Source organism: Cellulomonas dongxiuzhuiae (genome assembly GCF_018623035.1).
GTDB classification, from domain to species: domain Bacteria; phylum Actinomycetota; class Actinomycetes; order Actinomycetales; family Cellulomonadaceae; genus Cellulomonas; species Cellulomonas dongxiuzhuiae.
In genome coordinates, this window is the sequence record NZ_CP076023.1 from 2,862,741 (window position 1) to 2,918,896 (window position 56,156).

Consider the following 56,156-nt stretch of genomic DNA (forward strand, 5'->3'; position numbering starts at 1 on the left):
AGGTGCTCGCGGTGCTGCGGGTCGTCCCCGCCGCGGGCGCGACGCCCGGCGCCGCCACGATGCCGCCTGCGGGGTCGACCCTCGTCGACGAGGCGAGCGGCGTCACCCTCGAGCAGGGCCGCGTCGTCGCCCTCGTGTCGGCGGACCCCGACGAGTCGGCCGCGATCGCCACCCGGCTGGGGCGGTTCGACGACGAGGCGGAGGCCGGCACGCCGGTGCTGCTGGGCGGCGTGCCGCTGCGCGACCTACCCCTGGCGGACGTGCGTCGCCGCGTCGTCGTGGCGGAGGCGATGCCCCAGCTGTTCTCCGGCAGCCTCGCGGCCGGGCTGGACGTGCGCGGGCAGGCAGGACGCGACGACCTGCTCGCCGCCATCGGCCTCGCCGACGCCCAGGACGTGCTCGACTCCGTGCCCGACGGCTTGGACGGGGAGCTGCCGGAGAAGGGACGGTCGCTGTCCGGCGGCCAGCGCCAGCGCGTCGCCCTGGCACGCGCTCTGCTCACGGAGGCCGAGATCCTCGTGCTCGTCGAGCCGACGAGCGCCGTCGACGCGCACACCGAGGCACGGATCGCGGCGCGGCTCTCGGACGCCCGCCGCGGCCGGACGACGCTCGTGGTCACCGCGAGCCCGCTCGTCCTCGACCACGTCGACGAGGTGCAGCTGGTCGTGGACGGCGCGCTCGTGGCCCGCGGCACCCACGCGGGTCTGCTCGACGGCGCCGCGGGCCCGGACGTCGCCGCCACGTACCGCCGCGTCGTCGGCCGACGCATGGACGACGACCTGCCCGTCGAGGACACCTTCGACGAGGCGGCGCCCGGCGACGCCCCGTACGGCCTGTCCCCCGTCGACCTGTCCACCGGAGGTGCCGCGTGAAGCTGCCCATCGCCGACGCGGCGACCGTGCGCGCCTACGCCGCCGAGCTGCTCGGCCGGCACCGCCGCCGCCTCGGCTTGCTCGCGGCGCTGCACACGCTCGCGGCCGTCGCGGGCCTGGCCGGTCCGCTGCTGCTCGGTCGGCTCGTCGACGCGGTCACCCGCGGCACCGACGCCCGGTACGTCAACACCCTCGTCGCGGTGGGTGCCGTCGCCGTCCTCACGCAGACCGGGCTGATCCGGTACGCGCAGCGGGCCTCCATGCTGTTCGGCGAGCGGGTCTTCGCCGAGCTGCGCGAGGAGTTCCTCGAGACCGTGACCTCGCTGCCGCTGTCCGTCGTCGAGCGGGCCGGTACCGGGGACCTCGTGGCCCGCACGACCAACGACGTGAACAAGCTCCAGCACGCCGTCCGGTTCGGCGTCCCCCGTGTGATCGTCGCCATCGTGACCATCGCGCTCACCGTGGTCGCGTGCCTGGTCATCGACCCGCTCGTGTCGCTCGGGCTCTTCGTCGGGGTGCCCACGATGGTGCTCATGGTGCGCTGGTACCTGCGGCGCGCGACCCCCGCGTACGTGCGCGAGTCCGCCGCGTACGCCGTGCTCAACGGCACGATCACCGAGACGGTGGAGGGTGCGCGCACGGTCGACGCCCTGGCCCTGTCCGAGGCGCGCGAGCAGCAGGTGCGCGACGACCTGCGCGAGGCGTTCGACGCGGAGCGCGCCACGCTGCGGCTGCGCACCATCCTCTTCCCCGGCGTGGACCTCGCCTTCGTGCTCGCACCCGTCGCCGTCCTCGTCTGGGGCGGCTACCTCGCGTCGACCGGGCACGTGACGCTCGGCGCGGTCACCACGATCGTGCTGTACGCGTACCAGGTGACCGGCCCGGTGTGGGAGCTGATCTTCTGGGTGGACGAGATCCAGGTCGCCGCGACCGCCCTCGCGCGCATCGTCGGCGTCCGGCTGGTCGAGACCGACCGCGAGGCGTCGGACGCGCAGCCGACCGACGAACGGATCTCGACGCGCGCCCTGCGGTACGCGTACCGCGAGGGCCACGACGTGCTCCACGGCATCGACCTCGACCTCGCCCCCGGTGAGCGGCTGGCCGTCGTCGGGCCGTCCGGGGCCGGCAAGTCGACGCTCGGGCGCATGCTCGCCGGCATCCACCCGCCCACGGGCGGGACCGCGACGGTGGGCGGGGTGCCGCTGGTCGACCTGCCGCTCGAGGAGCTGCGCGGCCACGTCGCCCTGGTGACCCAGGAGCACCACGTGTTCGTCGGCACGGTCGCGGACAACCTGCGCCTGGCCAAGGTCGAGGCGGACGACACCGAGATCGAGCGCGCGCTGCGCGCCGTCGACGCCTGGGAGTGGGTGCAGGGACTGCCCGAGGGGCTCGCCACCGAGGTCGGCTCGGGCGGCACCGCGCTGACCCCCGCGCAGGCCCAGCAGCTCGCGCTCGCGCGCCTCGTGCTGCTCGACCCGCACACGCTCGTGCTCGACGAGGCCACGTCGCTGCTGGACCCGCGCGCCGCGCGGCACCTCGAGCGCTCGCTGTCCGCGGTGCTCGAGGGACGCACGGTCGTCGCGATCGCCCACCGCCTGCACACCGCGCACGACGCGGACCGCGTGGCCGTGGTCGACGCGGGGCGCATCAGCGAGATCGGCCCGCACGACGAGCTCGTCGCCGCGGACGGCGAGTACGCGGCCCTGTGGCGGTCCTGGCAGCACGAGACCGCGTAGCGGACGGGCGCCGGTCCGCGGACCGGCGCCCGTCCCGCGTGCCCGTCGGGCCGGGCCGGCGAGGGCTCAGGTCGCGTCGACGCGCGGTTCGGCGTCCTGCGGCACCTGGTCGCCCGGCAGCGGGGGGCGCCCGGCCGCCTCGTCGCGCACCAGGCGCCACCAGAGACCCACGGCGAACAGGCCGAAGATCCACCACTGCGCCGCGTACGCGAGGTTCTGGACGTTGAGCCCGGACCCTGCGCGCGTGGGCGGGTCGAGCCCGTCGAGGCCGTCGGCCGTCGCCGGGTCCTGCGGGTCGCTCGACTGCACGACGAGGTACCCCGTGTAGATCGGCCCGCCCCACGCGGCGAGCAGCTGAGCGGCGCTGATCGCGTCCGTGCGCCCGTCGGCGAGCGCCGACCCGGCCTCCTCCGCCACCTGCAGCCAGCCGACGACCTCCACGTCGCCGGCCGGTGCGGCGGCGACGTCGGCGGTCGGCGACCAGCCGCGCACCACGGGCAGCACGGCCTCGCCGTCGGCGGTGGGGACGCGCAGCGGCGTCAGGACCAGGTACCCGTCGGTGCGCCCGTCGTGCTCGCGGCCCGTCACCAGGAGCGTCGCGTCGTCGTCGTAGGTGCCGGTCACGACCGCCTTGCGGGCGACGAGGTCGCCCGAGAACGTCTCCCCGGGAGCGAGCAGACCGGTCAGCGGCTCGGGGTCCGCGGTCACGATGCGCGCCGCCTCGCGTTCCGCCGACGCGACACCGCGGACCTCGGCACGCTCGAGCTGCCACGCGCCCAGCCGGCCGCAGACGGCCGCGGCGGCGAGCAGCACCACGAGCAGGCCGAGCATGCGGGGGCGCAGCGCGGCGCGCCACAGCGAGGTGGGGGTGTCGGCCACACCTCACGGTACCCGGCGTGACAGGCTCCTCCCGGCCGTCGCGACGTGCCGTTGTTCACCCCCCCGCAGGTCCGGTGCTCCTGCGTCGACGCTGTATGTGCGCTTGTATGGCTGTGGTCAGGAGCACAGGTGAGGTGGGTCGGACGTCCCATCTCTCGCCACGACCTCACGCAAGGCTGGGGTCCGACCCAGCCGGACGGCTTCCCTCGGGAGGGGACCATGACTTCCACCACCGCGGACCAGCCTGCCGGCTCCGGTCCCATCGCCCCCGGGTCGTTCGCGGCGGGCGAGGCTCGGACCGCCTGGCGCAGAGGCGCCGACCAGGTCGACGACGCGACGCTGCAGCGCCTCGAGAAGTGGTGGCGTGCCGCCAACTACCTCTCGGTCGGCCAGATCTACCTGCTCGACAACCCGCTGCTGCGCCGGCCGCTGAGCCGCGACGACGTCAAGCCGCGCCTGCTCGGCCACTGGGGCACGACCCCCGGCCTGAACTTCCTGTACGCGCACCTCAACCGTGCGGTCGCCGAGCGCGAGCAGTCGACCATCTACATCACCGGCCCGGGCCACGGCGGCCCCGGTCTCGTCGCCAGCGCCTACCTCGACGGGACGTACTCCGAGGTGTACTCGGACGTCACGCAGGACGAGGAGGGGCTGCGCCGGCTGTTCCGGCAGTTCTCCTTCCCCGGCGGCATCCCGTCGCACGTCGCCCCGGAGACCCCCGGCTCGATCCACGAGGGCGGTGAGCTCGGGTACGCGCTGAGCCACGCCTACGGCGCCGCGTTCGACAACCCGCACCTGCTGGTGGCGGCCGTCGTGGGCGACGGCGAGGCGGAGACGGGACCGCTGGCGACGAGCTGGCACTCCAACAAGTTCGTCAACCCGCAGCAGGACGGCATCGTCCTGCCGATCCTGCACCTCAACGGCTACAAGATCGCGAACCCCACGATCCTGGCCCGCATCCCCGACGACGAGCTCACCGACCTCATGCGCGGCTACGGGCACACGCCCCACCTGTTCGTCGCGGGCTTCGACGACGAGGACCAGCTCTCGATCCACCGGCGGTTCGCGGTGCTGCTCGACGAGGTGCTCGACGAGATCGCCGACATCAAGGCGCGCGCGGCGACCGGCGACCTGACGCGCCCCATGTACCCGATGATCGTGTTCCGCACCCCCAAGGGCTGGACGGGTCCGGCGGAGATCGACGGCAAGAAGACGACCGGCTCGTGGCGCGCGCACCAGGTGCCGCTCGCCAACGCGCGGGACACCCCCGAGCACCTGGCGGTGCTCGAGGCCTGGCTGCGGTCGTACCGTCCCGACGAGCTCTTCGACGCCACGGGCCGCGTGGACGACGACGTCTCGGCGCTCGCGCCCGAGGGCGACCTGCGGATGAGCGCCAACCCGCACGCCAACGGCGGTCAGCTCCTGCGCGACCTGCGCCTGCCGGACTTCCGCGACTACGCGCAGGACGTTCCCGCGCCCGGTGCCACGTTCGCCGAGGCGCCGCGCGTGCTCGGCGAGTTCCTCACCGAGGTCATCCGCCGCAACCCCGACAACTTCCGGATCTTCGGTCCGGACGAGACCGCGTCGAACCGTCTGCAGGCCGTGTACGACGTGACGGCGAAGCAGTGGAACGCCGAGTTCGAGGGGCCGGAGGTCGACGAGCACCTCGAGCGTGCCGGGCGCGTCATGGAGATGCTCTCGGAGCACCAGTGCCAGGGCTGGCTCGAGGGCTACCTGCTCACGGGGCGCCACGGGCTGTTCACGTCGTACGAGGCGTTCATCCACATCGTCGACTCGATGTTCAACCAGCACGCCAAGTGGCTCAAGGTCACCAACGACATCCCGTGGCGCCGGCCGATCGCGAGCCTCAACTACCTGCTGTCGAGCCACGTGTGGCGCCAGGACCACAACGGCTTCAGCCACCAGGACCCGGGCTTCATCGACCACGTGGTCAACAAGAAGGCCGAGGTCGTGCGGGTCTACCTGCCGCCGGACGCGAACACGCTGCTGAGCACGTACGACCACTGCCTGCGCAGCCGGCAGTACGTCAACGTCGTCGTGTCCGGCAAGCAGCCCGCGCCCAACTTCCTCACGATGGAGCAGGCGGTCGCCCACTGCACGCGCGGCCTGGGCATCTGGGAGTGGGCCGGGTCGGAGGCGCAGGACGAGGAGCCGGACGTGGTCCTCGCGTGCGCGGGCGACGTGCCGACGCTCGAGGTGCTCGCCGCGGCGGACATCCTGCGCCGTGAGCTGCCGCAGCTCAAGGTGCGCGTCGTCAACGTCGTGGACCTCATGCGCCTGCAGGACGCGCGCGAGCACCCGCACGGCCTGTCCGACCGGGAGTTCGACACGATCTTCACGGCCGACCGGCCGATCGTGTTCGCCTACCACGGCTACCCGTGGCTCATCCACCGCCTCACGTACCGCCGCAACGGGCACGCGAACCTGCACGTGCGCGGGTACAAGGAGGAGGGCACGACGACCACGCCCTTCGACATGGTGATGCTCAACGACCTCGACCGGTTCCACCTGGTCATCGACGTCATCGACCACGTGCACTGGCTGCGCGCGTCCCAGGCGGGGCTGCGCCAGCGGATGCTCGACGAGCGCATCCGTGCCCGGCAGTACACGCGCGCGCACGGCGAGGACATCCCCGAGGTGCGTGACTGGGTGTGGCCCGACGTCGGCGAGACCGCCACCGAGGAGGGCGGCCCGCAGCCGTCGCGCGCACCGGTCGCCGCCGACACGGGCGGGGACAACGAGTAGCAGGCTTGCCAGCGGTCGCGTCCGGGCCCACCCGCCCGGACGCGACCGGAGGACCACGTGCCCCCACCGGGGCCAGGAGAGTGAGCAGCACAGTGGCCAGGACGATCTACGTCATGTCGGCCGAGGGTGACACGGGCAAGTCCGTCGTCGCCCTGGGTCTCGTCGACCTGCTGACGCGCACGGTGCAGCGCGTCGGCGTCTTCCGCCCCGTCGCACGGTCGACCGAGGAGCGGGACTACGTCCTCGAGCTGCTGCTCGAGCACGACGGCGTCGACATCGCCTACGAGGACGCCGTCGGGGCGACGTACGACGAGGTGATCGACGACCCCGAGGCCGCGCTGTCGCGGATCGTGTCGCGGTTCCACGACGTGGGGCGCCGCTGCGACGCCGTCGTGGTGGTCGGCACCGACTACACCGACGTCGCCGGGCCCACCGAGCTCGCCTACAACGCGCGGATCGCGGCGAACCTCGGTGCGCCCGTCCTGCTCGTGGTCAACGGTGCGCAGCGCTCGCTCGAGGACGTGCACCACGCCGTCGACGTCGCGACGACGGAGATCGTGGCGAACCACGCCCAGGTCGTCTCGGTCATCGCCAACCGCTGCGACCCCGCCTCGCTCGACCAGGTGCGCGCGGCGCTCGCCGGCGAGGTCCCCGTCTGGGCGGTACCCGACTCCCCCCTGCTGTACGCCCCCACGCTGCGCCAGCTCATGCACGCGGTCGGCGGCACGCTGACCGGCGGCGACGAGGAGCTGCTGGGCCGCGAGGTGCTCGACGTGCTGGTCGGCGCCATGTCGATCGAGCACCTGCTGGACCGGCTGCAGGACGGTGCCGTCGTCATCACCCCGGGCGACCGCGCCGACGTGCTGCTGGGCCTGCTCATGGCGCACCAGGCCGAGGGCTTCCCGTCGCTCGCGGGCCTGATCCTCAACGGCGGGCTCACGCCCGCCCCCTCCATCGAGCGCCTCGTCGCGGGCCTCGGCTCGCGCCTGCCGCTCATCACGACGTCCCTGGGCACGTTCCGCTCCGCGAGCGCCGCGGCCGCGACCCGCGGGCGGCTGACGCACGACGCGCAGCGCAAGGTGGACGTCGCGCTCGCGCTGTTCGAGCAGCACGTCGACGGGTCCGAGCTGCTCGCGATGCTGGCCGTCCCGCGCCCCGGCGTGGTGACCCCGCTCATGTTCGAGTACACGCTGCTCGACCGCGCGCGCTCGCACCGCAAGCACGTGGTCCTCCCGGAGGGCAACGACGACCGCATCCTGCGGGCGGCCTCCACGCTCCTGCAGCGCCAGGTGGCCGACCTGACGATCCTCGGCGACGAGACGGCGATCCGTGCGCGGGCGACCGAGCTCGGGCTCGACCTCGACGGTGCGCAGGTCCTCGACCCCAAGAACGGCGCGACCCTCGAGCGGTTCGCCGAGGTCTACACCGAGCTGCGCCGCCACAAGGGCATGACCGTCGAGCGGGCGCGCGAGATCGTCTCCTCGGTCTCGTACTTCGGCACGCTGATGGTCCAGCTCGGCATGGCCGACGGCATGGTGTCCGGCGCCCTGCACACGACCGCGCACACCATCAAGCCCGCCTTCGAGATCATCAAGACGACGCCCGGCGTGAACAGCGTGTCGAGCTGCTTCCTCATGTGCCTCGAGGACCGGGTGCTCGTCTACGCGGACTGCGCCGTCATCCCCGACCCGACCGCCGAGCAGCTCGCCGACATCGCGATCTCCTCGGCCGCCACCGCCGTGCAGTTCGGCATCGAGCCGCTCATCGCGATGCTCTCCTACTCGACCGGCGAGTCCGGCTCGGGTGCGGACGTCGAGAAGGTCCGCGAGGCCACGCGGCTGGTCCGCGAGCGGCGTCCCGACCTGTCCGTCGAGGGCCCGATCCAGTACGACGCCGCCGTGGACGCGTCGGTCGCGATGACCAAGATGCCGGACTCGGCCGTCGCGGGACGGGCGACCGTCCTGGTGTTCCCCGACCTCAACACCGGCAACAACACGTACAAGGCCGTGCAGCGCTCGGCCGGCGCCGTCGCCATCGGCCCGGTCCTGCAGGGGCTGCGCAAGCCCGTCAACGACCTGTCACGGGGTGCGCTCGTGCAGGACATCGTCAACACCGTCGCGATCACCGCGATCCAGGCGCAGGCGCTCGACCAGGCCTCCGTCGCCGCCGGGGAGCCCGGCACCGTCACGACACCGGAGGCATGAGCACGATGAGCACGTCCACCCCGTCGGACCAGCCGCGCGCGAGCGTGCTGGTCATCAACTCCGGCTCGTCGTCGATCAAGTACCAGCTGGTCACCCCGGACGACGGCCGGGCCGTCGCCTCCGGCCTGGTCGAGCAGATCGGCGAGAGCACAGGCGCCGTCAAGCACGTCGCCCACGGCGTCACGACGCGCCGCGAGCTGCCCGTGCCGGACCACGCGGAGGGTCTGCGGATCGTCCTGGGGCTGTTCGAGGAGATCGGGCCGGACCTGTCGGCCGCCCACGTCGTGGCCGTCGGACACCGCGTCGTCCAGGGCGGGGCCCGGTTCGACGGGCCGGTGCGCGTCGACGCCAAGGTCGAGCGGGACATCGACGAGCTGTCGCCGCTGGCACCCCTGCACAACCCGGCGAACCTCACGGGCATCCGCGTCGCGCAGGCGCTGCTGCCGGACGTGCCGCACGTGGCGGTCTTCGACACCGCGTTCTTCCACCACCTGCCCGCCGCCGCGGCGACGTACGCGATCGACATCGAGGTGGCCACGAAGTACCGCGTGCGCCGCTACGGGGCGCACGGCACGTCGCACCAGTACGTGTCGGACAAGGTCGCGCGGGTCCTGGGGCGTCCCCTCGAGGAGCTCAACCAGATCGTGCTGCACCTCGGCAACGGCGCGTCCGCGTCGGCCGTGCGCGGTGGCGTCGCGGTCGAGACCTCGATGGGCATGACCCCGCTCGAGGGCCTGGTCATGGGCACGCGCTCGGGCGACCTCGACCCGGCCGTCCTGTTCCACCTGCACCGCAACGCGGGCATGAGCGTCGAGGAGCTCGACGACCTGCTCAACCGCCGCTCGGGCATCAAGGGCCTGTCGGGCGTGAACGACTTCCGGGCCCTGCACGAGCTCGTCGAGAAGGGCGACGCCGGCGCGCGGCTCGCGCTCGACGTCTACCTGCACCGCCTGCGCAAGTACGTCGGCGCCTACTACGCGGTGCTCGGCGGCGTCGACGTCATCACCTTCACGGCGGGCGTCGGCGAGAACGACGACGTCGTGCGCGCGGGGGCCCTGTGCGGGCTGGAGGGCATGGGCATCGTGATCGACCACGAGCGCAACGCCGGCCGCAAGAGCGAGCCGACGGTGATCTCCGCGGACGGCTCGCGCGTGACCGTGATGGTCGTGCCGACCAACGAGGAGCTGGCGATCGCGCGGCAGTCGGTGGAGGTCGTCGGCGCCTGACCGCACCACGAGCGACCGGGGTCCGTCCTGCGGGCCCCGGTCGCTCGTGCGTTCAGGGCAGGCGCAGCGCCCGCTCGACGCGCAGCAGGCGCGTGAACACGCGCGGCCACACCTCGGTGCCGAGCTCGTGGATCTGCCGGATGCCGACCGTGCGGCCCACGTGCACGCCGCGCTGGGCCACGACGGACTGCGTCCACGTCGTCTCCCACAGGCCCTCACGACCGTGGCGCCGCCCGTGCCCCGACGCGCCGACCCCGCCGAGCGGCGCGCCGACGCTCCCCCACAGCAGGTGGTGGCTGTCGTTGACGACCACGGCACCGGCACGCACGCGCGTCGCGAGCGCCGCGCCGCGCGCCGCCGAGCGCGTCCACACGGCGGCGACGAGCCCGAGCTCGGAGTCGTTCATGGCGGCGACGGCCTCGTCGTCCGACGCCACCGGGTACACGGCCACGACGGGGCCGAACGTCTCCTCGCGGTACGCGCGAGCGGCCTGGGGCACGTCGGACAGCACCGTCGGCTCGTAGAAGTACGGACCCAGGTCCGGGCGCTGCTCGCCGCCGACGAGGACGGTGGCGCCGTGCCCGACCGCGTCCTCGACGTGCTCGACGACGCGCGCGAGCTGCGCGGTGCCGACGAGCGAGCCCATGTCGGCGCGGTAGTCGAGGCCCGACCCGAGCCGCAGCGCGGCCGTGCGCCGCACGAGGGCAGCCACGAACGCGTCCTGCACGTCCTCGTGGACGTAGAGGCGCTCGATGCTCGCGCACAGCTGACCGGCCGACCCGAAGCACGCGCGCACCGCACCCTCGGCGGCTGCCTCGACGTCGACGTCGGCGGCCACGTACATCGCGTTCTTGCCGCCGAGCTCGAGCGTGACCGGCACGCCCAGCTCGCCCGCGCGCGCCGCGAACACGCGCCCGGAGCGCGTCGAGCCGGTGAACCCGGCCTGGTCGACGTGCTCGAGCAGCGCCATCCCGACGTCGGGACCCCCGACGACGACCTGCACGAGGTCGGCCGGCAGGCCCGCGTCCTCGAGCAGCTCGGCGCACCACAGCAGCGTGAGCGCCGTCTGCGGGTCGGCGCGCAGCAGGACCGCGTTGCCCGCGACGAGGGCGGTCAGGGCGTCCCCCAGCCCGAGCGACAGCGGGTAGTTCCAGGGGGTGACGATCGCGACGACGCCGAGCGGGTGCCGCAGCACGCGCGCCGAGGAGAAGGGGCCCGTCAGGCCCCGCACGCGACGCGACGCGAGCAGCCGGCGGGCGCGCAGGGCGTAGTAGCGCGCCGTGTTGGCGACCTCGCCGAGCTCCTCCCAGGCGTGCGTGCGTGCCTTGCCCGTCTCGACCTGGAGCAGGTCGAGCACGTCCGACTGCCGCTCGAGGAGCAGGTCGTGCACGCGCAGCAGCACCGCGGCGCGCGCGGCCACGGGCCGCGCCGCCCACAGGCGCTGGGCGGCCCTGGCCCGACGGGCTGCGTCGGGCAGGTCGCCGACGTGCGTGAGCGGCACGGCGGCGATCGGCGCCCCGGTGAACGGGGCGACGGACGTGGACGTCGCGTGACCGGGGCCGGCGACCACGCGGGCCAGGAGCGGGCGGAGGTCGTCCGGCTCGAGCACGTACGTGGCGAGCGGGTCGGTCTCCGGGTCCTGCAGGTCGGCATGCTCGTGCGCCATCGCGTCAGCGTACGCCGGGCACCCCGGCTGCACCGGGGACGCGCCGCGGGCCGTCGACCGGCACGACGGACATGTCGCATACGTCACTCCCGCGCGCCGAGGGTCATGCCGTAAGGTAAGCCTCACCTACTGAGCCCGCCTCCCGCGGGCCCGTCGGGGCCGTCCACGCGCCCACGACGACAGCGACCCCCTGCGAAGGACATCATGCGCACTGCGCCCTCCCGCCGCGCCTTGCGACCGCTGGTCGCCGCGACCGCCGTGTCGCTCCTGCTCGCCGCGTGCGCCACCGGCGGCACGGACGAGCCCGCCGGCGACGCCACCTCCGCCGACGCCTCGGGCGCGTTCCCCGTCACGCTGGCCAGCGCGTTCGGGGAGACGACGATCGAGTCGGAGCCGACCGCGGTGGCCACCGTCAACTGGGGCAACCACGACGTGCCGATCGCCCTGGGCGTCGTGCCGGTCGGCTTCGCGAAGGCGACGTACGGCGACAACGACACCGACGGTGTCCACCCCTGGACGTACGAGGCGCTGGAGGAGCTGGACGCGACCGGCGACGCGCTGCCGGAGCTCTTCGACGAGACGGACGGCATCCCGTTCGAGGCCGTCAACAACACGGCGCCCGACGTCGTGCTCGCGGCGTACTCCGGGCTGACCGAGGAGGACTTCACGACCCTCTCGCAGATCGCGCCCACCGTGTCGTGGCCCGAGTTCGCCTGGGGGACGAACTGGAAGGACATGGCGCTCATCAACGGGGAGGCCCTCGGACGCAAGGCCGAGGCGCAGGCGCTCGTCGACGACGTCCTGGCCCAGATCGACGACGCCCTCGCGGAGCGCCCCGACGTCGAGGGCAAGACCGTCGCCTACACCTGGATCGACCCGGCCGACCCGAGCACGATCGGGGTCTACACGCCGCTCGACGCGCGCGTCCAGCTCCTCGAGGACCTCGGCATGCAGACCGCGCCGTCGGTCGTCGAGCTCGCCGGGGACACCGAGGAGTTCTTCGTCAACCTCGCGGCCGAGCAGGCCGACACGCTGTCCGACGTCGACGTGCTCGTCACCTACGGCGACGACACGACGCTCGCGACGCTCCAGGCGGACCCGCTGCTCAACAAGATCCCCGCCGTGGCGCGCGGTTCGGTCGTCGTCGTCCCCGACGGCGACCCGATCTCCTCGGCCACGTCGGGCCCGACCGTCCTGTCGGTGCCGTGGGCGCTCGACGCGTACCTCGACCTGTTCCAGGCCGCGGCCGCGCAGGTCGGATGACCCTCACCGCCGCACCCGGGACGCCGGCCGCCACCCTCGGGGGGCGGCCGGCGTCCCTGCGGCGTCGACGCACGATCGGGCTCGCCGCGTGCGTGCTGGCGGTGCTGCTCGCCGTCGTCGCGTCGCTCGCGTTCGGCGCACGCGTCGTCGGTCCGTCCGACGTCGTCGCGGGCGTGCTGCACCCCGACACGTCCGACATCGCGCAGGCCGCCGTGCGCTCGCGCGTCGCGCGCACCTTCCTCGGCCTGCTCGTCGGCGCCGCGCTCGGCGTCGGCGGCGCGGTCCTGCAGGGCCTGACGCGCAACCCGCTCGCGGACCCCGCGCTGCTGGGCATCAGCTCCGGGGCGTCGCTCGCGGTCGTCCTCGGGATCATGCTGCTCGGGCTGTCCACGCTCACGCAGTACGTGTGGATGGCGTTCGCGGGCGCCGCGCTCGCGTCGGTGCTGGTCTACGCGATCGGGTCGCTGGGCCGGGAGGGCGCCACACCGCTCAAGCTCGCGCTCGCCGGGGCCGCGACGACGGCAGCGCTCGGCTCGGGCGTGTCCATGGTGCTGCTCTCGCGCACCGACGTGCTCGACACGTTCCGCTTCTGGCAGGTCGGGTCACTGGGCCGCGCGTCGTTCGCGGAGATCGGCCAGGTGCTGCCTTTCCTCGCCGTGGGCGCGGTCCTCGCGGTCGGCTGCGCACGCGGCATGGACGCCATCGCGCTCGGCGACGACGTGGCCGTCGGGCTCGGTCAGCGCGTCGGCGCGATCCGTGCCGTCGGCGGGACCGCGGCCGTCCTGCTGTGCGGGACCGCGGTCGCCGTCGCCGGGCCCATCGGCTTCGTCGGGCTCGTGATCCCCCACCTCGCGCGCACCTTCACCGGCCCGAGCCACCGCTGGCTGCTGCCCACCTCGGCCGCGCTCGGCGCGGCGCTGCTGCTCGCCGCCGACGTCATCGGCCGCGTGGTGGCACGCCCGCAGGAGATCGAGGTCGGCATCGTCACCGCGGTGCTCGGCGCGCCCGTGTTCATCGCCATCATCCGGCGCCACAAGGTGGCGGCGCTGTGACCGCCGCGCTCGCACCGGCCCCCGCCGCCGGCGCCGTCGTGGCCCGCGGCCGGCGCGCCCGGACCCGACGACACCGCACCGTGCTGCTCGTGCTCGTCCTGGCGGTCCTCGCCGTGGCCGTGCTCGCGCTGTGCGTCGGCGAACGGTCCTCCTCCCCGGCGGAGGTGCTGCGCGTGCTGCTCGGCGAGCAGGTGCCCGGGGCGTCGTTCAACGTGGGCGTGCTGCGGGCCCCGCGCGTCCTGACGGGGATCCTCGTGGGCGTCGCCTTCGGCATGGGCGGCGTCGTGTTCCAGACGATGCTGCGCAACCCGCTGGCCAGCCCCGACATCATCGGCGTGAGCGCCGGCTCGAGCGCGGCGGCCGTCGTCGCGATCACGATGTTCGGACTGTCGGGCGCGGCCCTGTCCGTGGTGGCCGTCGTCGCCGGGCTGGCCGTCGCAGCGGCGATCTACGGGCTGTCGTGGCGCAGCGGCGTGCAGGGCGCGCGGCTCGTGCTCATCGGCATCGCCGTGGGCGCCATGCTCGACTCCGTCATCGGGTACGCCCTGACCCGCGCGGGCGTCTACGACGCGAACGAGGCGCTGCGCTGGCTCACCGGCTCCCTCAACTCGGCGTTCTGGCCGGGCGTGGGCCCGCTGGCCGCGGCCCTCGCGGTCCTCGTGCCCGTCCTGCTCGTGCTGGCCCGCCGCCTGCCCGCGCTGCAGCTCGGCGACGACGCGGCCGCGGGTCTCGGGGTGTCCCCGGACCGGTCACGGCTCGGGCTGCTGCTCGTGGCCGTCGCGGTCATCGCCGTCGCGACCGCGGCGACCGGGCCCATCGCGTTCGTCGCCTTCCTGTCCGGGCCGATCGCGCACCGGCTGCTGCGCGGCACCGGCGCGCTCCTGGTCCCCGCGGCGCTCGTCGGCGCGCTGCTCGTCCTGTCCGCCGACCTCGTCGGGCAGCACCTGCTCGTGCACCGCTTCCCCGTGGGCGTCGTCACCGGCGTCCTGGGCGCGCCCTACCTGCTCTGGCTGCTGGCCAGGACCAACCGATCCGGAGGCTCCCTGTGACGGACCCCGTCCACACGCTCGCGGTCGAGGGCATCACCGTCGGGTACGACGACCGGGTCGTCGTGCACGACATGACGCTCGAGATCACGCCCGGCGCGGTCACGGCGATCGTCGGTGCCAACGGCTGCGGCAAGTCCACGCTGCTGCGCGCGATGGCACGCCTGCTGCCCGCGCGCACGGGGCGCGTCCTGCTGGACGGCACGCCGATCGACACCATGCGGTCGCGGGACGTCGCGACGGTCCTGGGGCTGCTGCCGCAGGCGCCCGTGTGCCCCGAGGGCATCGCGGTCGCGGACCTGGTGGGCCGGGGCCGGTACCCGCACCAGGGCTGGTTCCGCCGGTGGACGGCGCAGGACGACGCGGTCGTCGAGCAGGCGCTCGTCGCGACCGACATCCTCGACCTCGCGGACCGCCCGGTGGACGAGCTCTCCGGCGGTCAGCGGCAGCGGGTGTGGATCGCCATGGCGCTCGCGCAGCAGACGGACGTCCTGCTGCTCGACGAGCCGACGACGTTCCTCGACGTCGCGCACCAGGTCGACGTGCTGGACCTGCTGGTCGACCTCAACCGGGACCGCGGCACGACGATCGTCATGGTCCTGCACGACCTCAACCTGGCGGCGCGGTACGCCGACCGGCTCGTCGCGCTCACGGACGGCCGCCTCTACGCGCAGGGGGACCCGTCGGACGTCGTGACCGAGCAGATGGTGCTCGACGTGTTCGGCATGGCCGCGCGCGTCGTCCCCGACCCCGTCAGCGGGACGCCGCTGGTGCTGCCCCTGGGCCGGCACCGCACGGGCCGCGGCACGCAGCCGGTCGACCAGGGTGCCACGACACCTCCGGCCGAGCGCCCGGCGGCACAGCCCGTCCCGTGAGGTGATGCCGTCCGGCGACGCGCGGGGATGCGCCGGCACCCCCCGACCTGCCGGACCCGCCGCTGCCGCGCGGCCGGCGCTGAGGCCGGCCGCGCGCGGGCGAGTGCGGCCGTACGTCAGTGCGGCTGGTACGGCGAGACGACGACCTCGATGCGCTGGAACTCCTTCAGGTCGGAGTAGCCCGTGGTGGCCATCGCGCGGCGCAGCGCGCCGATGAGGTTGAGCGTGCCGTCGGCCGTGTGACCCGGGCCGAACAGGATCTGCTCGAGCGTGCCCACGGTGCCCACCTCGACGCGCTCACCGCGCGGGAGCTGCGGGTGGTGCGCCTCGGGACCCCAGTGGAACCCGCGCCCCGGCGCGTCGGTCGCACGCGCGAGCGCGGCACCGAGCATCACCGCGTCGGCACCGCACGCGACGGCCTTGACCAGGTCGCCCGAGCGCCCGACGCCGCCGTCGGCGATGACGTGCACGTACCGGCCGCCGGACTCGTCGAGGTAGTCGCGGCGGGCCGCGGCCACGTCGGCGACGGCCGTCGCCATGGGTGCGTGGATGCCCAGCGACACGCGCGTGGTGTGCGCCGCTCCCCCGCCGAAGCCGACGAGCACACCGGCCGCACCCGTGCGCATGAGGTGCAGCGCCGCGGTGTACGTCGACGCGCCGCCCACGATCACCGGGACGTCGAGCTCGTAGATGAAGCGCTTGAGGTTCAGCGGCTCGGCGCGGCCCGAGACGTGCTCGGCCGACACCGTGGTCCCCCGGATGAGGAACAGGTCGACGCCCGCGTCGACGACGGTGCGCCAGTGCTCCTGCGTGCGCTGGGGGCTCAGGGCACCGGCGACCACGACGCCCGCGTCACGGACCTCCTGCAGCCGCGCCCGGATGAGCTCGGGCCGGATCGGCGCCGCGTAGATCTCCTGCATGCGGGCCGTCGCGCGTGACGCGTCCAGCGCGGCGATCTCCTCGAGCAGACCGGTCGGGTCGTCGTAGCGCGTCCACAGACCCTCGAGGTCGAGCACGCCGACACCACCGGCGCGTCCGAGGGCGACCGCGGAGGCGGGGCTCACGACCGAGTCCATGGGGGCCGCGAGCACGGGCAGGTCGAAGTGGTAGGCGTCGATCTGCCAGCCGACCGACACCTCCTCCGGGTCGCGCGTGCGCCGCGAGGGCACCACCGCGATGTCGTCGAAGGAGTACGCCCGGCGTCCTCGCTTGCCCCTACCGATCTCGATGTCGCTGGTCACCCGACGAGCCTACCGGCGCGCGCCGGGTGGCCCGGCGCGCGGCCGGGTCAGCGCCCGCTGTAGTTGGGGGCCTCGACCGTCATCTGGATGTCGTGCGGGTGCGACTCCTTGAGCCCCGCCGGCGTGATCCGGATGAACTGGCCCCGCTGCTGCAGCTCGGGGATCGTGTGCGCACCGACGTAGAACATCGACTGGTGCAGGCCGCCGACGAGCTGGTGCGCGACGGCCGACAGCGGCCCCCGGTACGGCACCTGGCCCTCGATGCCCTCGGGCACGATCTTCTCGTCCGTCGTCACGTCGGCCTGGAAGTAGCGGTCCTTGGAGTAGGAGACGCGCCCGCGCGAGGCCATCGCGCCGAGCGACCCCATGCCGCGGTAGTGCTTGAACTGCTTGCCGTTGACGAACACCAGGTCGCCGGGCGACTCGTCGCAGCCCGCGAGCAGCGACCCGAGCATGACGGTGTCGGCACCTGCGACGAGCGCCTTGGCGATGTCGCCGGAGTACTGCAGGCCGCCGTCGCCGATCACCGGCACACCGGCCGGGCGGCACACCTGCGACGCGTCGTGGATCGCGGTCACCTGCGGCACGCCGACGCCGGCCACGACCCGCGTCGTGCAGATCGAGCCGGGCCCGACGCCGACCTTCACGGCGTCGACACCCGACTCGACCAGCGCCTGGGCGCCGGCGCGCGTCGCCACGTTGCCGCCGATGACCTGCACGTGGCGCGTGGCCGGGTCCGACTTCAGGCGACGGACCATGTCGAGCATGAGCCGCGCGTGGCCGTTGGCGGTGTCGACGACGAGCACGTCGACACCGGCCTCGACCAGCGCGGTCGCGCGCTCCCACGCGTCACCGAAGAACCCGATCGCGGCGCCGACGACGAGGCGCCCGTCGGCGTCCTTGGTGGAGTGCGGGTACTGCTCGGTCTTGACGAAGTCCTTGACCGTGATGAGGCCCGCGAGCCGGCCGTGCTCGTCGACGAGCGGCAGCTTCTCCACCTTGTGCTTGGCGAGCAGCGCCGCGGCGTCGGCGCGCGCGATGCCGACCGGGGCGGTGACGAGCGGCATCGACGTCATCTCGTCGCGCACGCGCCGCGTGGCGAACTCGCCGGCGGGCACGAAGCGCAGGTCCCGGTTGGTGATGATGCCCAGGAGGCGGCCCTCGTCGTCGACGACGGGCAGGCCGGAGACCCGGTAGGTGCCGCACAGCGCATCGAGCTCCGCGAGCGTCGCGTCGGGGCCGACCGTCACGGGGTCGGAGACCATGCCGGACTCGGAGCGCTTGACCACGTCGACCTGGTGCGCCTGGTCGGCGATCGACAGGTTGCGGTGCAGGATGCCGACGCCGCCCTGCCGCGCCATCGCGACCGCCATGCGCGACTCCGTGACGGTGTCCATGGCCGCGGACACCAGCGGGACGCGCACGGTGATCTCACGCGTCAGACGTGAGGTCGTGTCGACCTCGGAGGGGATGACGTCCGTCTCGCCGGGCAGCAGCAGGACGTCGTCGTAGGTGAGTCCGACCCGGGCGAACGGGTCCGCGGGAGACGTGGAGAAGTCGGGCGCCGTCATCACCTCAGGATACGGGGCGGACGACGGCGCCGGGACGCCCGCTCAGTCGATGATCCCCCGACGCAGGCCGATGGCGACGGCCTGGGCACGGTCGGACGCGCCGAGCTTGCGGAACAGCCGCCGCGCGTGCGTCTTGACCGTGTCCTCCGACAGGAACAGCTCCTGGCCGATCTGGGCGTTCGACCGCCCGTGGCTCATGCCGACGAGCACCTCGATCTCCCGCTTGGTGAGCACGGGGTTCACGTCGCCCTGGCGCGCACCGACGCCCGCGTCGGTGCGCGTCGTGTGGCCCTCCTGCAGGGGCGAGGCGGGGTGCGGGACGGCCGCTCCACCGGGCGGCGCGGACGAGACGGGGCTCGCCTGCACGTGCGCGGCGACGGCCGCGAGCTCGGCGCGCCCGACGTCGGGCGCGAGGAACCCTCGAGCACCGAGCGCGAGGGCACGGTCGAGCGCCTCACCGTCCTCGGGACCGGCGAGCAGCACGACGGCCGCCGAGGGCGCCACGGCGCGCAGCCGTCGGATCGCCTCCGCCGGACCGGCACCCGGCAGGTGCGCGTCGAGCAGCACGACGGTAGGGGCGATGCGGCGGGCGAGCGCCAGCAGCTCGTCGGCCGTCGCAGCGGCACGGACGGGCGCCAGCGAGGGCACACCGATCGAAGTCACGACGAGCCGCTCACGAACGGTCGCCGAGCCGTGGCAAACCACGACTCCAGCCATGGGGTTCCTCCTCGCGCCGATCCCGACACCACATGCGTGCACGGGTCTATGCCTGCATCGGCGTTACCGGTGCGTCACGTTAGCCCTCGGGGTGGACCGTCGAGAATCGAACGCGCCGTTTCCTCACAGTTGCGGGCCGACACGTGAAATGACGTCACGCGAACGGGTCATCGCCTCGCCGTCTGATGACACCCGGTCACAGCGATGCAGACTGCGTGACGGCCGCGAGGGCCTCGTGGAGCAGCCCCGGGAGGGTGCGCGCGCGGTGCACGGAACGGTCGAGCGGCACGCGGTCCTCGGCCGCCGCGGCCACCATGACGAACTGCGGCAGGTCCGTGCGCTCCTGCGCGAGGCGCGCGACGACCGACAGGTCCGGGGCCGCCGACTCCGAGAGCGTCACGACGGCCCGTGCGCGCGTCATGAGCGCCAGCTCGCCCGCGTGCCGCGTCGAGACGGGCCCGGCGACGAGCCGCGCGTCCACACCGCCGTCGACGAGCGCCGCCGCGAGCACGTGCGCCAGGACGGGGCGCGGCTCGCCGGGCACGGGAAGGAGCAGGACCACGGGTGCGCCGGGCGGGGGCGGCGCCGCGGTGCGTGCGCGCAGCGCGCTCAGCACGGCACCCAGCAGGGTCTCGCGGGCGTCGACCCCCGGGCGCTCCACCACGGTCCGGCGCGCGAGAGCCGCGAGAGCCGGCTGCACGCGGTCGGCCCACCACCGCGTGACGTCGACCCCGGTCGAGTCCAGCAGCGCCGCGCAGCGGTCCGCCCGCCCGGTGAGCGCGGCGTCCACGAGGGCCGCGACGCTGCTCGCACCGCCGGCCGGGACGCCCGCGACCGGCGGGTGGTCGGCACCGGACCCCTCGGCCGCGGCTCCTGCCTCGGCCCGGACGGGCAGGCGGCCGGTGAGGTCGTCGCTGCCGGCCGCGGGGACGGCTCCGGCCACGTCGGGCGCCTCCGACGACTGCGCGAGCCGCGCGGCCTCGGCGGGCGCGACCCCGTCGATGGTGAGGCGGCGCATCACGAGGAGCCGCTCGAGGTCCTGGTTCGTGTAGCGGCGGTGGGCACCGGCGAGGTGCTCGGAGGGCCCGAGCCCGTAGCGGCGGTCCCACGTCCGCAGCGTGGCCGGCGCCACTCCCAGCCGGCGCGCGACGGCGGCGACGGTGAGCGCGGGCCCGCTCGGCACCTGCGCGCGGTCCGCGTCGCGAGCCGCGGGCGCGTCCGGGCGACCGGCGGGCGCGGACGCGCCCTGCGGGTCGACCGATCCGGCCGCGGTCTCGTCTGCTGCGGGGACCATGAAGCGATTGTGCCAGCAGTGTGACGCGATCCGACGTCCTCTCCCCGCGCGTCGGCCACCACCGCGGACACGCGTCCTGCACCGACGTCCAGATCGCGCCAGGCACCGTTTCACACGATCGCGTCAGAAAGTGGGTCTTGAACAACTTCTGAAGCGGTTGTAGCGTGGCGTCACGTCGCCACGGGGAACCGCGGAGACCACCGACTTTCGTCCGGCCGGCGCCGCAGGACGACCACGCAGGAGCCAAGGAGGAACACATGGCCGAGATCTCGCGTCTCCCCGGACCGGTGATGGACCTGTGGGAGTGGCAGTTCGAGGGTGCCTGCCGCGACGCGGACCAGGATCTCTTCTTCCACCCGGAGGGCGAGCGCGGCTCGGCCCGGCGCCGCCGTGCGGAGGCAGCGAAGGCCATCTGCGCCACGTGCCCCGTGCTCAAGGAGTGCCGCGAGCAGTCCCTCGCCGTCCGCGAGCCCTACGGCGTGTGGGGCGGGCTGTCCGAGGAGGAGCGTGCCGCGGTCCTCGCCGAGCGCGCCGGACGCCGCGTCACCGCCTGATCCTCCCGAGCACGACGAAGGCCCCCTCCCGAGGGAGGGGGCCTTCGTCGTGCCGGGGACGCGTCCCCGGCCGGGACAGCTGTACGTCAGGCGACGACCGCGAGGATGTCGCGAGCGGAGAGGATGAGGTACTCCTCGCCGCTGTACTTGACCTCGGTGCCGCCGTACTTCGAGTAGATGACCTTGTCACCCACGGCCACGTCCAGCGGCACGCGGTTGCCCTTGTCGTCGATACGACCGGGGCCGACCGCCAGGACCTCGCCCTCCTGGGGCTTCTCCTTGGCGCTGTCCGGGATGACGAGACCCGACGCGGTCGTCGTCTCGGCCTCGAGGGCCTTGACGACGATGCGGTCCTCGAGGGGCTTGATGGAGACCGACACAGCGGACCTCCCCTTCGCATGTGAGTAGTTCAGGAGTCTGCGCCGCACCGTCGCGCCGTCGTCGCGGGAGCCGGGCCACGGGAGCGGTTGGCACCCTCACGGGGAGAGTGCCAGTTCCTCACTCTAGGAAGGCGTTAGCACTCGGTCAACCCGAGTGCCAGAACTGGTGCCGCCGTGCCGCCTGCCGAAGCATGTCGGCGGCGCGTGGTGAGCGGGCGGGCCGTGACGTGGGAAGGTGGTGGCGTGGACGACGCCGGGCTGGTCAAGCTGCTCAGTCCCGACGGCTGGGCGCTCCTGCAGGCGCTGCCGCCGTACGACGAGCGGCTCGCGCTGCCGCTCGCCGAGCGGCTGCAGAAGGACGGGCTCGATCCCGCGCTCGTCGCGGCCGCGCTCACGCAGTCGCGGCTGCGCGCCAAGGCCCGCGCCAAGCTCGGCGAGTTCGCCGACGGCATGCTCTTCACCGTCGCGGGCCTCGAGCAGGCCACGCGCCTCGAGGTCGCCGCGCACCACGCGCGCCGGTACCGCGATGCCGGATGCCGGTACGTGGCCGACCTGACGTGCGGCCTGGGCGCCGACGCCCTGGCGATGGCAGGCATCGGCATCCGGGTGCTGGCGACCGACGTCGACGAGACGACCGCAGCACTGGCGACCGTCAACCTGCGCGCGTTCCCCGAGGTCGAGGTCCGCATGGGCGACGGGCTGGCGCTCGACCTGGCCGCCGAGGGCGTCGACGGCGTCTACGCCGACCCCGCACGCCGCACGGGCACCGGCCGGCGGGTGTTCGACCCGCGGGCCTACTCCCCGCCCCTCGACGAGGTCCTCGCCGTGCGCGGCACGGTCCCCGCGCTCGGGCTCAAGCTGGGTCCCGGCCTCGCGCACCGCGACCTGCCGCACGACGCCGAGGCGCAGTGGGTGTCGTCCGGCGGCGAGGTCGTGGAGCTCGGGCTGTGGTTCGGCCCGCTGGCTCCCGACGGCCCGGGACGCTCCGCGCTCGTCCTGCGCGACGGCAGCGCGCACGTCCTGCGTGCCGACCCCGACGGGGACGACGACGCACCGCCCGTCGGGCCGGTCGGCGGCTACCTGTACGAGCCCGACGGCGCGGTGATCCGCGCCGGCCTGGTCGGCACGGTCGCGCACCGCGTGCACGGCCGGCTCGTGGACCCCACGATCGCCTACGTGACCTCCGACGCCCTCGCCGACCGTGCCGCCTGGCAGCCGCTGGCCACGGCCTACCGCGTGCTCGACGACCTGCCGTTCGGGCTCAAGCGCCTGCGCACCTACCTGCGGGAGCGGGACGTCGGGCGGCTGACGATCAAGAAGCGCGGCACGGCCGTCACCCCCGAGACGCTGCGCCGCCAGCTGGACCTGCGCGGCGGCACCGAGAGCACGGTCGTCCTCACGCGCGTCGCCGGGCAGCAGCGCGTGCTCGTCGTGGAGCCGGTCTGATGGCCGCGCCGGTGACCCTGCCGTTCGCCGTCTCCGAGCGGTCGACGGTCGGCATCGAGTGGGAGGTGGCCCTGGTCGACGCCGACTCGGGCGACCTGCGGCAGGCGGCGCAGGCGATCTTCGCCGCGGTGCAGCCTGCCGACGGCAGCGACCACCCGCACATCACGTCCGAGCTGCTGCTCAACACGGTCGAGGTGTCGTCGGGCAAGTGCCGCACCGTCGGCGAGGCCGGGGCGGACCTGCAGCGCGCCCTCGACGAGGTCGCCGCCGCCGCGCGCCCCCTGCGTATCGAGCTCATGGGCGCCGGGACCCACCCGTTCGCCAACTGGGCGCACCAGCGCGTGACCGACAAGCAGCGGTACGCCACGCTCATCGACCGCACGCAGTGGTGGGGCCGTCAGATGCTCATCTACGGCGTGCACGTCCACGTGGGCGTCGAGGACCGCGACAAGGTCCTGCCGCTGAGCCGCGCGATGCTCACGGTGTTCCCGCACATCCAGTCGCTGTCGGCGTCGTCGCCGTTCTGGGGCGGCAAGGACACCGGCTACGCGTCGAACCGCGCGCTGCTCTTCCAGCAGCTGCCGACGGCCGGCCTGCCGCCGCAGTTCGAGCGGTGGGAGCAGCTGGAGCAGTACGTCGGCGACATGATGCACACCGGCGTGATCGACCAGGTCAACGAGGTCCGGTGGGACATCCGCCCGTCCCCCCGCTTCGGCACGCTCGAGATGCGCATCGCCGACGGCGCCGCGAGCCTGCTCGAGGTCACGGCGATCAGCGCGTTCACCCACTGCCTGGTGGAGCACTTCTCGTCCATGATCGACGCGGGCGAGCCCTTGCCCACCATGCCGCCGTGGTTCGTCCAGGAGAACAAGTGGCGCTCCGCGCGCTACGGCATGGACGCGATCGTCATCACCGACGGCGCGGGTGACGAGGAGCTCGTCACGGACTCGGTGAGCCGGTGGCTGGTCGAGCTCGCGCCGGTGGCGGAGCGTCTGGGCTGCGCGGCCGAGCTGGACCAGGTCCGCACGATCCTGCGGCGGGGTGCGTCGTACCAGCGCCAGCGCGCGGTCGCGCGACGCAACGCGGGCGAGCTGGAGCCGGTGGTCCGTGCGCTGGTGGCCGAGCTCGCCGCGGGCCGCCCTCTCTAGGCGGCACTAACGACGCCGTGGCACGGTCGCCGCGGGACCACCGATCACGTACTACTTGGCAATACCAGGTAGCAGGCGTTACCTTCGTGCCGTGGCCGACTCCCGGGACTCCCAGCTCCTCAAGGGGGTGCTCCCGATGCTCACGCTCGCGGCACTGGCCCGAGAGGAGACCTACGGGTACGAGCTGGTCACGGTGCTCCGGGCGGCGGGCCTCGACGACCTGTCCACCGGGACGCTCTACCCGGTCCTCACGCGCCTCGAGCGGGACGGCCTGCTGATCTCCCGTCTCGTCGCGTCGGCCTCCGGACCTGCACGCAAGTACTACCGGCTCAGCGCACCGGGACTCGCCGTCCTCGACGCCCAGCGCGCGGCGTGGGTCGACCTCGTCGCGACCGCCGACCTCGTGCTCGGCGCAGTCCCGCCCTCGACCGACCCGCCGGACGCAGCCGCGCCCGTGCCCGCCCCCACGGGGAGCCCACGATGACCACGACGGACGACCACCTGCCCACCACCGCGTACCGCCCGCGGTTGCGCGAACGGCTCCGCCTGTCCTGGTGGATGCTGCGGTTCGACGTCGCGATGCAGGACTACCCCGCACGGGAGTCCCGCCGGATCCGGCGCGAGCTGCGGGCCGCGGTCCTGGACGACGCCGCGCGCACGGGTTTCGACGAGGCGCTGCGCGGCCTGGGCCGCCCACGGCGCCTCGCCGCGACCTACTACGCGGACCTCGAGCGCGAGCGCCCCCGGTGGGCCGACGGCGCCGTGCTCGCCGGCCTCATCGGCATCCTGCTGCCGGGGTACATGTGGATCGCCTGGCAGATGGGGGCGCTCAGCGCGATCGACGAGATGGGCGGCGGGACCGTGGACCTCAGCTGGCTGGGCGTCCCGGCGACGTTCACGCACACCGACGACACGATCTCGATGCACACCACCGCGGGCTGGGGCCCCGTCGCACTGTCCGGTGCGCTGTGCCTCGTGGCGTTCGCACTCGGGTCGCGCATCTGGCGACTGTGGGGCGGTGCCGCGTGACCGGGTTCCGCGACCGCGCCCGCGTGCGCCGCTGGATGTGGCGGTTCACGCTCGCCATGCAGGACTACCACCCGTCGCGCGAGGCCCGGCGCATCCGCCGGGACCTGCGGGCCGCGCTCCTCGACGACGCCGCGCGGATCGGTGTCGACGACGCGCTGCGCGAGATCGGCAGCCCGTGGCGCGTCGCCGCCGACCACCTCGACGCCCTGGACGGGGCGGGACCCCGCTGGAACGACGGCGCGGTGGTGGCGGTCCTCCTCGGGTTCGGTCTGCCGCTGTACATGTGGGCCGCCTGGGCGGTGGGAGCGGTCGACGCCGTGGGAGCCATGGGCGGCGGCCGCGCGGAGCTGTCCTGGCTGGGCGTGCCGATGACGGCCGAGAACAGCGACGCGATGTTCGGGATCCAGTTCACGCTGGGCTGGCAGCCCTTCGCGGTCTCGCTCGCCCTGGGCGCGCTCGGCTTCGCGCTCGGCGCGCGCGTCTGGCGGCTGTGGAGGCGGGCGCCGGTCAGCTGACGGACGCCGGCAGCCCATCGGGCCCGTCGGTGGGCGGACGCGTCAGACGAGGACCTGCGTGAGCGGCATCGTGGAGTCCACCGGCAGGTCGAGGGGCGACGGCGGCGCCCCCCGGCGCACGACCGCAGCACCGAGCGCCGCGATCATCGCGCCGTTGTCCGTGCAGTAGCGGATCGGCGGGATCCGCAGCTCGATGCCCGCGTCGGCGCACCGGGCGGCCGCCATGTCGCGCAGCTGGGAGTTGGCGGAGAATCCGCCCCCGACGACGAGCGTCGAGACGCCCTCGCGCCGGCAGGCCGCGATCGTCTTGGCGGTGAGCACGTCGGCCACCGCGGCCGCGAACGAGGCGGCGACGTCCTGCAGCGGGATCGCCTCTCCCGCGTCCTGCCGGGACTCGACCCACCGCGCCACGGCGGTCTTGAGGCCCGAGAACGAGAAGTCGGTGGCGTGCTTCGCCTGGTCCTTGGGCGCGGTCAGGCCGCGCGGGAACCGGATCGCCGTGGGGTCGCCCTCGCGCGCGAGGCGGTCGATGTGCGGCCCCCCGGGGTACGGCAGCCCGAGGAGCCGGCCCACCTTGTCGAAGGCCTCCCCCGCGGCGTCGTCCAGCGTCGAGCCGAGCTCGGTGACGTTGACGGTGTCGTCGATCATCAGCAGCGACGAGTGCCCGCCCGACACCACGAGCGCCATGACGCGCTCGGGGAACGGTCCGTCGACCAGCTCGTCGACCACCGCGTGCCCGATGACGTGGTTGACGCCGTACAGCGGCTTTCCCAGCCCGACGGCGAGCGCCTTGGCCGCGGCGGCACCGATCGTCAGCGGTCCGACCAGGCCGGGGCCCGCGGTCACCGCGATGGCGTCGACCTCGTCCAGGGTGACCCGGGCCGTCGCGAGCGCGCGCTCGATCGTGGGCACCATCGCCTCGAGGTGGGCCCGCGCCGCGATCTCGGGGATGATCCCGCCGAACCGCGCGTGCTCGTCCACCGAGCTGGCGACGGCGTCGACCAGCAGGTCGTACCCGCGGACGATCCCGACGCCGGTCTCGTCGCAGGAGGTCTCGATCCCGAGGACGAGGGGTGCGCTCACGTCCCTCAGGATAGGCGTCCCGCGCGACGTGACGCGCCTCACGGTTGCCCTGGGGCATCGTTGCGGACGCAACGACGTTGCTCATCCATGTGACCACAGCGAGCGTTGACACGGACACGGACATGACCACGAGCGACTACATCCACGGTTCGACGACGCTGCTCCGCGAGGGCGACTCCCCGCTCCCGAACATCGTGTTCGAGGGTGGGCGCACCGTCGGGCGCTTCGTCGACGACGGCGTCCCCGACGACCTCCTGCGGTCGGTGTACGACACCGTGCGCTGGGGCCCCACCGCGATGAACTCCACCCCGCTGCGGCTGCTCGTCGTGCGCAGCCGTGAGGGCCACGAGCGCCTCGCGGCACACATGGCCGAGTTCAACCGCGAGCGCGTCCTGGCCGCCCCCGTCAACCTCGTCGTCGCGGCCGACGTCGACTTCCACCTGCACCTGCCGACGCTCGTGCCGCACGCGCCGACGTCGGGCGACGGGCTCGCGGACGTCCCGGACGTGCGTGAGCGCATGGCCCGCGACAACGCGTGGCTGCAGACCGGCTACCTCATCGTCGGTCTGCGCGCCGCCGGCCTGGGCGTCGGGCCCATGACCGGCCTGGACGCCGACGGCGTCGACGCCGAGTTCTTCGCCGACACGTCGTGGCGGACCCTGTCCGTGCTCAACGTCGGCTGGCCCGACGGGCAGGGCACGGACCGCCCCCGCGCACCGCGGCTCGACTGGGAGGACGTCTCGCGCGCGGCCTGAACGTCAGGCGGTGGCTGCCGGCCGGGACGGGTCGTTCGACCACTGCGACCACGACCCGGGGTACAGCGCCGCGTCGACGCCGACCGACGCGAGCGCCGCGACCTCGTGCGCCGCGGTCACGCCCGAGCCGCAGTAGACGCCCACCGGCCCGCCGCCGGGCGTGACGCCAGCCGCGGCGAACCGGGCGCGCAGCGCGTCGGCGGGCAGGAACCGGCCGGCGTCGTCCAGGTTGGCCGCCGTGGGTGCGCTCACCGCACCGGGCACGTGCCCCGCGCGCGGGTCCACGGGCTCGACGTCGCCCGCGTACCGCTCGGCGGCGCGCGCGTCGAGCAGCACACCGTCCGCCGCGAGCGCCGCGGCGCCGTCGGCGTCGACGGTCGCCAGCGCACCCGGCACGAGCACCACGTCGCCCGGCTCGGGCGTCACGTCACCCGGCTCGACGGCGTAGCCCGCGGCGACCCACGCGGCGAGCCCGCCGTCGAGGAGCCGGACGTCGCGCACGCCCGCCCAGCGCAGCAGCCACCACGCCCGTGCGGCGGACGTGCCACCGGCGTCGTCGTACGCCACGACCGCACCGCCCTCGCGCACGCCCCAGCGCCGCGCGGCCCGCTCGAGGTCGGTGACGTCCGGCAGCGGGTGGCGGCCGGCCGCCGGCGACGGCGGCGCGGCGAGCTCGGTGTCGAGGTCGACGTACACCGCACCCGGCAGGTGCGCCGCGAGGTACCTCTCGTGGCCGTCGGTGCGGCCCAGGGCCCAGCGCACGTCCAGCAGCGCGGGCGGCTCGTCGTCGGCGAGCAGCCGGGCGAGCTCGTCGGCGTCGACCAGCACCCGGCCGCGCGTCTCGTCCTGGGTGCTCACGACGCCTCCTGCTCGGGTCGGACCTCCCGGACCTCGCGGACCTCCCGGGGCAGCAGCAGCTGCATGGTCCAGGCGTCGACGTTCTCCGGCTGGTAGTAGCCGCGGCGGCGCCCCAGCTGCGTGAACCCCAGGGTCTCGTACAGGTGGATCGCCGGCGCGTTGTCCACGCGCACCTCCAGCAGCACCGACTCCGCGCCGAGCGCGCGCGCCCGCTCGAGGAGCGTGACCAGCATCCGGCGCGCGATGCCGCGGCCCTGGTAGCCGGGGTCCGTCGCCACCGTCATGACCTGCGCGTCCCGGCCGTCGAACCAGATGCCCGCGTACCCGACGAGGGACCCGCCCGGCAGCTCGGCACCGACGTAGGTGCGCCCGGGGCCGACCAGCTCCTCGGCGAGCATCTGCCGCGTCCACGCGCTGATGCCGAAGAGGGTCCGCTCCATGCGGTCCAGCGCGGACAGGTCGCCCGCGACCAGGGGCCGCAGGGTGACGTCGAGGGGCGGTGCGCTCACGCCAGCACCCGCTTGACCCCCGCGGGGGGCACGGCGTCGGGGCGGCGCAGGTACAGCGGGTCGGCGGGCAGCGTCGCGCCCGCCGCCAGCCGCCGCTGCGCGATGCGGACCAGCAGCGAGGGGTCCGGGGACAGCAGCGCGGGCGGTCCACCGGCCACGCGCGGGTCGGCCTCGCCGAACACCTGCGGGTACAGGTCGCGGCCCGCTCCCAGCACGACGTCGTCGGGTGTCCGCGGGACGTCCGCGGGCGGGCCCACGTCGGGCCCGTCGGTGGTCACGGCCGCACCGTCGCGGACCTCGTAGCGCGACCAGTAGACCTCGCGGCGGCGCGCGTCCGTGACGACGAGCAGCGGGCTCCCGTCCTCGAGGCCGGCGAACCGGGCAGCTGCCTCGGCGAGCGCGTCGAGGCTCGGCGCGCCGTGCACGGGGATCCCGAGCGACAGGCCGAGCACGCGGGCCGTCACCAGCCCGACGCGCAGACCCGTGAACGGCGCCGGTCCGGTGCCGACGACGACGCTCTCGAGGTCCCCCACCGCGCGCCCGTGCCGCGCGAGGAGCTCCGTGACGAGCGGCGCGAGCAGCTCGGCGTGCCGGCGCGGCTCGTCGTCGGTGAGCGTGTCGGCGCGGTCGGCGTCGAGCACCAGCGACGCGGTGACCGCGCCCGACGTGTCGATCCCCAGGTGCATCAGGCCCTGCCCTCCTCGTGGCTCGCGTGCGACGCCGCGGGCGCGCCGGGCAGGACGACGCCCGCCCACCGCTCCCCCACGCCGTGCACGGTCAGGACGCGCTCCCCCGCTGCGGCGTCCTCGACGTCGTCGCCGACACCGCCGTGCGGGCGCTCGAGCCGCAGCTCGAGCCGGTCGTCCGTCAGCCCCTCGACCCAGCCCGCACCCCACTCGACCACCGTGACGGCCTCGTCGAGCGCCGAGTCCAGGTCGAGCGCCTCGACCTCGTCGAGCGACCCGAGCCGGTACGCGTCGACGTGCACGAGAGCGGGGCCGCGCGTGCCGTCCGGGCGCGGCAGCGGCGGGTGCTCGCGGGCGATGACGAAGGTCGGCGACGCGACCTGCCCCCGCACCCCCAGCCCCTGCCCGAGCCCTTGGGTGAGCGTCGTCTTGCCGGCGCCGAGGTCACCGGTCAGGACGACCAGGTCGCCCGCGCGCAGCAGCGCCGCGAGCTCCCTGCCCCAGGCCCGGGTCGCGTCGGCGTCGGGCAGCCGCACCTGCGCGGTCATGCGACACCTCCCCCGGCGGACGACGGGACGGCGGTGGCGAGGGCCTGCGCGCCCGCCCGGCCCTGCTCGCTGTCGACGTACACGCGCGGCACCCGAGCGCCCAGCCGCGTCACGAGCTCGTAGGAGATGGTCCCTGCCACCTCCGCCCAGTCCTGCGCGGTCGGCCCGCCGTCACGCCCGTCGCCCCACAGCACGACGCGGTCGCCGGCGGCGTCGCTCGCGCCGGGGCCGAGGTCGAGCACCACCTGGTCCATGCACACGCGCCCCGCGATGCCGAGGCGTCGTCCGCCCACCTGCACGGGACCGCCCCAGCGGTCCGCCGTCCCCGAGGCGTGCCGCGGGATGCCGTCGGCGTACCCCAGTGGGACGACGCCCAGCACGGTGTCCCGCGGCACGACGTACTCGTGCCCGTACGACACCCCCGAGCCGGCGGGCACGGGCTTGACGGTCGCGAGCTGCGCCTCGAACGTCATGGCCGGCACCAGGCCGAACCGCTCGGGCCCGCCGAGCTGCGGCACGGGCGTCAGGCCGTAGACGGCGATGCCAGGCCGCACGAGGTCCCAGTGCAGCGCGGGCGCCGTGAGCGTGGCGGCCGAGTTGGCGAGGTGGCGGACCTCGAGGCGCGCACCGGCGGCCTCGACGGCCGCGACCGCGTCGGTGAACACGGCCGCCTGCCGACCGACGACGGCGTGGTCCGGGGCGTCCGCGAAGGCCAGGTGCGACCACACGCCGACGACCCGCACGAGGCCCTCGGCCTCCGCGGCGAGCGCCGCCGCGAGGACGTCGGGCAGCTGTGCGGGGAGCAGGCCGTTGCGACCCAGCCCGGTGTCGATCTTGAGGTGCACGCGCGCGGTCCGGCCGGCCTCGCGTGCCGCCGCGACCACGTCGTCGAGCGCCCAGCGTGACGCGACCGACAGGTCGACGTCCGCCTCCACCGCCTCGCGCAGCGGCGCGCCGGGCGCGTACAGCCACGTGAGGATCCGGGCACCCGTGACGCCCGCACGCCGCAGGTGGAGCGCCTCGGTGACCTGTGCCGTGCCGAGCCACGTGGCGCCGCCCTCGAGCGCCGCGAGCGCGCTGGGCACGAGGCCGTGCCCGTACGCGTCGGCCTTGACGACGGCCATCACCTGCGCGGTGGGGGCCAGGGAGGCGAGGGTGCGGACGTTGCCGCGCAGGGCGCCGAGGTCGACCACCGCGCGCGCCGGGAAGTCGTTCACGCCTGCCAGTCTCTCACCACCGGGCCCCCTGCCCGGTGCGCGCAGGGCCGGTCGCGACGTCCCGGGCGTGGGCTCAGCCCAGCAGCGCCGGCCCGACGACCACGTCGGCGCGTTCGGCCGTCGGCGCCACGAGCAGCGCGTTCGCGGCGTCCGGGCCGGTCGACCACGCGAGCGCCGCGGCGGGCGGCTTGCCGAAACGCTCGTGCCGCGCGACCAGCCGGGCGAGGCGCACGTCGTCGTCGGGCGCGACGAACCAGGACTCGTCGAGCAGGTCAGCGACGGGGCCGAAGCCGTGGTCGTCGAGCAGCAGGTAGTTGCCCTCGGTGACCACGAGCGGGACGTCGTGCGGCACGGCGACCGCGCCCGCGACCGGGTTGCGCAGGTCGCGGCGGTACTCGGGCGCGTACACCACGTGCCCCGGGCACGGGGCACGCAGGCGGCGCAGCAGCGCCACGTACCCGTCGGCGTCGAACGTGTCCGGCGCGCCCTTGCGGTCGGCGCGGCCGATGCGCTCGAGCTCGCTCTGCGCGAGGTGGAACCCGTCCATGGGGACCACGACGCACGCGTCGCCGAAGGCCGCGGCGACCTGCGCGGCGAGCGTGGACTTGCCCGCCCCCGGCGCGCCGACGATGCCGAGCACCCGGCGCCCGCCGTCCACGAGCAGCGCGCGCACGCGGTCCGCGAGCGCGGGGGCGAGCGGCGCCGGCGGCGTGGCCTGCGGCGCCCGCGTGTGCGAGGGCGACGGCTCGTCGGGGTGCGGGCTCACGCGCGCACCAGCGCGCCCACGACCGCCGGCAGCGCCGCCGCGACGTCGCTCGCCGTCACCGGCCCGCCCGGGTTGGCACGGTGGGCCGCCCGGCCGTGCACGAGCGCCGCGGCGGCGGCGAGCGCCGCGGGCAGCGCGGGGTCCGCCACCGCATCGGACGCTCTGCCCGCCAGCAGCGCGCCCAGCACGCCGCCCAGCACGTCCCCGGCCCCGGCCGTCGCGAGCCACGCGGGCCCGTCGGCCTGCGCGTACGTGGCGCCGTGCGGTCCGACGACCACGGTCGTGCTGCCCTTGAGCAGCACGGTGGCGCCCGTCAGCTCGTGCGCGCGGCGGGCGTGCGCGAGCGGGCCCGCCTCCACGTCCGCCCGCTCGACACGCTCCCCCCGCGCCGCGAGCAGCGCCGCCAGCTCACCCGCGTGCGGCGTCAGGATGACGTGCGGCGGCACCCGCTCCGGCAGCAGGTCGAGCGCTCCGGCGTCGACCACGACCGGCTCGTCGTGCCGCGACCCGTGAGCCAGCGCGTCGCGCGCACGGCTGCGCTGCTCAGCGTCGTCCGGTGCCACGCCGGAGCCCACCACCCACGCCTGGACCCGCCCGTCCCCTTCGACGACCTCGGGGTGCGCCGCGAGCACCTGAGCACCGGCCGACCCCCGGTACCGGACCATGCCGACACCCGTGCGCAGCGCTCCCGCCACCGACAGGACCGCCGCACCGGGGTAGTGGCCGGACCCGGTGACGACGCCCAGCACGCCGCGCCCGTACTTGTGCACGTCACGACCGGGGACGGGCCACAGGGCGACCACGTCGTGGTCCTCGAGCCGGGCGACCGCGGGCGCACCCGTGAGCCGGAGCCCGATGTCGACCAGCTCGACACGGCCCGCGGCAGCGGACGCGGGAGGCAGCAGCAGCGCGGGCTTGTGGCCCCCGAAGGTCACCGTGAGGTCGGCGTCGAGGACGGCCCCGGTGCGGGTGCCGTCGTCCACGCCGACGCCGGACGGCAGGTCGACGGCGACGACGAGCGGCCGCGGGTCGGCCGCCGCGACGAGGTCGACGAGCCGGGCACCGGCGCCCCGCACACCGCCGCGCCCGCCGATGCCGAGCAGGCCGTCGAGCACGACGTCGGCGGCCGCGACAGCCGCCGCGACCGGCGCCGCGACGCCGTGCCGCTCGCAGGCGTCGTCGAGCGTCAGCACCCGCCCGTGCGCGGCCCGCAACGCGGCGAGCCCGTCCCCGTGCACGCGCCCCGACGCGAGCACGGCCGTCACCGCGACCCCCCGGCGCGCGAGCAGCGCACCGGCGTGCAGCGTGTCACCGCCGTTGTTGCCGGACCCCACGAGCAGCACCGCCCGCGCACCACCCACACGCCCCCGCCGGTCGCGCAGCGCCCGCGCGACGTGCGCGGCGAGCCCGAACGACGCGCGCGCCATGAGCGGCACCCCGGCGGTCAGCAACGGTTCCTCTGCCGCGCGCACGGCGGCGGCGTCCCAGGAGTGCAGCACGCGCCCATCCTGGCCCGCGCGCCGCCGGGGGGCGAGCGCCGGTAGCGTGGCGCGCATGCGATTCGGACTCTTCATCCCCCAGGGCTGGCGGCAGGACCTCACGGGCATCGAGACCCGCGACCACTGGAAGGTCATGCACGGTCTCGCGCAGTGGGCCGACGACGGCGACGTCTTCGAGTCCATCTGGGTGTACGACCACTTCCACGCCGTGCCCGAGCCCAACGGCGAGGCGACCCACGAGGCGTGGAGCCTCATCAACGCGTTCGCGGCGTCGACGTCGCGCGTGCGCCTGGGCCAGATGTGCACGTGCATGGCGTACCGCAACCCCGCCTACCTGGCGAAGGTCGCGACGACGGCCGACGTCATCTCCGGCGGCCGAGTCGAGATGGGCATCGGCGCCGGCTGGTACGAGCACGAGTGGCGGGCGTACGGCTACGGCTTCCCGCGTGCGGGCGAGCGCATCGCGATGCTCGACGAGGGCGTGCAGATCTTCAAGCAGATGTGGACCAACGGCACCGCCACGCTCGACGGCGTGCACTACCAGGTCGACGGCGCCCAGCTCTCGCCGCTCCCGCTGCAGGTCGACGGCCCGCCGCTGTGGATCGCCGGCGGTGGTGAGAAGAAGACCCTGCGGATCGCGGCCGAGCACGCGCAGTACACCAACTTCGACGGCAGCCCCGAGGGCTTCGCGCACAAGTCCGAGATCCTGCGCGGGCACTGCGAGGCGATCGGACGCAACTTCGACGAGATCACGCGTTCGGCCAACTACAACGTCGTCATCGGCGCGACGCAGGACGAGGTCGACGACCGCATCGCGTGGGTCGAGGAGCACTACGCCAACACCGTGCCGGACAAGGCGCCCGGCATCGCCGAGGAGTTCCGCCGCGGCCCCCTGGTCGGCACGCCGGACCAGATCGTCGAGAAGCTGCGTGAGCTGCAGGCGCTGGGCATGACGTACGCGATCACGTACTTCGCCGAGGCCGCCTACGACCGCTCGGGCATCGAGCTCTTCGCCCGCGAGGTCACCCCCCACCTCCGCTGACCCCTCCCCTCCCCGTGAGAGAGCAATCCAGCACTCCCACCGGGGCGAGAGAGCGATCCGGTCCCCGCAAAGGCGACCGGATCGCTCTCTCACGCCTCACGAGAGGCGACCGGATCGCTCTCTCACGACCCTGATGGGCGTCAGGTGTCGCGTTCGGCGACGACCATGGCGGACGCGATGCCGGCGTCGTGGGAGATCGACAGGTGGAAGCGGTCGACGCCGAGCTCCCGGGCGCGCGCCAGCACCGTGCCGACGATCTCCACGACCGGCTGCGCACCCGCGACACGCCGCACCGTCGCGTCCTGCCAGCTCATGCCGGGCGGGGCGCCCAGCGCCTTGGCGATCGCCTCCTTCGCGGCGAACCGCGCGGCGAGCGACGCGTCCGGCAGGTCGCGCTCGTCGGGGGTGAACAGCCGCACCCGCAGCGCGGGTACCCGTTCCACCGTCGCCATGAAGCGCGCGACGTCGACGACGTCGATGCCGACGCCGACGATCACGCGGCACCGCCCACGGGCCCGCCGGTCACTCGACGGTGACGGACTTCGCGAGGTTGCGCGGCTGGTCGACGTCCAGACCCTTGGCGTTCGCGAGCTCCGAGGCGAAGATCTGCAGGGGCACGACGGTGAGCAGCGGCGCGAGCAGCGTCGAGGTCTGCGGCACCCGGAACACCTCGTCGGCGTACGGCACGACGGCCTCGTCCCCGTCCTCCGCCACCACGAGCGTCCGCGCACCGCGGGCACGGATCTCCTGGATGTTGGAGACGACCTTCGAGTGCAGGGAGTCGCGGCCCCGCGGCGACGGGACGATGACGAACACGGGCTGCCCCGGCTCGATCAGCGCGATCGGTCCGTGCTTGAGCTCGCCGGCGGCGAAGCCCTCGGCGTGGATGTAGGCGAGCTCCTTGAGCTTGAGCGCTCCCTCGAGGGCGACCGGGAAGCCGACGTGCCGGCCCAGGAACAGCACGGCGGGCGAGTCCGCCATCCAGCGCGCGACCTCGCGGACCCGCTCGGCACGGTCGAGGACCTGCTGGATCTTGCCGGGCATCTCGCGCAGGTCGGCGAGCGTCGCGGCGATCTCGTCGGGGAACTTGTTGCCGCGCAGCTGCGCCAGGTAGAGACCCAGCAGGTATGCCGCGGTGATCTGCGACAGGAACGCCTTGGTCGACGCGACCGCGATCTCCGGCCCCGCGTGCGTGTACAGGACGGCGTCGGACTCGCGCGGGATCGTCGAGCCGTGGGTGTTGACGATCGCGAGCGTCGTGGCACCCTGCTCGCTCGCGTGGCGCACCGCCATGAGCGTGTCCATCGTCTCGCCGGACTGCGACACGGCGACGACCAGCGTCCGCTCGTTGACCACCGGGTCGCGGTAGCGGAACTCGTGCGCGAGCTCGACCTCGACGGGGATGCGGCACCAGTGCTCGATGGCGTACTTCGCGACGTGGCCCGCGTAGGCGGCCGTGCCGCACGCGACGACCACGATCTTGTCCACCGCACGCAGGACCGACTCGTCGATGCGCAGCTCGTCGAGCACGAGCCGGCCCGAGACGTCCATCCGGCCCAGGAGCGTGTCCGCGACCGCCTTCGGCTGGTCGTGGATCTCCTTCTCCATGAAGGACCGGAAACCGCCCTTCTCGGCGGCGGTGGTGTCCCAGTCCACCGTGTACGGCTTGGCCTCGACCGGCGTCCCCTCGAGGTCCGTGACCGTCACGGACGTCGGCGTGATCGTCGCGACCTGGTCCTGCCCCAGCTCGAGCGCCCTGCGGGTCGAGCCGATGAACGCCGCGACGTCCGAGCCCAGGAAGTTCTCGCCGTCACCCAGCCCGACGACCAGCGGCGAGTCGTGCCGGGCGCCGACGACGGTGTCGGGCACGTCCGCGTGCACCGCCAGCAGCGTGAACGTGCCGTGCAGCCGCCGCGCGACGGCGGCCATGGCGGCCGTCAGGTCCTTCACCTCGTCGTACTCGCGGGCCAGGAGGTGGGCCACGACCTCGGTGTCCGTCTCGGAGAGGAACTCGACGCCGGAGGCCAGGAGCTCGGCCTTCAGCGGGGCGAAGTTCTCGACGATGCCGTTGTGGATGACCGCGAGACGCCCCGAGACGTGCGGATGGGCGTTGGCGTCCGTCGGACCACCGTGCGTCGCCCAGCGCGTGTGCCCGATGGCCGCGGTCGCTGTCGGCAGCGGGTGCGCGGCGATCTCCTCGACCAGGTTGACGAGCTTGCCGGCCTTCTTGGCCGTCGCGAGCGCTTCACCGGGCACGACCAGCGCCACACCCGCGGAGTCGTACCCGCGGTACTCCAAACGTCGCAACCCCTCGAGCACCACGTCCAGGGGACGCTCGCTCGGAGTCGCGCTGCCGACGTACCCGACGATTCCGCACATGCGGTCGACTCTACCGGGACGCTCGGAGCAGATGGGTGGCGCGCGGCGCCGGTCGGCACCAGCACGCCCCGTCATACGGAACAATCGTCGGGTGCCGTCCCTGGTCCCCGCCACGCCCTACGTCGACCTCGACCGCAGCGCCTGGACCCGCTTGTCGGCCTCGACACCCCTGCCGCTGACCGATGCGGACGTCGACCGGCTGCGCGGCATCGGCGATCCCATCGACCTCGCCGAGGTCGATGCCATCTACCGTCCACTGTCGCGCCTGCTCGACCTGTACATCCAGGCCACGCGCGGCCTGCACCACGCGACGAGCACGTTCCTGCGCGAGGACGTCGGCCGCACGCCGTTCGTCATCGGCGTCGCGGGCTCGGTCGCCGTGGGCAAGTCCACGACGGCGCGGCTGCTGCGCGAGCTGGTGGCACGGTGGCCCGCGACGCCGCACGTCGAGCTGGTGACGACGGACGGCTTCCTGCATCCCAACGCCGAGCTCGAGCGGCGCGGCCTGCTGCAGCGCAAGGGCTTCCCCGAGTCCTACGACCGGCGGGCGCTGCTGCGCTTCGTGTCGAAGGTCAAGGCCGGACGGCCCGAGGTCACGGTCCCGGTGTACGACCACCTCACGTACGACATCGTGCCCGACGCGCACGTGGTGGTGCGGCAGCCGGACGTGCTCATCGTCGAGGGCCTCAACGTGCTGCAGCCGGCACGCCCCACCCTGGCGGGCACGTCCAACCTCGCGCTCAGCGACTTCTTCGACTTCTCGATCTACGTCGACGCCCGCACGTCCGACGTCAAGCAGTGGTACGTGGACCGGTTCCTGTCGCTGCGCGCGACGGCGTTCGCCCGGCCCGAGTCCTACTTCCACCGCTACGCGTCGCTCACCGACGACGAGGCGGTCGCCCGCGCCGAGAGCATCTGGGACAGCATCAACGCGCCGAACCTCGAGGAGAACATCCTGCCGACGCGCAGCCGCGCCACACTGGTGCTCACCAAGGGACCGGACCACGCGGTCCAGCGGGTGCGGCTGCGCAAGATCTGACGAACCGCCGCACCGGCCTCAGGGTGCGGGGACGTCCGCCGTGACGGGCTGCTCGAGCGCGACGGGGTGCTCCGTGCGGTCGACCACGTCGAGCTCCTCGAGCGCCGCGGGCAGGCCGGCGCCGGAGCACGCCGCCTCACGTGGCAGCAGGACGGCAGCGCCCAGCGCGTCGACCAGCCACACCTGGGCGACGATCCCGACGCCGCACGCGGCGGACGTGCCCGTCACGCCCCGGACCAGCGGCTCCAGGTCGCCCTCGAGACGCGTCGACGTGACCGCCCACCACCGACCCGCCGAGTCGCGCAGCGTCCCGCCACGGTCGCACAGCAGCGCGGTGTCGGCGACGAAGCCCTCCGGCGGCAGGCCGCGCGTCGTCGTGGCGGCGGCACCGGTGCGCAGGGACGGGTCCAGCTCGAGGCCGAGCGCGTCGAGCACCTCCGGGTCCAGACAGCTCGCGTCCGTCCGGACCTCGGCCGTCGTCGCGGCGGGCTGCGCCGCCACCGACTGGTCGCAGCCCGCGAGCGCGAGCACGGCGATCCCCGCCGTCGCACCGCGTCGCGCTGCCCGCACCCTCGTCCTCCACCGCCTCGTCCCCGGGCGCACGGGGTCGGACCCCACACGTCGTGGGGCCTCGCGGTGGGCGGGGAGCGTGACGTCGACGTCGCGCTCCCTCGAGCGTAGGCCGCGCCGGACGGCGGAGCCCGCCCGGCCGACCGGTCGATACCGGATCGTTGTCACAGCGGTCACATCGTGAGGTCATCGTGACCTCCGACTGGCGTCAGGCGACCGTTCCGTCGCCCGGCCGGACGCGCGCGTCGGCCGCGACGGCCGGCGAGGCGTCGGGCGTCGGCCGCTCCTGCTCGAGCGCGGCCCCCGCAGCCTGCTCGGGCAGCGGGTCGATGTGCAGGCAACGCCGCAGCACCCGGTCGACGACCAGCCCGATCGCGAACCCTCCGAGGATTCCCACCACCACCCCGACGATCGGCGAGTGCCCCAGGACGGTCCCCGTGCCGATCCCGATGAGGGTCGAGTAGAGGGCCCAGGTCACGGCGGCGATCGCGGTGAGGAGCACGAAGCGGCGGCGGCGGAAGCCGAGCGCGCCGGCCGTCATGTTGACCGCGACCCGCCCCACGGGGATGTAGCGCGCCGCGATGATGAACGCGGCGCCGCGGTCGCGCAGCGCACGCTCGGCCCAGTCCAGGAGCGCCTGCCCGCGCCGGCCGCGGAAGCCGCGCAGGCGTCGGATGGGCAGGGCCCTGCCGATCTGGAAGGCGATCTGGTCACCCGTGAACGCCCCGAGGGCCGCCACCGCGATGACGGGCCACAGCACGGGACTGCCCGTCGAGGTCGAGAGCGACGCGAGACCGATGACCAGCGACTCGCTGGGCACCGGCGGGAAGAACCCGTCGATCGTCGCGAACCCGAGCAGCGCCGCGAAGACCCACGGCGACGCCGCGAGGTCGAGTGCCCACTGCTCGAGCACGTGGCCCCCCTTCGTCGTGCCCACCCCGGCGGTGGCCACGTGCCCACGCTAGGTGCGCACCGCTCCCGGGCACATCGGGTATTCCCCCGAATCAGCCCTGACGGACCCCCATCTCGTCCCCCAGGACGGTGCGGCCCGGACCGGCGTCCCCCCGCGGGTGGACGTACCGCTCGACGAACGCCCGCAGCACCCCCGGCACCGTGCGCACGCCGCTGGTGCGCGCGTCGGCCACCACCTGCGCCGCCTCGGCGGGGTCGAAGTACCCGTCGTAGCGGTACGCCTCGACGCGCGTCGCGAGGCCGTCGACGTCGAGCTCCGGGTGGAACTGCGTGGCGTACACGTTCCTGCCCACCCGGAAGGCCTGGACGGGTGCCGTGCTCGACGTCGCGAGCAGCACCGCGTGAGGCGGCAGCGCGCTGAGCCCCTCCTTGTGCCCCACGAACGCACCGAACCGGGTGGGGCCGACGCCCATGACGGGGTCGGCGCGGCCGGCGGCGGTGAGCTCGACGGTGACCGCGCCGACGGGCTCGGGGTGGGCACGGTCGACGACACCACCCTGGTGCCGCCCCAAGGTGCCGATGCCGTAGCAGGCCCCGAAGAACGGGTGGTCGGCGGGCACGACCGCGTCCAGCAGCCGCGCGAGGTCCGCCTCGACCCTGCGCTGCACGGCGGACTTGGTGTCCTCGGGGTCGCTCACGCAGAAGGGTCCCCCGCCGAGCACGATGCCGGACCACGCGTCGAGGTCGACGTCGCCCAGGGGAGCGGCCTCGAGCCGCACACGACGCAGGGTCGACTCGTCGAGGCCCGTGCACCTGAGCATCGCCGCGTACTCGTCGTCCGCGGGTGCGTCCTCGGGCCGCACCCCCAGGAACAGGAACGGCTTCATCGCCTCTCCTCCCCGGCACTCCCCCGTGCCGTCCGCGGCAGCTCGAAGCCGAGCGCCCGCGCAGCCTCGTGCGGGACCGGCTCCGCTCCCCAGTGTGCGCCCCAGGCGTCCGTCGCGGACAGCGAGCGGGTGATGGCCCGGTCGACGTAGAGCGTGCCGCGCAGGTGGTCGGTCTCGTGCTGCACGATCCGTGCGGGCCAGCCGCGCAGGACCTCGTCGACCCGTGCACCCGTCTCGTCGAGCCCCGTGAGGCGCACCGTCCGCGCCCGGGCCACGACGGCCTGGTACCCGACGACGCTCAGGCAGCCCTCGTAGAAGGCGACCTGGTCGTCGTCGACCGGCTCGTAGGACGGGTCGACCAGCACCCGGTACGCGAGCGGGGCGCGCTCGCGCACGTCGGCGACCTCGCCGTCACCCGCCCCCGGGTCCTCGACGACCGCGAGCGCCAGCGGGATCCCGATCTGCGGTGCGGCCAGCCCGACGCCCGGGGCCGCCCGCATCGTGCGGCGCATGAGCGCGAGCAGCTCGGTGAGCTCGTCGGCACCGAGCCCGCCGTCGTACGGCCGCGCCACGGCACGCAGCACGGGGTGGCCCGCCTGGACGATCGGCGCGACGGCGTCGGGTCCCGCGGCGCGTGCCGCGTCCAGCGTGCGGCGCGCGAGGTCGCGCGCGATGCGGTCGCTCTCGGACATCCGTCCTCCTCCTCAGCCCCGGCAGGCCGCCGGCTCCCCGGCGGGCGACATCACAGCGACAGGCGCTCCCGGACGACACCCGCGAGCTCGTTCGCGACGGCGTCGGCCTCCTGCTGCGTGGCGGCCTCCACCATCACGCGGACGAGCGGCTCGGTGCCCGACGGGCGCAGCAGCACGCGTCCCGTGTCACCGAGCGAGGCCGTCGCGGCGGCGACGGCCTCGACGAGCACGGGGTCGTCCGTGCGCGAACGGTCCACGCCCGGCACGTTGACGAGGATCTGCGGCAGCCTGCGCACGATCCCCGCGAGCTCGGCCAGCGGGCGGCCGGTCTGCACCACACGGGCCGCGAGGTGCAGCGCCGTCAGGAGGCCGTCACCCGTCGTGGCGTGGGCCGCCATGATGATGTGGCCGGACTGCTCGCCGCCCAGGCCGAACCCGCCGGCGCGCATGGCCTCGAGCACGTACCGGTCACCGACGCCCGTCTCGACCGTGGCGATGCCGGCCTCGCGCATCGCGATCCGCAGCCCCAGGTTGCTCATGACCGTGGTGACGAGGGTGTCGTGCCGGAGGTCGCCGCGCTCGTGCATCGCGACGGCGAGCACGCCCATGATCTGGTCGCCGTCGACGAGCTCACCGGTCGCGTCGACCGCCAGGCAGCGGTCGGCGTCGCCGTCGAGCGCGACACCGAGGTCTGCGTGCGCCGCCACGACGGCCGCCTGCAGCTGCTCCGGGTGCGTGGACCCGCACGCCTCGTTGATGTTGCGGCCGTCGGGCGACGCGTTGATGACCACGACGTCGGCGCCCGCCTGGCGCAGCGCGACGGGCCCGACCTCGCTCGCGGCGCCGTTGGCGCAGTCGATGACGATGCGCAGACCCTCGAGCCGCGTGCCGCCGATCGTCGCGACGAGGTGGTCGACGTACTGCTGGCCCGCGAGGTTGAGGTCCATGCGGATCCGACCGACGTCCGCGCCCAGGGGCCGGTCCCAGTCCTCACCCATCCGCGCCTCGATGGCCGCCTCGACGTCGTCGTCGAGCTTCTGGCCGCCGCGCGCGAGGAACTTGATGCCGTTGTCGGGCATGGGGTTGTGCGACGCGGACAGCACCACGCCGATGTCGACGCCGCGCGCCGCCGTCAGGTAGGCGACCGCCGGTGTCGGGAGGATGCCGACGTTGTCGACGTCGACGCCCGCGGACGCCAGACCCGCGGCCACCGCCGCGGAGAGGAACTCGCCCGAGATGCGCGAGTCACGACCGATCAGCGCACGGGGACGGTGCCCGGCGAAGTCGCCCCGTGAGGCGAGCACGTGCGCCGCGGCGACGGACGCGTCGAGCGCGACCTCCGCCGTGACGTCCCGGTTCGCCAGACCGCGCACCCCGTCGGTCCCGAACAGTCGACCCATTACCCGGCTCCTTCGTCCTGCCGGCGGCCCGCCCCCGCGAGGACGCTGCCGGCGTCGTGCCTGATCCGTTCCCGACGCCGCGACCCGCGTGCCGGCCCGTCCTGCCCCGGCATGCCGATGGCCCCGGCGGTCTGTCGACCGCCGAGGCCATCGGGCCGGAGCGCTGGGTCAGCGCTTCGAGTACTGCGGCGCCTTGCGGGCCTTCTTGAGACCCGCCTTCTTGCGCTCCACCACGCGAGCGTCACGCGTGAGGAAGCCGGCCTTCTTGAGCGCCGGACGGTTGTTCTCCGCGTCGATCGCGTTGAGCGCGCGGGCGATGCCCAGGCGCAGCGCGCCGGCCTGGCCGGAGACGCCACCCCCGGTGATGCGCGCGACGACGTCGAAACGACCCTCGACGTCCACGAGCTTCAGCGGGGAGTTGACGAGCTGCTGGTGCACCTTGTTCGGGAAGTACTCCTCGAGGGCGCGGCCGTTGATCTTCCACTGGCCGGTGCCGGGCACCAGACGGACGCGGGCGATGGCCTCCTTGCGGCGGCCGAGCGCCTGGCCCGGTGCCGTGAGGGACTGCCCGCGGCCGGTGGGCGCGACGGTCTCGGAGGTGTAGCTGGTGGGCGTGTCGTCGCCCTCGTACTCGGTCTCGACGGTGGTCTGAGCCACGGGATCCTCGCGTTCTAGTTTCTCTGCCGCAGCAGCCGGGGGCTTACTGCGCCACCTGGGTGAGCTCGAACGGCTTCGGCTGCTGGGCCGCGTGCGGGTGCTCCGCACCGCGGTAGACCTTGAGCTTGCTGATCTGCCCGCGACCGAGGGTCGTGTGGGGCAGCATGCCGCGAACGGCCTTCTCGATCGCACGCTCCGGGTGCTTCTCGAGGAGGTCGACGTAACGGGTCGCCCGCAGACCACCCGGGTAACCGGAGTGGCGGTAGGCGAGCTTGGTCTCCCGCTTGTTGCCGGTCAGCGCGACCTTCTCCGCGTTGATGACGATGACGAAGTCGCCGCCGTCGACGTGAGGAGCGAAGGTCGCCTTGTGCTTGCCGCGCAGCAGGGTGGCCACGTGGCTGGCCAGACGACCGAGCACGACGTCGGTCGCGTCGATGACGTACCAGTTCCGCTCGACGTCGCCGGGCTTCGGGGTGTACGTGCGCACGGGGTTGCCTCTGTCTCGTGATACGTGTCGTGGCCGGGCGCGCAGGGCGACCGGCCGAGGATGGCTGCCGGAGCATCCCGCCCGGCGAGTGGGATCGCACCAGGACGTCCATCGGCACCCGGTGGTGAGAAGCCACCGGTGCGCGACAGGGGACGCACAACGACGCACCAGACTACCCGGACCGGCTCCGCCAGGCAAAACAGGTGGCAGGCGTCACGTGCGTCGGTCCCTACCGTACGCGCTGCACCCGCCCCGCGTCCCACACGGGCTCCGGCGTCTCGAGCACCGAGCCGTCGGACCCGAACACCAGGTAGCGGTCGAACGTGCGCGTGAACCACCGGTCGTGCGTCACCGCGAGCACCGTGCCGTCGAACGCCGCGAGCCCCGCCTCGAGGGCCTCGGCCGAGTGCAGGTCGAGGTTGTCGGTGGGCTCGTCGAGGAGCAGCAGGGTCGCGCCGCCGAGCTCCAGGAGCAGGATCTGCAGCCGCGCCTGCTGACCGCCCGACAGCGTCTCGTACCGCTGCTCAGCCGCCGCGACGAGCTCGTACCGGTCCAGCGCGCGGCTCGCGGCCTCGCGGCCCAGTCCGGCGCGGTGGCCGTCACCCCGGTGCAGGACCTCCAGCAGCGTGCGCCCCACGAGCTCGGGGTGCGCGTGGTTCTGCGCGAACCACCCGGGCCGCACGCGCGACCCCAGCACGACCGACCCCGTGTGGGCGACGGGCGCGACCGGCACGTCACCCGCGGGCGCGTGCTCGGGGTCGGAGCCGCCGGCGGCGAGCAGCCGCAGGAAGTGGGACTTGCCTGAGCCGTTCGCCCCCAGCACCGCGACGCGCTCGCCGTACCAGACCTCGAGGTCGAACGGCCGCATCAGCCCCGTGAGCTCCAGGTCCTGCGCGACGACGGCACGCTTGGCCGTCCGCCCGCCCCGCAGCCGCACGCTCACCTGCTGGTCCCGCGCCAGGACGGCCGGCGGCCCGGCCTCCTCGAACTTGCGCAGCCGCGTCTGCGCGGCCTGGTAGCGCGAGGCCAGGCCGTCGTTGAACGCGGCCTTCGTCTTGAGCGTCACGACGAGCTCGCGCAGCTGCGCGTGCTCCTCCTCCCAGCGCCGCAGCAGCTCCTCGTGACGTGCGCGCCGGTCCGCGCGCGCCTGCGCGTACGTCGCGAAGCCACCACCGTGCACCCAGACGCGCGCCCCGCCCTCGGCCGGCTCGAGCGTGGCGACGTGGGTCGCCACGCGTGCCAGGAGCTCGCGGTCGTGGCTGACGAACAGGACCGTGCGGCCGCTCGCGACGAGCCGGTCCTCGAGCCAGCGCTTGGTCGGCACGTCCAGGGCGTTGTCGGGCTCGTCGAGCAGCAGGACCTCGTCCGGCCCGCGCAGCAGCGCCTCCAGCACGAGCCGCTTCTGCTCGCCGCCGGACAGCGTGCGCACGTACCGGTGCTGCGCACGCTCGAACGGCAGCGAGAGCACCGCGTCCGTCACCCGGTCCCAGCCCACCTCGGCCTCGTACCCGCCGACGTCCGCCCAGTCCGCGAGCGCCTGCGCGTACCGCATCTGCGTCGGCTCGTCGTCCACCTCCATCATGGCCAGCTCGGCGGCTGCGAGCTCCGCCGCGGCCTCGCGGACCGCCGGGGGCGCGAGGCCGGCGAGCAGGTCACGCACGCTGCGCTCGTCGTCGATGCGTCCGACGTCCTGCCGCATGACGCCCAGACCGCCGCTGCGCTGCACCGAGCCCGCGTGCGCCGCCGTGTCGCCCGTGACGATGCGCAGCAGCGTCGACTTGCCGACCCCGTTGGGCCCGACGAGCGCCACGCGCGCACCGTCACCGACCCGGAACGTCACGTCGTGCAGGAGGGGACGCCCGTCGGGGAGCGTGTAGCCGACACCGCCGACGTCGAGATGGCCCATGCGGATCAGTGTGGGCCCCGCGACGTGGGAGCCGGAAGCGCATTGCGAGGCGCGCACCGCGGTCCTGTGGCGGGACCGTGCGAGCAGTGCTTGGGTCGGGGGCATGAGCGAGGACACCCCAGCAACCAGCACCGACCCGGCACTCGGCACCGAGGGTGACAGCAACCAGCTGCCCGGCGAGGACACGATGGTCGAGCGCGGCGTCACCGACCCGCTCGACGAGGGCATCACCCCGCCCGAGCGCCCGCGACCGGCCTCCGCGCACTTCGGCGAGACGGCGTGGGAGGAGTCCCGCGGCGAGACGCTCGAGCAGCGCGTGGCGCAGGAGGAGCCGGAGGTCTGGGAGGTTGATGCGCCGCCCGCCGCGCACCGCGACGAGCTGCGCGCCGGACGGCTGGTCGAGGACGACGACGCGGTCGAGGCCGGCGGGACGGACCAGTTCGCGGTCGACGCGGGCGTCGACGGCGGCGCCGCGTCCGCCGAGGAGGCCGCCGTGCACGTCATCGAGGAGGAGTACGTGGGCGCCTGGGCCACGGACGACGACGACGAGGTCACGTCGCAGGACGTCGGCGGCGAGGAGCCCCGCACCCCCTGAGCCTGCCGTCCAGCGCCGGCACCGCGCGCGTCGGCGTGGTGCCGGCGCCGTCAGCCGCAGCAGCCCGGCGCGAGCGGGGGGCCGCTCAGGTCGGCGGCGCTGCGGCGCGCGCGCGTCTGCTCCGCACGACCCGCCAGCTCGTCGTCCGAGGGGTACGTGACCTCCTCGAGCGTCAGACCGTGCGCCGGGACCACGGTCGCGCCGCCGTGCCGCACCCGCCCGTCGAGGATCTCGCGCGGCCACGTGACAGGGCGCCGCCCCTCCCCCACGGCGAGGCTCGCGCCGACCAGCGCGCGGACCATCGAGTGGCAGAACGCGTCGGCCTGCACGTGGGCCACCACCAGCCCGGCGTCCGGACCCGCGTCGGGCCGCGACCAGCCGAACGCCTCGAGCGTGCGGATCGTCGTCGCGTCCGGCCGCGGCTTGCAGTAGGCCGCGAAGTCGTGGCGCCCGACGAGCGTGCCCGCCGCCGCGTCCATCGCGGCGACGTCGAGCGGCCGGCGGTGCCACAGGACCCACCCCCGCCGCAGCGGGTCGCGCGTGGCGGGGTCGTCGCAGACCCGGTAGGCGTAGCGCCGCCGCAGCGCGGAGAACCGCGCGTCGAACCCGTCGGGCGCACGGTGCACGGCCCGCACCACCAGGTCGTCGGGCAGCACGCCCGCCAGGCGCGTCAGGAGGGCGTCCACGTCGTCCCGGTCCGACCGGCCGCGCACGGCCGTCAGCGCGCCCGCCACGACGTCCACGTGGGCCACCTGGCCCCGCGCGTGCACTCCGGCGTCGGTGCGTCCGGCCACCGTCACGCGCGGCCGCGGATCACCCCGCGGGGCGCTGCGCAGCACCGTCGAGAGACCCGCCTCGAGCTCGCCCTGCACGGTGCGCAGGTCCGGCTGGCGCGCCCAGCCGGCGAACCGCCCGCCGTCGTACGCCAGGTCCAGGCGCAGGCGCACGGTGCGCGTCTCCTCACCGGTCACGGGCCCCACCGTAACGGGCGGGCTACCGTGGCACGGTGCACCGTCCGTCCGAGCCGTACACGCTGGCCGTCGACTGCGGCGGCAGCGGCATCAAGGCGTCCGTGCTCGACGCCGCCGGCACGCTGCACGCTCCGGCGGTGCGCGTCCCCACCCCCTACCCCCTGCCCCCGCAGCGCCTGGCGGACACGATCGCCGACATCGCCGCCCGCCTCCCGGGCGCGCAGCGCGCCACCGTGGGGGTCCCCGGGATGATCCGCCACGGTGTCGTGGTCGCCACGCCGCACTACGTCACGCGGTCGGGGCCGCGCAGCGCCGTCGTGCCGGAGCTGCGCACCGCATGGGCGGGCTGCGACGTGCAGGCGCTGCTGACGGCCCGGCTCGGCATGCCCACGCTCGTCCTGAACGACGCCGAGGTGCACGGTGCCGGCGTGGTGTCCGGCACCGGGCTGGAGCTCGTCCTCACGTTCGGGACCGGCCTGGGCGCCGCGCTCTTCGACGGCGGGCGGCTCGCGCCCCACCTGGAGCTGTCGCACGCCCCGGTCCGGTGGGGCACGACGTACGACGCGTACGTCGGCGAGCACGAGCGGGCGCGCCTCGGGGACGCGCTGTGGTCACGACGGGTCCGCACGGTCGTCGAGGGGCTGCGCCCCGTCTTCCACTGGGACCGGCTCTACCTCGGCGGCGGCAACTCCCGGCGCGTGTCGCCGCCCACGCTCGAGCGGCTCGGCGACGACGTCGTCGTCGTGCCCAACCAAGCCGGGATCGTCGGGGGCGTGCGCGCGTGGGACCTGCGCACGCACGACGCCTGACCTGTCAGCACGGGCTGCGAGCTCGTCGAGCACCTCCAGCAGCACGCGGGTGAAGCGCACGGGCTGCACGAGGCTGACGAGGTGCGAGGCCCCCGGCACGACCACGAGGTGCCCCTCGCGGCACGCCGCCAGGAACCGCCGCTCCTCGCCACGGAAGTGGTCGAACCGGCCGTTGACGATCCAGACCGGCACGTCGAGGCGCGCGAGGTCCGTCAGCGGGTCCGCGCGCCGCATCGCGCGCATGGTGTCACCGACGACGTCCAGCGCGAAGCCGCCGGCACCGGCGTCGGCGGCGCCCTGCGCCGGCAGGAACCGGTCGACGAGCACCTGGTTGACCGCCGCGCCGCGGTCGGGCAGCCGCGCGAAGAACCTGTCGGCAGCCGCCTCCCATCCCCGCAGCACGACGGGATACGGCCGCGAGCTGCACCCCGCCGCCACCAGCCCTGCGACCTGCCCGGGATGACGCGCGGCGTGCGCGATGGCGATGTAGCCGCCGAGTGACAGGCCCACGACCAGCGCGGGCCCTCCGATCTCGTCCACCCCGTCGCTGACCGCCTGCAGCGCACCGTCCCACGTGAACGTCTCGGCGATGCGCTCACCGTGGCCCGGCAGGTCGATCGCCAGCGCCGGGTGCCCGGCCCGCTGCAGGGCCTCGACCTGTGCGCGCCACATCGTGCGGGACGCCCGCAGGCCGTGCACGAGGACGACGGGCGGGGCCGGGGCCATGGCTCGAGGCTATGCGGGCACCGGCGCGCACGCCCGCCGGACGCCGCAGGGCCCGGACACCGTGCGGTGTCCGGGCCCTGTCGTGGTGCGGGTGCGTCAGGCCTTGGCGTCCTCGACGGGAGCGTCCTCGACCGGGGCGTCCTCGACCTTGGCGTCCTCGACCGGAGCGTCCTCGACGGGGGCGTCCTCGACGGGCTTGTCCTCGGACTTCGCCGCCTTCTTGGGCGCTGCCTTCTCGGTGGCGCGCGTGGCCTCCTTGACGACGGCCTGCTTGGGCGACAGCGGCTCCAGGACGAGCTCGATGACGGCCATGGGGGCGTTGTCGCCCTTGCGCGGGCCGATCTTGGTGATGCGCGTGTAGCCGCCCTGGCGGTCGGCCACGGCCGGCGCGATCTCCGTGAACAGGGTGTGCACGACACCCTTGTCCTTGACGACGGTCATCACGCGACGACGTGCGTGCAGGTCGCCGCGCTTGGCGAACGTGATGAGGCGCTCGGCCAGGGGGCGCAGGCGCTTGGCCTTCGTCTCCGTGGTCGTGATCCGCCGGTGCTCGAACAGCGCCGTCGCGAGGTTCGCGAGGATGAGCCGCTCGTGCGCCGGGCTGCCACCGAGCCTGGGACCCTTGGTGGGCGTGGGCATGGTCTCTACTCCTTGGGTTCTGCGATGAGGGCGACGTGCCGTGGCCGGCGCGTCAGCGCGCGGTCACTCCGGCCACCTACGTCAGTACTGCTCGTCCTCGACGAAGTCCGTCTCGTCGTCCCCGTAGTAGCCGCCGGCGGCCGTGGGGTCGAAGTCCAGCGGGCTGTCCTTGAGCGTCAGGCCGAGCTCGGCCAGCTTCTCCTTGACCTCGGTGATCGACTTCGCACCGAAGTTGCGGATGTCGAGCAGGTCCGCCTCGGACCGCGCCACGAGCTCGCCCACGGAGTGGATGCCCTCGCGCTTGAGGCAGTTGTAGGACCGGATCGTGAGCTGCAGGTCCTCGATCGGCAGCGCCAGGTCCGCGGCCAGGGCCGCGTCGGTCGGCGACGGGCCGATCTCGATGCCCTCCGCCTCGACGTTGAGCTCACGGGCGAGCCCGAACAGCTCGACCAGCGTGCGGCCGGCCGACGCCAGGGCGTCGCGCGGGCTGATCGCCGGCTTCGTCTCGACGTCGACGATGAGCTTGTCGAAGTCGGTGCGCTGCTCGACACGGGTCGCCTCGACCTTGTACGTCACCTTGAGCACCGGCGAGTAGATCGAGTCGATCGGGATACGACCGATCTCGGCATCGAACGACTTGTTCTGGTTCGCCGACACGTAGCCACGACCGCGCTCGACGGTCAGCTCGATCTCGAGCTTGCCCTTCTCGTTCAGCGTGGCCAGGTGCAGCTCGGGGTTGTGCACCTCGACGCCGGCGGGCGGCACGATGTCCGCGCCGGAGACCTCACCCGATCCCTGCTTGCGCAGGTACATCACGACGGGCTCGTCGTTCTCGGAGGAGACGACGAGGTTCTTGATGTTGAGGATGATCTCGGTGACGTCCTCCTTGACACCCGGGATCGTCGAGAACTCGTGCAGCACGCCGTCGATCCGGATCGACGTCACCGCAGCGCCAGGGATGGACGACAGGAGCGTCCGGCGCATGGAGTTGCCGAGGGTGTAGCCGAAGCCGGGCTCGAGGGGCTCGATGGAGAACCGCGAACGGTGCTCCGAGATGACCTCTTCGGTCAGGGTGGGACGCTGTGCGATCAGCACGGTGTGTTTCCTCTCCGCGAGCGTCCGCCATATGACGCTTTCGCAGGTACTGCGTGCCTGGACGTGCCTCGGTCTGCACGTCTGGGCGTCAGTGCTGTGGTGGACCGACGCGCACACGGCCGGCTGCCCCTGCGGGGCTGCCTGACGTGCTGCGCGGCGGGCACGCGACGGCCGGGACGGGTACCACGGGGTACCGTCCCGGCCGGACGCGGGTCAGACGCGGCGACGCTTCGGCGGACGGCAGCCGTTGTGGGCCTGCGGCGTCACGTCCTGGATCGAGCCGACCTCCAGGCCGGTGGCCTGCAGCGAACGGATCGCGGTCTCACGGCCCGAGCCGGGGCCCTTGACGAAGACGTCGACCTTGCGCATGCCGTGCTCCTGCGCCTTGCGAGCGGCCGCCTCGGCAGCGAGCTGCGCGGCGAACGGCGTGGACTTGCGCGAGCCCTTGAAGCCCACCTGGCCCGACGACGCCCAGGCGATCACAGCGCCCGACGGGTCGGTGATGGACACGATGGTGTTGTTGAACGTGCTCTTGATGTGCGCCTGGCCGTGGGAGACGTTCTTCTTCTCCTTGCGGCGCGGCTTGCGCACGGCGGTACGGGACTTGGGAGGCATCTTTTCTTCTCTCGGGGTCTGCGGGTCGGTGGGCCGACGGGCGGGCGGTCAGCGGCAGGCGCGACCAGCCCGCGGCGTCACTTGCGCCCGGCCTTCTTCTTGCCGGCGACGGTGCGCTTGGGGCCCTTGCGGGTACGCGCGTTGGTCTTGGTGCGCTGACCGCGCACCGGGAGGCCGCGGCGGTGACGCAGACCCTCGTAGCTGCCGATCTCGACCTTGCGGCGGATGTCGGCGGCGATCTCGCGACGGAGGTCACCCTCGAGCTTGAAGCTGCCCTCGAGGAAGTCGCGCAGTGCGACCAGCTCCGTGTCGCCCAGGTCCTTGACCCGGACGTCGGGGCTGATGCCCGTGGCGGCCAGGGCCTGCTGCGCACGCGTGCGCCCGACCCCGAAGATGTACGTGAGGGCGACCTCGACCCGCTTGTCGCGGGGCAGGTCGACACCGATGAGACGTGCCATGTGCCTGGTGGCTCCTGTACTGCACTCGGAGGTCTGCCGCACCGTCCTCCCGCAGTCCCTGCGGGCCCCAGCCTCCGAGCTGGGGGTTCACCGTGACCTGGGCCTCAGCCGTGGTCACGGGCGGCGGTGCGCTTGCTGCCCCCGGGAAGGGGGCGGTGGCGGTGCTGGCTGCTCAGCCCTGGCGCTGCTTGTGGCGCAGGTTCTCGCAGATCACCTGGACGCGACCGTGCCGGCGGATCACCTTGCACTTGTCGCAGATCTTCTTGACGCTCGGCTTGACCTTCATCGCGTTCGTTCCTCCGCCGCCGCGCCCGGGCCACGTGGGTCCGACCGACGGCGTCTCGATGGTGGTGGTTACTTGTAGCGGTAGACGATGCGCCCGCGGGACAGGTCGTACGGGCTGAGCTCGACCACCACACGGTCCTCGGGGAGGATCCGGATGTAGTGCTGGCGCATCTTGCCTGAGATGTGCGCGAGCACCTTGTGGCCGTTGGCCAGCTCCACGCGGAACATCGCGTTGGGCAGCGCTTCGACCACGCTGCCCTCGATCTCGATGACGCCGTCCTTCTTGGCCATGTCCTCCGCTAACTGTCGTGCTCGACTTGTCCTGCCGGTGGTCGTACCACCCCTGAACCCGTCCGCAGGACATGCCGGACCCGCACGAGATCGTGCGGCCTGATCATGGGGTGACTGGTCGCCGAACTAACGGCGCACACAACCAACGAGCAATCATACGGCATCCTGACACCGCTCGGTACCGGCAGTCGGCTGCCCCGGCCGCCGACTCAGAGCGTGGCGACGTCGACGCCGAGCGCGCGCAGCCGAGCGGCACCGCCGTCCCGCGCGGTGAGCACGACGATGCCGTCCTCGAGCAGCGCGACGGTGTGCTCCCAGTGCGCCGCCCGGGAGCCGTCGTCGGTGACGACGGTCCAGTCGTCGGTCAGGGTGTGGTTCGCCTGGTCACCACGGACCAGCATCGGCTCGACCGCCACGCACAGCCCCGGCCGGAGCTTGAGCCCGCGGTCGCGGGTCCGGAAGTTCGGGACGTCGGGCGGCTGGTGCATGGCCGTGCCGATCCCGTGGCCGACGTAGTCCTCGACGATGCCGAACGGGTCTGCCGCACCGCGCGCGGCGGCGGCCTCGACGACCTCCTCGACGGCCTCCCCCACCGCGCCCAGCCGCTCCCCCGTGGCGAGCGCCGCGATACCGGCCCACATGGCGTCCTCGGTCGCGTTCGCGAGCTCGACGTCCGCGGGATCGGCGGGGTCGAGGACGACGGTGAAGGCGGAGTCGCCGTGCCAGCCGTCGACGATCGCGCCGCAGTCCACGGAGACGACGTCACCGGGCTGGAGCACGCGCGAGCCCGGGATCCCGTGGACGATCTCGTCGTTGACGGAGACGCACAGCGACGCGGGGTACCCGTGGTAGCCGAGGAAGGACGGCGTGGCACCGGCGGACGTGATGACGTCCTCGGCCACGGCGTCGAGCCGGGCCGTCGTCACACCCGGCGCCAGGGCGGTACGGACGGCGTCGAGCGCGTCCGCCACGACCAGGCCGGCACGCCGCATGACGGCGACCTGCTCCGGGGTCTTGTACTCGACGCGCTCGCGTCCGAACACGGCCGCTCCCCCTAGGAGGCGGACGTGCTCAGCACGGCGAGGAGCCGAGCCGTCACGTCGTCGACCTCGCCCAGCCCGTCGACCTGCACGAGCACGCCGCGGGCGGCGTAGACCTGCGAGATGGGCGCCGTCTGCTCGGCGTACACGCCGAGCCGGTGCCGGACGACGTCCTCGGTGTCGTCCGCGCGCCCCTCGATCTGTGCACGCTTCGTCAGCCGGTCGACGACGACCTGCGGGTCGACGGTGAGCTCGACCGCGAGGTCGAGCTCGTGCCCCGCGGCAGCCAGGATCTCGTCGAGCGCCGCGACCTGGGCGACGTTGCGGGGGTACCCGTCGAGCAGGAACCCCTCGACCGCGTCGGCCTGGGCGAGCCGGTCACGGACGAGCTCGTTGGTGAGCTCGTCCGGGACCAGCGCACCGGATGCCGTGATGTCCTGCACGCGTCGCCCGAGCTCCGTGCCGTTCTTGATGTTGGAGCGGAAGATGTCGCCCGTCGAGATGGCCGGGATGCCCAGCTTCTCGGCCAGGCGGGCGGCCTGCGTTCCCTTGCCCGCACCGGGAGGGCCGAGCAGGACCAGACGTGAACTCAACGCAAGAACCCTTCGTAGTGCCGCTGCTGCAGCTGCGACTCGATCTGCTTGACGGTCTCGAGGCCGACGCCCACCACGATGAGGATCGACGCCCCGCCGAACGGGATGTTGGCACCGACGCCGAGCACGATGAAGGCGATCATCGGGATCAGCGCGACGAGGGCGAGGTAGAGCGAGCCCGGCGTCGTGATGCGCGTGATCACGTAGTCGAGGTACTCGGCCGTCGGCCGGCCGGCCCGGATGCCCGGGATGAAGCCGCCGTACTTCTTCATGTTGTCCGCGACCTCGTCCGGGTTGAACGTGATCGCCGTGTAGAAGAAGCAGAAGAAGATGATGAGGACGATGTAGATCGCCATGTGCAGCGGCGCGGCCGGGTCGGCCACGTTCACGCTGATCCACTGCACCCAGCCCGCGGTCGCGTCACCGAACTGCGCGATCAGCGTCGGCACCGCGAGCAGCGAGGACGCGAAGATCACGGGGATGACGCCGGCCATGTTGATCTTGATCGGGATGTAGGTGCTCGACCCGCCGTACATGCGGCGCCCGACCATGCGCTTCGCGTACTGCACCGGGATGCGGCGCTGCGACTGCTCGACGAACACGACCAGCCCGATGACCAGCACCACGATGGCGAGGACCGCGACGAACTTGCCGACACCGTTGTTTCCGCCGGCGATCGACCACAGGGCGCCGGGGAACGACGCGGCGATCGACGTGAAGATGAGCAGCGACATGCCGTTGCCGACACCGCGCTCGGTGATGAGCTCGCCGAACCACATGATCAGGCCGGTACCCGCGGTCATGGTGATGACCATGATCAGCAGCGTCAGCGGCGTGTCGTTCGGGATGACCTCGAGCGTGCAGCCCTGGAACAGGTTGCCGCTGCGCGCGAAGGTGATGATCGTCGTCGACTGCAGGATCGCCAGGCCGATGGTCAGGTACCGCGTGTACTGCGTGAGCTTCGCGGTGCCGGACTGCCCCTCCTTGTGGAGCTCCTCGAACTTGGGGATCACCACGCGCAGGAGCTGCACGATGATGCTCGCCGTGATGTACGGCATGATCCCGAGCGAGAAGACGGACAGCTGCAGGAGCGCGCCGCCACTGAACAGGTTGACGAGGCCCAGGAGGTCGTTGTCGGCGGTCTGCTCGATACAGGCCTGGACGTTGGGATAGCTCACCCCGGGGGTCGGCAGGAACGACCCGACGCGGAAGAGCACCATCATCCCGATGGTGAAGAGCAGCTTGCGCCGCAGGTCGGGCGTCCTGAACGCCCGAGCGAATGCACTGAGCACCTGTCGTCCTCCTGCTGTGTGGGCCGTCCTCCGACCCCGTCGCCGTCGATGAGCGGGACGGACCGCCGGTAGAGACTACCCCGCGGACGGCGTCGTGCCGGACCCGCCCGGGTTCTGGACGTCGCGACGTCGTCGAGCGGCGCCGAGGAGGGTCGATCCGACGCCGATGGCCACGACCGCGAGCAGGGCCGCGCGGAGCGCGTCGAGGCCGGTGAGGGCGAGGGCGGCGGTGCCGGCGTCCGAACCCGCCTCGCTCGCGGGGCCCGTGGCCGAGGAGCCGGCGGAAGGAGGGGTACCCTCCGACGCCGGCGGCGTTCGCCCGTCGAGCCGCAGGAGGACCTCGTAGGTCGCCTCGCGCGGCGCGACGTTCGCGCGGTTGCCGGAGGTCGCGGTCAGAGGCAACGCGGTCACCACGGTGACCTGCGTGCTCGCCCCGCGCGCCAGGGGGACGTCGACGACCTGGGTCGCGCCCGCAGCTGCGAGCTGCCGGAAGGACGAGCGCCCCTCGCTCGACGCGGTGCTCCACGCGAGCGTCAGGTCCGCGTAGAAGTCGCCCTGCGGTACGCCGGTGGAGTGGTAGATGTCGAGCGCGTCGGGATCAAGCAGCGTCACGTCCTGCACCCAGCCGCGCAGGGTCGCGTCCGTCGGGCCGTGGTTGGTCACGGTGATGGTGCGGCCCTGCATGTCGCCCGGCACGACGACGGGCGTGCCGGAGAACGACGAGGAGTCCGTCGTGTACGACGACCCGTCCCAGGCCAGGTTGACGGTCGGGCCGTCCCACGTGGTCACGAGCGCCTCGCCGTAGCCCGCGGCGGCGGCCGGCGAGGCGAGGAGTGTCGCGACGACGCCGGCGACGAGGACCCCGAAGGCCCGGGCCGGGCGCCTCACTGACCCGGCCTGAAGGTCGTGAACGCGAGTCTGAGGCGGTGCGTCGGCTCGTTCGCGGGCACGAAGGTCTTGCGGACCTGCGCGCTCCAGCTGCTCTGCGCGCCCACACGCTCGGACGTGGTGCCGCCGGACGTCGTGACGCCGGCGTCGACGGACGCGGTGTTGCCGTACGACCCCTTCAGCTGCTCGAACGTGGCGATGAGGCACCAGTACTCGCTGGTGAGCGCCTTCGTGGTGCTGTAGGTGGAGGGGACCGGCGTCGACGTGCTCGCGTCCGGCCCGGACGCGGTCGCGGTGCAGGCAGCCGCGCTGGTCACCTTGACCAGCCGCACGGTCGAGTCACCGAAGACGCCACCACTGATCTGGCGGGTCACGGTGTACCGCAGGCCGCGGTGGCCCTGCGCGAGCGCGTCGACCTGGAAGAGGAGCGCGACCGAACCTGTCGTGTAGAGCGTCGCGGCCGCGGCGGACCCGAACGTGAAGTCGA

The 56,156-nt window shown here is 73.8% G+C and carries 57 protein-coding genes and 1 pseudogene (2 of these 58 cut by a window edge); 20 read left to right on the forward strand and 38 right to left on the reverse strand.

Annotated elements, in window-relative coordinates; translation table 11 throughout:
* Window positions 1–872, forward strand: the 3' end of a protein-coding gene (locus KKR89_RS12765; protein WP_251140887.1) for an ABC transporter ATP-binding protein. Its footprint begins 961 nt before the window's first position; the window shows 872 of its 1,833 coding nt (coding positions 962–1,833); the start codon falls outside the window, past its left edge; its stop codon occupies window positions 870–872.
* Window positions 869–2,608, forward strand: coding sequence for an ABC transporter ATP-binding protein (locus KKR89_RS12770; RefSeq protein ID WP_208195682.1), 1,740 nt, complete (start codon window positions 869–871; stop codon window positions 2,606–2,608). Before KKR89_RS12765 ends, KKR89_RS12770 begins: the two co-directional genes overlap by 4 nt.
* Before the next feature lie 66 nt (window positions 2,609–2,674).
* On the opposite strand, the gene KKR89_RS12775 is transcribed toward KKR89_RS12770, so the two are convergent.
* On the reverse strand, window positions 2,675–3,487 hold the full coding sequence (locus KKR89_RS12775) for an SURF1 family protein (RefSeq protein WP_208195683.1): 813 nt from the start codon (window positions 3,485–3,487) through the stop codon (window positions 2,675–2,677).
* A gap of 219 nt (window positions 3,488–3,706) precedes the next feature.
* On the opposite strand from KKR89_RS12775, the gene KKR89_RS12780 reads away from it, so the two are divergent.
* From KKR89_RS12780 to KKR89_RS12790, 3 genes are all read left to right on the forward strand, one after another.
* Window positions 3,707–6,253 (forward strand): phosphoketolase family protein, encoded by a 2,547-nt coding sequence (locus KKR89_RS12780; RefSeq protein ID WP_243882247.1) that lies wholly within the window; start codon window positions 3,707–3,709, stop codon window positions 6,251–6,253.
* A gap of 92 nt (window positions 6,254–6,345) precedes the next feature.
* Window positions 6,346–8,457, forward strand: coding sequence for a phosphate acetyltransferase (gene pta, locus KKR89_RS12785; RefSeq protein WP_208196352.1), 2,112 nt, complete (start codon window positions 6,346–6,348; stop codon window positions 8,455–8,457).
* 5 nt (window positions 8,458–8,462) lie between these two features.
* A complete protein-coding gene (locus KKR89_RS12790; protein WP_208196353.1) occupies window positions 8,463–9,683 on the forward strand; it encodes an acetate/propionate family kinase in 1,221 nt (406 codons plus the stop codon).
* Window positions 9,684–9,735: 52 nt separating this feature from the next.
* Here the strand turns inward: KKR89_RS12790 and KKR89_RS12795 are convergent, their stop codons facing one another.
* Window positions 9,736–11,349, reverse strand: coding sequence for a succinic semialdehyde dehydrogenase (locus tag KKR89_RS12795; protein ID WP_208195786.1), 1,614 nt, complete (start codon window positions 11,347–11,349; stop codon window positions 9,736–9,738).
* 204 nt (window positions 11,350–11,553) lie between these two features.
* Here KKR89_RS12795 and KKR89_RS12800 point away from each other — a divergent pair, with 204 nt between their 5' ends.
* Genes KKR89_RS12800 through KKR89_RS12815 form a run of 4 tightly spaced genes read left to right on the forward strand, consistent with a single transcriptional unit; the run spans window position 11,554 to window position 15,585 of the window.
* Entirely contained in the window at window positions 11,554–12,612 is a 1,059-nt protein-coding gene (locus tag KKR89_RS12800) for an ABC transporter substrate-binding protein (protein WP_208195787.1), read from the forward strand.
* Window positions 12,609–13,664 (forward strand): FecCD family ABC transporter permease, encoded by a 1,056-nt coding sequence (locus tag KKR89_RS12805; protein ID WP_208195788.1) that lies wholly within the window; start codon window positions 12,609–12,611, stop codon window positions 13,662–13,664. Before KKR89_RS12800 ends, KKR89_RS12805 begins: the two co-directional genes overlap by 4 nt.
* Complete coding sequence (locus tag KKR89_RS12810) at window positions 13,661–14,713, forward strand: FecCD family ABC transporter permease (protein ID WP_208195789.1); 1,053 nt, start codon at window positions 13,661–13,663, stop codon at window positions 14,711–14,713. Before KKR89_RS12805 ends, KKR89_RS12810 begins: the two co-directional genes overlap by 4 nt.
* Window positions 14,710–15,585: an ABC transporter ATP-binding protein gene (locus tag KKR89_RS12815; RefSeq protein WP_372438566.1), complete on the forward strand. Its 876-nt coding sequence runs from the start codon at window positions 14,710–14,712 to the stop codon at window positions 15,583–15,585. The genes KKR89_RS12810 and KKR89_RS12815 overlap by 4 nt, the downstream gene beginning before the upstream one ends.
* 116 nt (window positions 15,586–15,701) lie before the next feature.
* Here KKR89_RS12815 and KKR89_RS12820 read toward each other — a convergent pair whose 3' ends face one another.
* From KKR89_RS12820 to KKR89_RS12835, 4 genes are all read right to left on the reverse strand, one after another.
* The gene (locus KKR89_RS12820) at window positions 15,702–16,826 is read right to left on the reverse strand and encodes a GuaB3 family IMP dehydrogenase-related protein (protein WP_191782467.1); all 1,125 of its coding nucleotides are present in this window, start codon (window positions 16,824–16,826) and stop codon (window positions 15,702–15,704) included.
* A 47-nt stretch (window positions 16,827–16,873) separates the two neighbouring features.
* Complete coding sequence (guaB, locus tag KKR89_RS12825; RefSeq protein ID WP_208195790.1) at window positions 16,874–18,397, reverse strand: IMP dehydrogenase; 1,524 nt, start codon at window positions 18,395–18,397, stop codon at window positions 16,874–16,876.
* Window positions 18,398–18,439: 42 nt separating this feature from the next.
* Window positions 18,440–19,114, reverse strand: a complete 675-nt coding sequence (locus tag KKR89_RS12830) for a response regulator transcription factor (protein WP_208195791.1) — start codon at window positions 19,112–19,114, stop codon at window positions 18,440–18,442.
* A 196-nt stretch (window positions 19,115–19,310) separates the two neighbouring features.
* Window positions 19,311–20,408 (reverse strand): MerR family transcriptional regulator, encoded by a 1,098-nt coding sequence (locus KKR89_RS12835; protein ID WP_208195792.1) that lies wholly within the window; start codon window positions 20,406–20,408, stop codon window positions 19,311–19,313.
* Between the two features lie 257 nt (window positions 20,409–20,665).
* Between KKR89_RS12835 and KKR89_RS12840 the strand changes: the two genes are divergently transcribed.
* Window positions 20,666–20,962, forward strand: a complete 297-nt coding sequence (locus tag KKR89_RS12840; RefSeq protein ID WP_208195793.1) for a WhiB family transcriptional regulator — start codon at window positions 20,666–20,668, stop codon at window positions 20,960–20,962.
* 86 nt (window positions 20,963–21,048) lie between these two features.
* Here KKR89_RS12840 and groES read toward each other — a convergent pair whose 3' ends face one another.
* Window positions 21,049–21,342, reverse strand: a complete 294-nt coding sequence (gene groES / locus KKR89_RS12845) for a co-chaperone GroES (RefSeq protein ID WP_191782457.1) — start codon at window positions 21,340–21,342, stop codon at window positions 21,049–21,051.
* 243 nt (window positions 21,343–21,585) lie between these two features.
* Between groES and KKR89_RS12850 the strand changes: the two genes are divergently transcribed.
* The 5 genes from KKR89_RS12850 to KKR89_RS12870 all read left to right on the forward strand — a co-directional run bounded on the left by KKR89_RS12850 (window position 21,586) and on the right by KKR89_RS12870 (window position 25,480).
* The gene (locus KKR89_RS12850; protein WP_208195794.1) at window positions 21,586–22,788 is read left to right on the forward strand and encodes a class I SAM-dependent methyltransferase; all 1,203 of its coding nucleotides are present in this window, start codon (window positions 21,586–21,588) and stop codon (window positions 22,786–22,788) included.
* Window positions 22,788–23,936 carry a glutamate--cysteine ligase gene (locus KKR89_RS12855; RefSeq protein WP_208195795.1) on the forward strand — a complete coding sequence of 383 codons (1,149 nt, stop codon included), beginning with the start codon at window positions 22,788–22,790 and terminating at the stop codon, window positions 23,934–23,936. The genes KKR89_RS12850 and KKR89_RS12855 overlap by 1 nt, the downstream gene beginning before the upstream one ends.
* A gap of 91 nt (window positions 23,937–24,027) precedes the next feature.
* Window positions 24,028–24,420 carry a PadR family transcriptional regulator gene (locus tag KKR89_RS12860; protein ID WP_208195796.1) on the forward strand — a complete coding sequence of 131 codons (393 nt, stop codon included), beginning with the start codon at window positions 24,028–24,030 and terminating at the stop codon, window positions 24,418–24,420.
* Window positions 24,417–24,965, forward strand: coding sequence for a hypothetical protein (locus KKR89_RS12865; RefSeq protein WP_208195797.1), 549 nt, complete (start codon window positions 24,417–24,419; stop codon window positions 24,963–24,965). Before KKR89_RS12860 ends, KKR89_RS12865 begins: the two co-directional genes overlap by 4 nt.
* On the forward strand, window positions 24,962–25,480 hold the full coding sequence (locus KKR89_RS12870) for a hypothetical protein (RefSeq protein ID WP_208195798.1): 519 nt from the start codon (window positions 24,962–24,964) through the stop codon (window positions 25,478–25,480). The genes KKR89_RS12865 and KKR89_RS12870 overlap by 4 nt, the downstream gene beginning before the upstream one ends.
* Window positions 25,481–25,522: 42 nt before the next feature.
* Here the strand turns inward: KKR89_RS12870 and tsaD are convergent, their stop codons facing one another.
* On the reverse strand, window positions 25,523–26,563 hold the full coding sequence (gene tsaD, locus KKR89_RS12875) for a tRNA (adenosine(37)-N6)-threonylcarbamoyltransferase complex transferase subunit TsaD (protein WP_208195799.1): 1,041 nt from the start codon (window positions 26,561–26,563) through the stop codon (window positions 25,523–25,525).
* 122 nt (window positions 26,564–26,685) lie between these two features.
* Between tsaD and KKR89_RS12880 the strand changes: the two genes are divergently transcribed.
* Window positions 26,686–27,318: a malonic semialdehyde reductase gene (locus KKR89_RS12880; RefSeq protein WP_208195800.1), complete on the forward strand. Its 633-nt coding sequence runs from the start codon at window positions 26,686–26,688 to the stop codon at window positions 27,316–27,318.
* A 3-nt stretch (window positions 27,319–27,321) separates the two neighbouring features.
* On the opposite strand, the gene KKR89_RS12885 is transcribed toward KKR89_RS12880, so the two are convergent.
* The 7 genes from KKR89_RS12885 to KKR89_RS12915 form a co-directional block, all read right to left on the reverse strand.
* Entirely contained in the window at window positions 27,322–28,176 is an 855-nt protein-coding gene (locus KKR89_RS12885) for a sulfurtransferase (protein WP_208195801.1), read from the reverse strand.
* Window positions 28,173–28,685 carry a ribosomal protein S18-alanine N-acetyltransferase gene (gene rimI / locus KKR89_RS12890; RefSeq protein WP_251140888.1) on the reverse strand — a complete coding sequence of 171 codons (513 nt, stop codon included), beginning with the start codon at window positions 28,683–28,685 and terminating at the stop codon, window positions 28,173–28,175. Before rimI ends, KKR89_RS12885 begins: the two co-directional genes overlap by 4 nt.
* Entirely contained in the window at window positions 28,682–29,371 is a 690-nt protein-coding gene (gene tsaB, locus KKR89_RS12895; protein ID WP_243882608.1) for a tRNA (adenosine(37)-N6)-threonylcarbamoyltransferase complex dimerization subunit type 1 TsaB, read from the reverse strand. Before tsaB ends, rimI begins: the two co-directional genes overlap by 4 nt.
* Window positions 29,371–29,919, reverse strand: a complete 549-nt coding sequence (gene tsaE, locus KKR89_RS12900) for a tRNA (adenosine(37)-N6)-threonylcarbamoyltransferase complex ATPase subunit type 1 TsaE (protein WP_208195802.1) — start codon at window positions 29,917–29,919, stop codon at window positions 29,371–29,373. Before tsaE ends, tsaB begins: the two co-directional genes overlap by 1 nt.
* On the reverse strand, window positions 29,916–31,145 hold the full coding sequence (gene alr, locus KKR89_RS12905) for an alanine racemase (protein ID WP_208196357.1): 1,230 nt from the start codon (window positions 31,143–31,145) through the stop codon (window positions 29,916–29,918). Before alr ends, tsaE begins: the two co-directional genes overlap by 4 nt.
* A 64-nt stretch (window positions 31,146–31,209) precedes the next feature.
* Window positions 31,210–31,902, reverse strand: a complete 693-nt coding sequence (locus KKR89_RS12910) for a nucleoside/nucleotide kinase family protein (RefSeq protein WP_208195803.1) — start codon at window positions 31,900–31,902, stop codon at window positions 31,210–31,212.
* On the reverse strand, window positions 31,899–33,401 hold the full coding sequence (locus KKR89_RS12915) for a bifunctional ADP-dependent NAD(P)H-hydrate dehydratase/NAD(P)H-hydrate epimerase (protein WP_208195804.1): 1,503 nt from the start codon (window positions 33,399–33,401) through the stop codon (window positions 31,899–31,901). The genes KKR89_RS12910 and KKR89_RS12915 overlap by 4 nt, the downstream gene beginning before the upstream one ends.
* A gap of 55 nt (window positions 33,402–33,456) precedes the next feature.
* Between KKR89_RS12915 and KKR89_RS12920 the strand changes: the two genes are divergently transcribed.
* Complete coding sequence (locus KKR89_RS12920) at window positions 33,457–34,443, forward strand: LLM class F420-dependent oxidoreductase (RefSeq protein ID WP_208195805.1); 987 nt, start codon at window positions 33,457–33,459, stop codon at window positions 34,441–34,443.
* A gap of 140 nt (window positions 34,444–34,583) precedes the next feature.
* On the opposite strand, the gene KKR89_RS12925 is transcribed toward KKR89_RS12920, so the two are convergent.
* Window positions 34,584–34,940, reverse strand: coding sequence for a holo-ACP synthase (locus tag KKR89_RS12925; protein ID WP_208195806.1), 357 nt, complete (start codon window positions 34,938–34,940; stop codon window positions 34,584–34,586).
* Window positions 34,941–34,965: 25 nt separating this feature from the next.
* The gene (gene glmS / locus KKR89_RS12930) at window positions 34,966–36,822 is read right to left on the reverse strand and encodes a glutamine--fructose-6-phosphate transaminase (isomerizing) (protein ID WP_208195807.1); all 1,857 of its coding nucleotides are present in this window, start codon (window positions 36,820–36,822) and stop codon (window positions 34,966–34,968) included.
* A gap of 31 nt (window positions 36,823–36,853) precedes the next feature.
* On the opposite strand from glmS, the gene coaA reads away from it, so the two are divergent.
* Window positions 36,854–37,861 carry a type I pantothenate kinase gene (coaA, locus tag KKR89_RS12935; protein ID WP_243882670.1) on the forward strand — a complete coding sequence of 336 codons (1,008 nt, stop codon included), beginning with the start codon at window positions 36,854–36,856 and terminating at the stop codon, window positions 37,859–37,861.
* A gap of 18 nt (window positions 37,862–37,879) precedes the next feature.
* On the opposite strand, the gene KKR89_RS12940 is transcribed toward coaA, so the two are convergent.
* From KKR89_RS12940 to KKR89_RS12975, 8 genes are all read right to left on the reverse strand, one after another.
* Window positions 37,880–38,431 carry a hypothetical protein gene (locus tag KKR89_RS12940; RefSeq protein WP_208195809.1) on the reverse strand — a complete coding sequence of 184 codons (552 nt, stop codon included), beginning with the start codon at window positions 38,429–38,431 and terminating at the stop codon, window positions 37,880–37,882.
* Between the two features lie 208 nt (window positions 38,432–38,639).
* A complete protein-coding gene (locus KKR89_RS12945; protein ID WP_251140890.1) occupies window positions 38,640–39,383 on the reverse strand; it encodes a DedA family protein in 744 nt (247 codons plus the stop codon).
* A 52-nt stretch (window positions 39,384–39,435) separates the two neighbouring features.
* Window positions 39,436–40,230: a glutamine amidotransferase gene (locus KKR89_RS12950; RefSeq protein ID WP_208195810.1), complete on the reverse strand. Its 795-nt coding sequence runs from the start codon at window positions 40,228–40,230 to the stop codon at window positions 39,436–39,438.
* On the reverse strand, window positions 40,227–40,922 hold the full coding sequence (locus tag KKR89_RS12955; protein ID WP_208195811.1) for a peptide deformylase: 696 nt from the start codon (window positions 40,920–40,922) through the stop codon (window positions 40,227–40,229). The genes KKR89_RS12950 and KKR89_RS12955 overlap by 4 nt, the downstream gene beginning before the upstream one ends.
* 50 nt (window positions 40,923–40,972) lie before the next feature.
* Window positions 40,973–42,322 carry a phosphoglucosamine mutase gene (gene glmM, locus KKR89_RS12960; RefSeq protein WP_208195812.1) on the reverse strand — a complete coding sequence of 450 codons (1,350 nt, stop codon included), beginning with the start codon at window positions 42,320–42,322 and terminating at the stop codon, window positions 40,973–40,975.
* Between the two features lie 168 nt (window positions 42,323–42,490).
* Window positions 42,491–42,979 carry a 30S ribosomal protein S9 gene (gene rpsI / locus KKR89_RS12965; protein ID WP_208195813.1) on the reverse strand — a complete coding sequence of 163 codons (489 nt, stop codon included), beginning with the start codon at window positions 42,977–42,979 and terminating at the stop codon, window positions 42,491–42,493.
* Between the two features lie 43 nt (window positions 42,980–43,022).
* Entirely contained in the window at window positions 43,023–43,466 is a 444-nt protein-coding gene (gene rplM, locus KKR89_RS12970) for a 50S ribosomal protein L13 (protein WP_191782414.1), read from the reverse strand.
* Between the two features lie 229 nt (window positions 43,467–43,695).
* The gene (locus KKR89_RS12975; RefSeq protein WP_208195814.1) at window positions 43,696–45,372 is read right to left on the reverse strand and encodes an ATP-binding cassette domain-containing protein; all 1,677 of its coding nucleotides are present in this window, start codon (window positions 45,370–45,372) and stop codon (window positions 43,696–43,698) included.
* 103 nt (window positions 45,373–45,475) lie between these two features.
* Between KKR89_RS12975 and KKR89_RS12980 the strand changes: the two genes are divergently transcribed.
* Window positions 45,476–45,967, forward strand: coding sequence for a DUF5709 domain-containing protein (locus tag KKR89_RS12980; RefSeq protein ID WP_208195815.1), 492 nt, complete (start codon window positions 45,476–45,478; stop codon window positions 45,965–45,967).
* 50 nt (window positions 45,968–46,017) lie between these two features.
* Here the strand turns inward: KKR89_RS12980 and truA are convergent, their stop codons facing one another.
* On the reverse strand, window positions 46,018–46,947 hold the full coding sequence (gene truA / locus KKR89_RS12985; RefSeq protein ID WP_208195816.1) for a tRNA pseudouridine(38-40) synthase TruA: 930 nt from the start codon (window positions 46,945–46,947) through the stop codon (window positions 46,018–46,020).
* A gap of 26 nt (window positions 46,948–46,973) precedes the next feature.
* On the opposite strand from truA, the gene KKR89_RS18370 reads away from it, so the two are divergent.
* Window positions 46,974–47,747 carry an ROK family protein gene (locus KKR89_RS18370; protein ID WP_251140891.1) on the forward strand — a complete coding sequence of 258 codons (774 nt, stop codon included), beginning with the start codon at window positions 46,974–46,976 and terminating at the stop codon, window positions 47,745–47,747.
* Between the two features lie 111 nt (window positions 47,748–47,858).
* Here the strand turns inward: KKR89_RS18370 and KKR89_RS18375 are convergent.
* The 12 genes and pseudogenes from KKR89_RS18375 to KKR89_RS13045 all read right to left on the reverse strand — a co-directional run.
* Window positions 47,859–48,473, reverse strand: a pseudogene (locus KKR89_RS18375) (alpha/beta fold hydrolase); the annotation flags it as partial.
* 96 nt (window positions 48,474–48,569) lie between these two features.
* Complete coding sequence (rplQ, locus tag KKR89_RS12995; protein WP_208195818.1) at window positions 48,570–49,112, reverse strand: 50S ribosomal protein L17; 543 nt, start codon at window positions 49,110–49,112, stop codon at window positions 48,570–48,572.
* An 81-nt stretch (window positions 49,113–49,193) separates the two neighbouring features.
* Entirely contained in the window at window positions 49,194–50,207 is a 1,014-nt protein-coding gene (locus tag KKR89_RS13000; protein ID WP_208195819.1) for a DNA-directed RNA polymerase subunit alpha, read from the reverse strand.
* Window positions 50,208–50,420: 213 nt separating this feature from the next.
* Window positions 50,421–50,822, reverse strand: a complete 402-nt coding sequence (rpsK, locus tag KKR89_RS13005; protein ID WP_135973018.1) for a 30S ribosomal protein S11 — start codon at window positions 50,820–50,822, stop codon at window positions 50,421–50,423.
* 77 nt (window positions 50,823–50,899) lie between these two features.
* Window positions 50,900–51,280, reverse strand: a complete 381-nt coding sequence (rpsM, locus tag KKR89_RS13010) for a 30S ribosomal protein S13 (protein WP_191782401.1) — start codon at window positions 51,278–51,280, stop codon at window positions 50,900–50,902.
* A gap of 172 nt (window positions 51,281–51,452) precedes the next feature.
* Window positions 51,453–51,566, reverse strand: a complete 114-nt coding sequence (gene rpmJ / locus KKR89_RS13015; RefSeq protein ID WP_013117849.1) for a 50S ribosomal protein L36 — start codon at window positions 51,564–51,566, stop codon at window positions 51,453–51,455.
* A gap of 68 nt (window positions 51,567–51,634) precedes the next feature.
* Window positions 51,635–51,856, reverse strand: a complete 222-nt coding sequence (gene infA / locus KKR89_RS13020; protein WP_012867920.1) for a translation initiation factor IF-1 — start codon at window positions 51,854–51,856, stop codon at window positions 51,635–51,637.
* 209 nt (window positions 51,857–52,065) lie between these two features.
* Window positions 52,066–52,899, reverse strand: coding sequence for a type I methionyl aminopeptidase (map, locus tag KKR89_RS13025; protein WP_208195820.1), 834 nt, complete (start codon window positions 52,897–52,899; stop codon window positions 52,066–52,068).
* Between the two features lie 11 nt (window positions 52,900–52,910).
* A complete protein-coding gene (locus KKR89_RS13030) occupies window positions 52,911–53,489 on the reverse strand; it encodes an adenylate kinase (protein ID WP_208195821.1) in 579 nt (192 codons plus the stop codon).
* Complete coding sequence (secY, locus tag KKR89_RS13035) at window positions 53,486–54,781, reverse strand: preprotein translocase subunit SecY (protein WP_208195822.1); 1,296 nt, start codon at window positions 54,779–54,781, stop codon at window positions 53,486–53,488. The genes KKR89_RS13030 and secY overlap by 4 nt, the downstream gene beginning before the upstream one ends.
* A gap of 75 nt (window positions 54,782–54,856) precedes the next feature.
* Complete coding sequence (locus KKR89_RS13040) at window positions 54,857–55,669, reverse strand: hypothetical protein (RefSeq protein ID WP_208195823.1); 813 nt, start codon at window positions 55,667–55,669, stop codon at window positions 54,857–54,859.
* A protein-coding gene (locus KKR89_RS13045) for a hypothetical protein (protein ID WP_208195824.1) crosses the window boundary here: on the reverse strand, window positions 55,666–56,156 show its 3' portion. 226 nt of this gene lie beyond the right edge of the window; only the last 491 of its 717 coding nucleotides appear in the window; its start codon lies off the right edge, out of view; it ends in the stop codon at window positions 55,666–55,668. Before KKR89_RS13045 ends, KKR89_RS13040 begins: the two co-directional genes overlap by 4 nt.

Excerpts from the sequence above, each read along its gene's own strand:
- KKR89_RS12780 (WP_243882247.1), top strand. The coding sequence starts at position 3,707 with ATGACTTCCACCACCGCGGACCAGCCTGCCGGCTCCGGTCCCATCGCC.
- KKR89_RS12790 (WP_208196353.1), top strand. The coding sequence starts at position 8,463 with ATGAGCACGTCCACCCCGTCGGACCAGCCGCGCGCGAGCGTGCTGGTC.
- KKR89_RS12795 (WP_208195786.1), bottom strand. The coding sequence starts at position 11,349 with ATGGCGCACGAGCATGCCGACCTGCAGGACCCGGAGACCGACCCGCTC.
- KKR89_RS12800 (WP_208195787.1), top strand. The coding sequence starts at position 11,554 with ATGCGCACTGCGCCCTCCCGCCGCGCCTTGCGACCGCTGGTCGCCGCG.
- KKR89_RS12805 (WP_208195788.1), top strand. The coding sequence starts at position 12,609 with ATGACCCTCACCGCCGCACCCGGGACGCCGGCCGCCACCCTCGGGGGG.
- guaB (WP_208195790.1), bottom strand. The coding sequence starts at position 18,397 with ATGACGGCGCCCGACTTCTCCACGTCTCCCGCGGACCCGTTCGCCCGG.
- KKR89_RS12830 (WP_208195791.1), bottom strand. The coding sequence starts at position 19,114 with ATGGCTGGAGTCGTGGTTTGCCACGGCTCGGCGACCGTTCGTGAGCGG.
- KKR89_RS12835 (WP_208195792.1), bottom strand. The coding sequence starts at position 20,408 with ATGGTCCCCGCAGCAGACGAGACCGCGGCCGGATCGGTCGACCCGCAG.
- KKR89_RS12840 (WP_208195793.1), top strand. The coding sequence starts at position 20,666 with ATGGCCGAGATCTCGCGTCTCCCCGGACCGGTGATGGACCTGTGGGAG.
- KKR89_RS12855 (WP_208195795.1), top strand. The coding sequence starts at position 22,788 with ATGGCCGCGCCGGTGACCCTGCCGTTCGCCGTCTCCGAGCGGTCGACG.
- KKR89_RS12865 (WP_208195797.1), top strand. The coding sequence starts at position 24,417 with ATGACCACGACGGACGACCACCTGCCCACCACCGCGTACCGCCCGCGG.
- KKR89_RS12880 (WP_208195800.1), top strand. The coding sequence starts at position 26,686 with ATGACCACGAGCGACTACATCCACGGTTCGACGACGCTGCTCCGCGAG.
- tsaB (WP_243882608.1), bottom strand. The coding sequence starts at position 29,371 with ATGCACCTGGGGATCGACACGTCGGGCGCGGTCACCGCGTCGCTGGTG.
- tsaE (WP_208195802.1), bottom strand. The coding sequence starts at position 29,919 with ATGACCGCGCAGGTGCGGCTGCCCGACGCCGACGCGACCCGGGCCTGG.
- KKR89_RS12920 (WP_208195805.1), top strand. The coding sequence starts at position 33,457 with ATGCGATTCGGACTCTTCATCCCCCAGGGCTGGCGGCAGGACCTCACG.
- glmS (WP_208195807.1), bottom strand. The coding sequence starts at position 36,822 with ATGTGCGGAATCGTCGGGTACGTCGGCAGCGCGACTCCGAGCGAGCGT.
- coaA (WP_243882670.1), top strand. The coding sequence starts at position 36,854 with ATGGGTGGCGCGCGGCGCCGGTCGGCACCAGCACGCCCCGTCATACGG.
- KKR89_RS12950 (WP_208195810.1), bottom strand. The coding sequence starts at position 40,230 with ATGAAGCCGTTCCTGTTCCTGGGGGTGCGGCCCGAGGACGCACCCGCG.
- KKR89_RS12955 (WP_208195811.1), bottom strand. The coding sequence starts at position 40,922 with ATGTCCGAGAGCGACCGCATCGCGCGCGACCTCGCGCGCCGCACGCTG.
- glmM (WP_208195812.1), bottom strand. The coding sequence starts at position 42,322 with ATGGGTCGACTGTTCGGGACCGACGGGGTGCGCGGTCTGGCGAACCGG.
- KKR89_RS12975 (WP_208195814.1), bottom strand. The coding sequence starts at position 45,372 with ATGGGCCATCTCGACGTCGGCGGTGTCGGCTACACGCTCCCCGACGGG.
- KKR89_RS12980 (WP_208195815.1), top strand. The coding sequence starts at position 45,476 with ATGAGCGAGGACACCCCAGCAACCAGCACCGACCCGGCACTCGGCACC.
- rplQ (WP_208195818.1), bottom strand. The coding sequence starts at position 49,112 with ATGCCCACGCCCACCAAGGGTCCCAGGCTCGGTGGCAGCCCGGCGCAC.
- rpsK (WP_135973018.1), bottom strand. The coding sequence starts at position 50,822 with ATGCCTCCCAAGTCCCGTACCGCCGTGCGCAAGCCGCGCCGCAAGGAG.
- rpsM (WP_191782401.1), bottom strand. The coding sequence starts at position 51,280 with ATGGCACGTCTCATCGGTGTCGACCTGCCCCGCGACAAGCGGGTCGAG.
- rpmJ (WP_013117849.1), bottom strand. The coding sequence starts at position 51,566 with ATGAAGGTCAAGCCGAGCGTCAAGAAGATCTGCGACAAGTGCAAGGTG.
- infA (WP_012867920.1), bottom strand. The coding sequence starts at position 51,856 with ATGGCCAAGAAGGACGGCGTCATCGAGATCGAGGGCAGCGTGGTCGAA.